This window comes from Enterococcus sp. DIV2419 (assembly GCF_051711865.1).
GTDB lineage: Bacteria > Bacillota > Bacilli > Lactobacillales > Enterococcaceae > Enterococcus > Enterococcus faecalis.
In genome coordinates this window covers 1,171,146-1,228,816 of record NZ_JBIONS010000001.1, presented here as the reverse complement: position 1 = coordinate 1,228,816, position 57,671 = coordinate 1,171,146, and the positions used below count along the sequence as shown (strand labels likewise).

The window sequence follows — 57,671 nt, the reverse complement described above, 5'->3', positions numbered from 1 at the left end:
ATTATCAAATGGTTCACCAATTCCCATCACAACGACATGGCTAACACGTTCATCCAACCCACGTTCATCGAAATAATGTTGCACCCACATAATTTGGGCAACAATCTCGCCAGCAGTTAAATCTCTTTGTTTTTTTAATAGCCCACTAGCACAAAATGTACACCCAATATTGCAACCAACTTGAGTGGTCACACAAACAGATAATCCATATTCTTGACGCATTAAGACTGTTTCAATCATATTTTTATCTGGTAATTCAAATAAATATTTCACGGTACCATCTTGCGCTTCTTGCACAATGACTTGTTTTAATGGATTTAATGAAAAATTTTCTTCTAATAAAGTCATCAACGATTTAGAAATGTTCGACATTTCACTAAATGAAGCAACACGTTTTGTATACAACCATTCCCACACTTGTGTTGCGCGAAATTTCTTCTCGCCATGGGCTAAAAACCAGTCCACAAGCTGTTCTCTCGTCAGTCCATAAATGGATTCTTTCTGCATTTCTTTTCCTCATTTCTGCTATTACATTCGCTTCATAACTATAACGTATTCTCACTTTGAATGCAATATCACGAAGAACATCAAAAAAAAATCGTTAAGCGTGCATGCTTAACGATTTTTTATAATTAATCTTTCACTAAGTGATAAACTTTTTTGAAGTAGAACGTTCTGGCAATTAAATAGTAAACGACCTGAATAAATAAGAAAACGCCTAAAACTTCCCAGCCAGCTAATTGCATTGGCTGATCTAAGACAGCATACATTGCTTTCAAAGCAACAGCTCCATGAATAAATGAAACAACAATTGGGGTAAAGAATAAAATACCTACTTGTTGGTAAATCATTTTCTTCAATTCTTTTTTCGTCAAGCCAAGTTTGTAAATCATCTTGAATTTTTCAACGTCCGTATTCATATCACTGTATAAACGGAAGTATAAGAAACTACCCGCCGAAACAAAGAACACGATACCGATAAATAGTCCGACAAATAGAACTGGCGTATAATATTGCGTAATGGCTGCCGACATTGCAGCTGTTCCTACTAACATGGGATACTTGTCACCAATAATATTTTCTGCTTTTATCAATTCTTCACGATTGGTTCCTGCTTTGGGCTGCCAAATTGTTTCTGTTTCCGCTTTGATTCCATCTGTTGAGGTACTATCTGGGATAACAACCACACCGCCAAAAGTCGGTAATACATTGGTTTCTTCTGTTTTATCAATGTTTAAAACTTGATCATTTCCCAATTGAACAGATTTGACATCTACTGATGCAGCAGAAGGAGCATCTTTTTGTGATAAATTAACTACTTTCTCACCTGTTAAAGTTGGTTCATCTATAAATTTTGCGAGTTTATTATATTCAGATGTTTTGATTAATTGGATACCGGCACTTGTTTTGTACATTGTGTAATCAATCTGATCAAACTGAATATTTTTTTCTTGGAATGTTTTTGTCGCAAATTGTTTCATTTCTTGATTTTCTGGGTTGGTCGAATCAGATAATGTCAGTTCGTACGGTACAGAACTTATTCCTTTAAAAATCATCTCGTTCACGCCGTATAACGTTCCAATGGCAGCAAAAGCAACCGTTGATATCACCGAAACCAAGAAGAACGAACGTGCATTATCTTTCATGCGGAATGCTAAATCTGATAAAACGACCATATTGGTTTTTTTCCAAAAGATTTTTGGTTTCCGTTTTAAACGTTCAATGACAGAAACACTCAATTGGTCAAATAAGAATTTTGTCCCTAAAATAACTAAGAAAATTACTGGGAACATCACCATTAAAACTAACTGTCCCTTAGCAACTAAAGCAATTCCGTAACCGACAATTAAAAGTAACACGGCTAAGAAAGATTTAACTTTAGAGCTTTTGATTTCACCTTTACCCATTTCTCCTGCTTTTAATAGCTCTTGAAGTGTCGCTTTTGGCAAGCGGAATTGAATAAAGAAAGAAATTACTAAGAACAAGACCGCAAATGAAATGACAGTAATGATAAACGGCATCACTGGCAAATAAAAACCTAAACCTAGATGCATCAATAAATTGCTAATCCATAAAATAAACTGTGAAAATCCAACACCTAAAATGCTACCAAAAATTGTAGCAAAGAAACCAATCACTAAGTTTTCAATAAAAATCATTTTCTTTAACTGTTTTGGACTCATCCCTTGAATCATCAAGGTTCCAAACTCTTTTTTCCGAGATTGGATAAAGACATCCATCGAGTATAAAACGAATAAGAAAGAGAAACCATAGATTATAATTGCCGCAGCCGTCATTCCCATTTGTGCTTTAGGATTTAAACCATTAGCTAAGGCTGGGTGAAAGACAAAACCAGTGAACGTAAAAAAGATCATCACAGAAAACATTGTACTTAGGAAATAAGCCAAGTATAAATGCTTATTTCGAATCGTGTTTCTTATAACAAACTGATTAAAATTCATTATCGACACCTTCAATCTCAGCCAGTTTCACCATGATTAAATCGTAGAACTCTTTTTGATTGCCGTTTTGGACAATTTCATCGATTAATTCACCATCTTTAATAAAGACGATGCGCTTGCAATAACTTGCGGCTAGCGGATCATGGGTCACCATTAAAATAGTCGCCGCTTCTTCTTCGTTTAATTGTTGTAACAAGCCCATCACATCCTTAGATGATTTCGTATCTAAGTTTCCTGTTGGTTCATCAGCCAATAATAATTGTGGATGATGAATCATTGCCCGAGCAACGGCGACCCGTTGTGCTTGTCCACCAGAAATTTCTGCAATTCGTTTTTTCAACAGATGATTGATACCTAAACGCTCACTTAATTCTGCTAATTGTCGTTTCATTACAGAGACTTTTTCTCCATCAAGCGTCAATGGCAAAATAATATTTTCTTCAACAGTTAATGTTGGCATTAAATTAAAGCTTTGAAAAACAAATCCTAATTCTGTACGACGGAATTTAGCAATTTGTTCTTGATTCAAATTGTTTGGATTTTTTCCATTTAAAAGTATTTCACCTTCTGTTGGACTATCGATTGTTGCCAATAAATTTAAAAGTGTACTTTTCCCACTTCCAGAAGGCCCCATAATACCAATAAATTCACCATCTTGGACAGTTAAATTAATCCCTTTTAAAGCTTCATATTTAATTTCGTTTCCGTAAACTTTTTTCAAATTTTGTACTTCTAACATATTTTCCACTCCTATTCTTCTCACTCATTTAGTGTATCGAAAACGAAAAAAAACGACAATAGAAAAGAATAACAATGAACTTACATTACTGTAAGTGCACTGTTATTCTTTTAAAAGTTATGCTTCATATTCAATCACATAAGGATGAATCTTCGTATTATAAATAGCTTCTGAATATTCTACGCAACGACCTGTTGGGCTTAACGAACGCCGAATTCTTTTTAAGCCCGTTGTTTCAGTTGTTTGCAACATCTTTTGCTCTGCTTCTGTCAAAGTTGCAACTTCAAAACGGTCTTCAAATTTATAAATTTCAATGGCATGTCGATCCATCAAACGATACAAGGATTCTTCTTTGTATTCAGTCAATGATACGTCTTTCATGGCAGCTGGCAAATAGTAATTAAAATAAATATAGGGTTGTTCATCGATTAGATATAACCGTGAAAGGTGAACCACTTCTTCTCCTAAAAATTGATAAGCCGGCATCTCTTTTGACAACGTCAAGTTTTCAACCTGTAAAACTTTTTTGGTTACTTTCTGACCTGATTCATTCAAAAATTCAGTGAATGTCCCTGCTTTTGATAGTTTATTATAGGGACGATTGCTTAACACAGTTGTGCCTCGGCCACTTTTTTTCTCAACAAATTCTTCCGTTGCTAACATTTCGATTGCCCGCCGAATCGTAATTTTACTAACGTTAAACATCTCTTCCAATTCTGTTTCTGTTGGTAAAAACGTTCCTACTGGATACTTGCCACTCAAAATATCTTCTTTAATCTGATCTGCTACTTCTAAATAAAGCACGCTCTTTCTTCTCATGATACGCTCCCTCCCAACCGCACTATTCCTTTCTATTTTACCAGAAAATGATGATTATAACATGATGCTTTGCTGAAATTATAAAAAAAGAACAAAAATAGATAAATTTATCTATTTTTGTTCTTTTTGTTTATTGTTCTGGCGTCTCGGTTGCTGCCTCTTCTGATTCCGCTTGTAGAAAGACTTTTCTTGGTTTGCTACCTTCTGATGGTCCAATAACTCCGTGTGCTTCCAATTCATCTACTAAGCGAGCCGCACGATTATAGCCAATTCTAAAACGTCTTTGTAGCAATGAAATACTAGCTGTTTGCATTTCAACCACCAAGTTTTTCGCTTCTTCAAACAACTCATCTTGAGGAGCTTCGCCACCGCCTGAAGTGGTCGGTTCATCTGTTGGCATCATGCTTTCTTGATATTCAGCTTCTTGTTGGTCCGTTACAAACGCAACCACTCGTTCGACTTCTTGATCAGAGATAAAGGCCCCTTGGATACGAATTGGTTTATTTTCTCCCATTGGTAAGAAGAGCATATCGCCTCGACCTAATAGTTTCTCCGCCCCGTTGGTATCAATAATGGTACGCGAGTCTGTCCCACTTGAGACCGCAAAAGCCATTCGAGAAGGGACATTTGCTTTGATGATTCCTGTAATGACATCCACACTTGGCCGTTGTGTCGCTAAAATCATATGAATGCCTGCTGCCCGTGCCATTTGGGCTAAGCGGATAATCGCATCTTCTACTTCGTTACTTGCCACCATCATTAAATCAGCTAACTCATCAACAATGACAACAATAAATGGCAGAATCGGACGATTTTCGCCATCTTCCGCATTTTTCTGTTGAATTAGTTGATTGTAACCAGTGATATTTCGGACGCCTGTTGCTGCAAATTTTTCATAACGAAATTCCATTTCTTGAACTACTTTTTGCAGGGCTTGTGCCGCTTTTCTCGGATTAGTAACCACTGGCGTTAATAAATGAGGAATCCCGTTATACACATTCAATTCCACCATTTTCGGGTCAATCATCATTAATTTTACTTCATGAGGTTTCGCTTGCATCAAAATACCTGTGATGATGCCATTGATAGCAACCGATTTCCCACTCCCTGTCGATCCCGCAATTAATAAATGCGGCATTTTTGATAGATCTGCAGTTTGAACCATCCCTGAAATATCTCGACCTAAAGGTACTTCTAATAGTTTATCTGGATGACTTGGTTGTGCCTCAACAATATCTCTAAAGGATACTGTACTAATTGCACTATTAGGAACTTCAATCCCGATTAGTGATTTCCCAGGAATCGGAGCCTCCATACGAACGTCTTTGGCCGCAAGTGCTAAAGCAATGTCATCCGTCAAGTTAACAATTTTGCTAACTTTTACCCCAACAGCGGGTTGAACTTCAAACTTTGTGACAGATGGTCCTAAACTAGCTTTGACTACTTTAGCATCAACACCAAAACTCTTGAAGGTTTGTTCTAAGACGCCAATGTTTTTTTCGATTTTTTCATATTCACCACTTTGATCCGTTGCTTGAATTGTATCTAACAAATCAGTTGGTGGTAGTTGATAATCACGATCTTCCGCTTCTTCAGAAATTTCAAATTCGAGAACACCAGCTTCATCTGCCGCCTCTTCTTCCTGCTCTCGTTGCGGTTTTGTTGCTGCAATTGGTGGTACAGGCATCGCCTGATTTTGCTGTTGAAACGAATCAATTTGAACAGGCGTTGGTGCGGCCGGTTCTTCCACCATTGGTTGGTGGGTTTCAACTGGTGTTTTTGTTAAGCGCTCGGCTGCCGCTTGTTCCATACGTTCCCGCTCTTGTAATTTTTGTTGGGCAGCGGCTTCAATTTTTGCTTGGCGTTCTGCAGCCTTAGCTTCTTTCTTCGCTGCTCGCTTCGCCTCTTTTTCTTCTTGTCGCGCCTGTGATTTTGCCGAAACATGACTTAGGCGATCTTGAATACTTTGGAAATGATCAACAATTTGCTGAAAATCCCACATACTCATCAAGAAAATACCCGCTAACAGTAGCAAGGTGGCAATTAAATAGCTGCCAAATTGTGCCACCAAAAAGTACGTTCCTTGATAAAGCAGCGCGCCAATCATACCGCCACCTACGTTTTGCGTCACTTGGTTGGCTTTTAAATCGCTTTGCAAAAATTCCCAAGTGTTACCTAAAATATCTGGTTGACTGCCACTAACATTTCGAAACATAAAGGCATGGAAAAATAACAAAACACTAATATAAATCAGAACAGCCCCAAAAATAGGGCGACCTCTTTTTAACGGAAAATCTTTCCCATAAATCATGACTAATAAGCCATACAGGATTAGTAAAATCGCTGCAAATGGAAAGGTATTACCTACAACTAAGCGTAAACAATTTGCTAATAACGTGCCTAAAAACCCTAAGCGAAAGAGTCCAAAGACACCGAATAAAATAAAAATCAGGCCAAGAAACATATAATTTAAACGTTCTTGTTGTTGCTGTTGTTTTTTGGTCTTTTTCTTTGTCGTACTTTTTTTCTTATTTGTTGCTCTTTTTTGTGCCATTTAACTTCCCTCTTTCCATCACTTCTCATTATACATAAAAATGGAATCGAACAAAAGTGCCCACCTCATTTTACTTGAAAAATCATGGAAATTTTTTAAAAACTTTCATTTAAGAAAAATGAGCGTGGGACAAAAATCACTTTGAATTTTTGCTCCACGCTCAAAAACTGATAAACGGCGGGAACAGAACCAACTCCTTCGGAAATAAGCCGAAATTCTCCAAAAATTAAAGAGCAATTTTCGGAAATTTCTTCTTATTTCTCGGAGCTAAACGGTTCTGTCCCGACCTCATTATTTCTTATTTTGCTGATTCTTAATGGTATAAGTCGAAACGACCTTTAGCCATCATTTCTTTGGTACCACCTGTTTCAAAGAGCGCTTTGTTCATGATAATTTTTTTCATGAATGAAGCTGGGTATCCTTTAATGTCTGTTTTACCAACAATTCCTAAAGCACGTGTATTTCCGACAGAACAAACAGAACCTTGTGATTTAAAGCTGAAAGGTTTAGTTGCTTCCCCTTTCAATTGTGCTTGAATATTTTTAGCAGCATGAGCGCCCATCTTCAAGGCGATTTGTGCTGTCGTTGGGTAAGGTCGATTGGTTTCTGTATCCATCACTGCTGAGCAGTCACCAATAATATAGACGTTGCTATGGTTCGCATCTGTTAAATCTGGTTGAACCATGACACGACCACGACGAGCTTCAAATCCAGAATCGCCTACAACGTGGCTTCCACTAACACCCGTTGTCCAAATAATTGTTTTGGCAGAAAGTTCTGCCAAGTCGCCTGCTTCGTTATCTTGATAAACAACTGCGCCTGGTTTGATTTCTTTAATCGGTTTACCTAATAATAAATGAATAGCTGAATCTTTTAATAATTGCACACCATAGTTCGCAAGTTTTTCGTTAAACATCGGCAATAGGCGAGTAACTGCTTCGACACAATAAATTTGGATTTGATCTGCTGAGACACCTGCGATTTCAGCAAATTTTGGTTTGTTTTCAACAAGAGAACCTAATAATTCAATCCCTGTAAAGCCTGCTCCGCAGACAACAATTTTTAAGAATTCTTCGTTTTGAGTTGCTTTGTATTGACGCATTTGTTCTTGGATATGTTCATACACGTTTAAAGCCGTTTTCACATCTACCATTTGTAGAGCATGTTCTTGCACACCAGGGATACCAAATGATTCTGATTCAAACCCAAGAGAAACAACTAAGTAATCATAATTGATTGTTTGGCCATCTTCTAAAGCAACTGTTTGTGTTGCAGCATCAATTGTTTTAACTGTTCCTTGGATAAAGGTTGTCATTTTTTCATCGACAACATCCATAATATTGTATGTGATTTTTTCAGCTGGTTGTGTTCCAGCAGCAACTTCATGCAAGTCCGTTGCTTCGTAGTGATAGTTATTACGATCCACTAAAGTAATTTCGACGTCTTTGGCGCCTTTTTGTAATTCGCGTAATGTTTTTAAGCCTGCGTAACCAGCACCTAAAATAACAACATGTTTCTTATTCATTTTGATTCCCTTCCACTCTATAAAAAATTTACAGCCACCACAAACCTATGGCAAAAAATAGCACTTGTGCAGTTGCTCCCACAGCTAAGATCTTCACAGCACAAACAAATGTTTTACTCTTCACTTGTTCCTTCAATAAGGCTTGGGTTTGTTTCCGTACAAAAGGTAAAGTTAAAAGCATGAGTAACATTGTTGGCGGGGTTAATCCTAAACCGACAGCTAACAAAATGGCTAACATTGCTATTGTATTTAATCCGACGAATAATTTCAAAGAACTTGCTTTGCCAAGGTAATGAACTAATGTATATCTCTTGTTATTTTCATCTTCCTCTAAGTCACAGATATTATTTGCTAACATTAAGTTAGCGATGTAACAAGTGTTAGGTAAGGCGACTAAGAAAATCCCCCATAAATTAGCTGCTGACCAATTGAAAACTTCAAACGTATTAATGTAGACACAAATAAGGGTAATCATGAACCCCATTGTAAATCCTGAGAAAACTTCCCCTAATGGTAGACTGGACAAAGGTTTCGGTCCTGATGAATAAAAAATACCAATTAAGTAACAATAAAGACCCATAATTAATAACGGCCAGCCGACAATGAATGACAACCCAATCCCCATTAAAGCAGAAACGAGAATCATCAAAAAAATCATTTTGCGTATTAATGGCAAAGATAAATTTTCTCGACCGATAATATTCGTTTTTTCCTTATAATCATGAACTTCTGTGGCATGATGGTAATCATTATAATTATCTAAAATATCGACCGCCATATTAAAAATAAACATCGCAATGAAAAAAATTAAAACATAACCAACATGGAGCCGCCCATATTGGTACCAACTAAAACAAATTCCTAACAAAAATGGCAAAACACTAGCTGTTTTTGCTTTTAATTCTACTAATTCAAAAAATATTTCTCGATTCAAACTATCCCTCCGCTACTTTTTTACAAACTTTGTTACTTTTAAAACTTAATTACTGTATTTCTGTCGCCAATTCGTATACAATCAAATAGTATTGAACCACTGAAAGGATCGTAGTATATTTATGAACACATTTTGGAAGTCGTTTCCTGACGTTGAACGTTCTTTAACGGAAACATGTGAATTAATTGAACAAACGTTGCATACACGCAACGAAGACATTGAAGAAGCCTTAGTAACTTTGGCTCGTTCTGGCGGCAAATTATTACGCCCCGCTTTTTTCTTTCTTTTTGCTCAACTGGGTGATGAAGAAAAACAAGAGAAACAACAACTATTAAAAATAGCTGCATCTTTGGAAATCCTACATATGGCTACGTTGATTCACGATGACATTATTGACGATTCTCCATTGCGCCGAGGCGCTGTGACTATTCAATCACAATATGGTAAAGACGTGGCTGTTTACACAGGTGATTTACTATTCACTGAATTCTTTACTTTGATTGCAGATGCCATGAATGGCTCTGAATTTATGAAAATCAATGCACAAGGAATGAAACGGTTATTACTTGGTGAACTCGATCAAATGAGTCATCGATTTGACCGCCGCATGTCGATTCCTGCTTATTTAAGAAGTGTCAACGGCAAAACAGCCGAACTTTTTTCACTAAGCTGTCTTGAAGGGGCCTATTTCGGTCATAGTTCAAAAGAAGTCCAACGTTTAGCTAAACGAATTGGCCGTCATATTGGCATTGCTTTTCAAGTCTATGACGATATTTTAGATTATACTGCCGACACGGAAACCTTGAAAAAGCCCGCTTTAGAAGACTTGTCACAAGGTGTTTATACGTTACCCCTTCTCTTCGCTTATCAAGCAGCACCTGACGTATTCAGCCCTTATTTGGATAAAGGACGCGCCATTACCTTAGAAGAGGCAGCTGAAGTTGCGGCGCTAGTCAATGACTATCATGGCGTTACAGAAGCACAAGCTTTTGCTAAAAAAGTAACCAACAAAGCAATCACTGATATTCAACAATTGCCTGATGGCACAGCAAAAGAAACCTTACTTTCCTTAACTGAGCTCTTATTACATCGTTCATTTTAAACGTTTTATAGAAGAATTGCCATTAATTGAAATAGAAAAACGACTGATTGTTTGCTTTAATCAACAACCAGTCGTTTTTTTATTCCTCGAAAGAACTAATGCCACGATCAATTCGGTAAAGTTTCTGATAATGCGCATTGGTTGCAAGTAATTCCTCTGGCGTACCACTCATCTCTAATTGACCATCTTCAATAAAGATCACTTGATCCATTAAAGTTACGCCTTGCAAATGGTGGGTAATCCAGATGACGGTTTTATCTTTTAATGCCTCAAAAAAGGTTTCCAGCAATTGCTGTTCTGTAATTGGATCTAAACCAGTAGTTGGTTCGTCTAATAACACAATCGGTGTATCTTGCAAAAGAATCCGCGCTAGCGCCAAGCGATGTCGTTCGCCACCAGAAAAACGTAAACCTGCTTCATCCACCATTGTTTGTAAACCTTCTGGTAATTGGGTAACCATTTCTTTTAAGCCAACTTTTTCTAAAACTGCCCAAACTTCTGCTTCACTTGCTTCTTCTCTACCAATCCGAATATTATTTAAAATGGTTGTTCGAAATAGGTACGGTGCTTGATGCATAACCCCAATATATTCAGTCATCGTCTCACCAAATGCCTCAGTTGGGATGTTTCCTAAAAGGATTTCTCCCGAAGTAGGCCGTAAATCACCACGAATGAGCGAAGCCAACGTACTCTTTCCGGAACCACTGCGCCCTAAAATCGCTAATTTTTGTTTTTCAGGAATTGTTAACGATAAGTCATTTAATACCTTTTTCGCTTGATTTTCATATGCAAAAGACAAATGTTCTATCGATAAACTGGTGCCATTTGGCTGAACAGGCGCTTCTGTTGAGTCATCTTCCCCTTCAGGAAGCTCATTAAAACGACGAATGGAATCCTTATAAATCGTTGTTTCCTGTGCTGCAGCAGGTAGCGGAGCAAAAGCATCAATTAACGGAAAAACGGTTAAAACAAAGGCACCAATCCAATTGGCTGCGCCCCCATGATTACCTGGAAACCGCACACTAGTCCAAGCTAAGACAGCAATCGCAATCACACCGAACAGAAGTTGTAAAACAAAGTCTCGGCCACGGTTAAATTGCTTCATTTTTTCATCTAATACACGAACGTTTGCTTCATCTGTTTCATAACGAGCAACGAATTCAGAGCCTCGTTGACTAAATACCCAATCAGACACACCTAGAATATTGTCGGTTAGTGTTTGATATAACTCATTTTTGGCATATTTATGTTTTTCTTGACGCGCACCATTCACTAGAACTGAAACAAGTGGTAATAGAAAAACAACCACTCCTAACATCAGTAACATGCATAAAGCAAACCACCAAGAAAAGAAACCTAATGCAATCACTAAAAAGATATACAAAATCCAAGCAATAACAGTTGGGAAAATCGTTCGTAAATACAAGTTTTGGATATGATTAATATCCTCTGAAAGCAAACCTAAGATATCCCCAGTGCGATATTTTGTCTTAAAGAAAATCGCATCTTTTTCTAGCACATTATAAAGTTTCAAGCGCAGATCAGAGGTCATTTTTAACACCCAGTTATGACTCGTTAGACGCTCCACATAACGAAAAACAGGACGGCCAATCCCAAATGCTCTTGTTAAAACAATGGGAATATAAATTAATAAAATATTCTCTGGTAAGGAAGCCGCACGACTGATTAAGTAACCAGACGTAAACATTAATGCCCCTGCGCTAAAGAACGTCAAGAAGCCTAAAAGTAAGGCAAAATACAAGGTTTTTTTATAGCGTTTTAAGAAAGGACGAACCCATTGATCGTTTTTCCAAACGTCTTTCGTTGTCGGCTGTTTTTCCATCATTGGCGTCCTCCTCTCATTTGCTTCATTAATTGAACATAGTAGCCATCTTTTTCAATCAACTCTGCTAGCGTTCCTTGTTCCACTAATTGACCTTTTTCCATCACTAAAATGTAATCCATTTCTTCCATCCAATGAAGACGATGTGTCGCAAAGAAGACGAGATGATCGTTCATTAATGGCAACATGCGCTCTTTCATTTCAACTTCTGTTTCAATATCCAAATGCGCTGTCGGCTCATCAAACAGCAAGACGTGGCGTTTTTGATCAACAAAGGCGCGGGCCAACGCTACTCGTTGTGCTTGTCCCCCACTTAACATTCGACCACTTTCCCCAATTAAGGTATGAATTCCTTCGGGAAGGTCTTTAACCAGCTCGTCTAAGCCAACTAACTGAATCGCTTGCTGAATTGCCTCATCTGTCGCTTCAGGTGTATAAAAGCGAATATTGTTTGCCAAAGTATCTTGGAAAATATATGGTGCTTGCGGAATATAAAGGATTTGTTTTTGCCAGTCTTTTTGTAAAAAATGTGGAATCGTTTGGCCATTTATCGCCAATTGACTCGTTTCTTCTGTTGGTAATAAAAAGCCACTTAATAAATTAATTAACGTTGACTTACCAGAACCACTCGCCCCAATAATTCCAATCTTTTTACGACCATCAACAGAGAATTGCAACGATTGAATCGCTTCTTGCGTTGCATCTTCATAGGAAAAATTTAACGCTGTGACTGACAACTGACTTTCTTGATGCCAATCATCTAACGTGAGCACATCGGTCTGTTCTGCTTCTGGCAATGCTAATACCGCTTGGATCGCTTGAAAAGAGTTTTTTCCATCTAAGGTTGCGTGATAATCACTTGAAAAATCACGAATCGGTAAAAAGAACTCAGGTGCTAAAATTAAAGTAACCAAGGCAGGAAATAATAAAATCGTGCCGTTTAATAAACTTAATCCAAGGAAAACTGCCACAACAGCTACCGATAATGTCGTAAAAAAGTCTAACGCAAAGGTTGATAAAATAGCAATTTTCAACGTACTCATGGTCGCTTTTCTGAATCGTTCACTTGTATGGTAAATACTCCCAGCATATTTTTTACTCAACCCAAACAGTTTCAGCGTGTCAATTCCTCGTAAGGAATCAATAAAATGATTGGAAAGCATTTGAAACGCCGCATATTGCTTGTCCGCTTTACTTTGTGCTGCATAACCTAACACAATCATAAAAATAATAATAATCGGAAAAACAATCAGCAATGTTACGCCTGAACGAATATCTTGTGTAAAAACAAAGGCCAAAATAATCCAAGGAATAATCATCATATTCATCATTTTTGTCAAAATCAATTGTAAATAATTTTCGGTTTGACTGATGCCTTCCAAAGCCATGGTAACCATATTTCCAGTCCCATTTTTTTGAACAACATTTGGCCCCAAACGGAAAATTTTAGTTAATAATTGTTCGCGTAATTCTTTCGAGCGTTCATAACTAAATGTATCGAGCATTCTCTCACGAAAATACGTAATAACATGTCGACCAAGATAAAAAATAAAAAAGAGTAAAATACTCTGTAGTTGTTGGTTAAGATGCCCGCCACTCCAAAGGCCGACAATGGCTTTTGAAAGAAAAAAAGCTTGCCCAATTATAAAGACTGCTTGCAGGAAAGAAAAACCTGCAAGCAAGACAAGAATTTTTTTGATTTTAGGCATCTGTAAGATGTCTTTATCAATCATAGATTTAATACCCCTCTGGTACGGCTGTCTGTGAAATACGTTTTCTGAAAATATAATAGGACCAAGCAGTATAAGCTAACACGAATGGTAAAATGCTTAAAGAAATCCACGTCATAATTTTTAGTGTATATGGTGTGCTTGTTGCATCTTTAATCAACAAATCAAAACCTTCACTACCAATCATAACACGTGGGAACAAGCCACTGAACAAGAGAGCAACTAGTACAACTAATGTTAAACCACTCGCTAGAAAAGCTAACATCTCTTTGCGTTTAAACACCCCAACATTAGCAATGACCGTTAAGACCACAATTGCTAACGTTAAAATTAAAGTGACCGCAAAGTTCTTTTCATAAAAGTCCGTTTTGAAGTACATCAACACTGCAAAAACTACTAAACCGACATATAAAACGCCGTATAAGATTTCTGCATAATTTCGAGCACGTTCGCGAATTGGGCCTTCTGTTTTTAAAGCAATATAGTTCATACCGTGTAAGTAGCAAAGTAATGTTAAGGCTACACCACCAACAATTGAAAACAGATTAAAATAATCCGTAAATTGCGCATGCATATTGCCGTTTGCATCTAAAGGCATCCCTTGGACTAAGCTGATAAACAAAATACCAAAGAAGAACGGTACAAGGAAACTACCAATTGATAGCGTCCAGTTCCACATCCGACGACGTTTACCTTCCGGCATGTTGTGGCGGAATTCAAAGGAAACTCCGCGAATAATTAAGCCAAATAAAATCGTAAATAGAATTAAATAGTAGCCACTAAATAATGAAGCATACCAATATGGGAAAGAGGCAAACATTGCGCCGCCCGCTGTTAATAGCCAAACTTCGTTTCCGTCCCAAACAGGTCCAATTGTTGCAACGACTTGATCTTTTTCGTCGTCATTGTGTGCCAACGTTTGAACGGCCATTCCAACACCAAAGTCAAATCCTTCTAAGAAGAAGAAACCTGAGAACAAGACGCCGATAAGGACAAACCATAATAATTGTAGTGTACTCATTCGCCAAATACCCCCTTATCAAATGGATCCAACGCTGGTTCATTTTCTTTCGCTAATTTTTTCGCTTCATAGTCTGGTCCTTTACGTAATTCTAAAATGACCAAGTAAACCATGACACTACCTAAACCAGCAAATAATAAGAAATAAATGACATTTGACGTAATTAATGAAGCAACCGATACATTTGGTGAAACACTTTGTTCAATCGTAAATAATCCATAGACAGTCCAGGGATAACGACCTAATTCAGTGACTAACCAACCTGTTGTATTCGCAAGGAATGGTGCGAACGTACATAAAGCAACAATCCACAGCATCCATTTCTTCTCGTACAGAGATGGTTTTTTCTTCCTTGTAAAGAATAGTCCTAAGGCAGCAACCAATAACATTAAGGCACCAAAACCAGCCATGATACGGAAGCTCCAGAATAAAGTGTTAACTGGTGGATAATAATTTTTATCATCCCCATATTTTTCTACCAAGCGCTTGTTGACTGTATCCATTCCATCAACCGAACCTGATAATTTGTTATACGATAAAATACTTAGCATATACGGAATATCGATACCAAAAACTTGTTTATGTTCCCGTTCATCTGCCCAAGCAATCAATGTCCAAGCAGCAGGATCATCAGAGTCTTCATAGGCCCCCTCCATCGCCGCAAATTTCATTGGTTGTCCTTCAATTAGAGCTTTCATTTGCAAGTCGCCAGCTAATAAAACGCCGATTGAACCGAACAAAGTAACCCATAAACCAATGCGCATAGATGCTTTGTGGAATGAAATATCCCGTTTTTTCAACAATTGGAAAGCAGCCATACCAGCTACTGCCATGCCGCCCAATGTAAAGGCGCCCATGATAACGTGTGAAAATTCATACCAAACTTTTGGATTGCTGATGACAGCTACAAAGTCCACCATTTCAGCACGGCCATTATTGATGACATAACCTACTGGATGTTGCATAAAACTATTGGCAACTAAAATCCAGAAAGCAGACATCATTGAACCGAATACGACTAACCAGATAAAGGTTACGTGAACTTTTGGATTCATTTTATCCCAAGTAAAGATCCATAAACCTAAGAATGTTGACTCTAAGAAGAAAGCTAAGAGCGCTTCTACCGCCAACGGTGCCCCAAAAATATCTCCGACGAATCGAGAATAATCAGACCAGTTCATCCCAAACTGAAATTCTTGAATAATCCCGGTTACAACCCCAACAGCGAAGCTTAATAGGAATATATTTCCCCAAAACTTGGCCATTTTACGATAACGTTCCTCTTTTTTCACAACGTACATTGTTTCCATAATTGCTACAACAAGTGCTAATCCTATTGAAAACGGTACGAAGAAAAAGTGGAAAACTGTTGTCATCGCAAATTGGATTCTCGCCAATGTTACAATATCAAACATATTATTTCCTCCCTGATTTGCCTCCACACAAAGAAACAAGCTTACCTGAATTGTTCATTTCCATTAGCGATGACTCCTTTTATCTACAAAACTAAAAGAAAATTCAAGTGAACTTTTCCAAAAAGTGTGAAAATGCATGTAATATAGAATAATTCCAATCTAAGTATACAACTTTCTGAGGCAGAAACCAAACAATACAGAAGCATTTCTCACAATTTTTTTAGGTGCTACCAAGATTTCTTCCCTTTCTTCTATCAATAAAAAAAGCCCTTCCTAAAAAAAGGAAGAACTAATCTCAATCTATCAACATTTTGACTTATCACTTGATTAGTTTCCGAAAATTGAAGTAGCTCGGCTTTGATGATAAAAATTCTAATCTTGTGATGAAAATTACGGATTGCTTGAGGTGATAGTTTGTTTTTTAACAACATGGCTCTAAAACACCAAATACCAGGGTTCGCCTTGCCGAAACGTTTTGGTACCATTCTAAACAACATGACTCTAAAACCTCGGAGAATTATTTTTTCTCCATGATTCCGTAGTCGCATCACTTATCCATAGCTAGTTTTCAGTTTAGAAGGTCTGATTTTTTTCTTCACGTTTATTATACCAAACTTTCTCCTTCTTGGCGGAAAAACCCACCATTTTTCAATGGTGGGTTTTCTTTATTTAGTAGCTGTAACAGCGAGCCAGATTTCACTATACTTAGCTTCTGCTGGTCCTTGATATTGCGTAAACGAAATTTCTGGTGCTGCAACGACTTGGTAACCAGATGAAGGCAACCATTCAGAGAATATCCTTGCCCAGGTTTCTTGTAAAGTTTGTGGGAAAGGACCTTCATTTGGAAAAACCGCCCATGTATGAGCAGGTACGCTTAGTTGCTCCAAATCTTCATAGGTATTTTCTTGCAAAGTGGCAAAGCCAATCATGTGTGTCATTTCTCCACCCTCTATTGTTCGTCCCTCTTGAAAGTCAAAAGAAGTATTTACTACTTGATGAGGATATACATCATCAAATGTATGCATTTCCGCTCGTTGTTGTGGTGTAATGCGCTGTGCTAATTCCATGATTGCTTGATTTTCCCCTTGATACTGCAAGGGAACCTTCTGACTAACTCCGACTATTTGAAACGCTGGTTTTTCAATCAATTTAACATCCATTGATTGTCCTCCTTTAATATCAATATAGAAAGAGAATTTAGGGAACGTTTTTTGGATTTGTGTTTTCATTACTTCAGAAGGGGCTTGTCCTGACCAATCGCGAAAAGCTCTTGAGAATCCTTCAATACTTTGATAACCATATTTAAAAGCTACATCTGTCACTTTTTCACCAGCAAGTAATGCTAAATTTGCTTCCGCCAAACGTCTCTTTTTAATATACTCAGCCAGACTCATCCCCGCAATAAACGAAAAAGTTCGTTTAAAATGGTAAACAGAAATCCCTGTCTTTTTCGCCAATTCATCGAAGGATACTTCTTCCGTTAAATGTTCTTCAATATAATCCATTGCTTGATTTAAATTTGCGAGCATCCGTGTCCCTCTCTTTCTATTTGAAAGTTTACTAAAGACCAACAAAGATGACTTGATTATTTAGAGCCAACATTCGTCAAGTCGCTACTCTTGGTTCATAGCGGCTTTTAAAGCCTGTGCTAAAGCACTTTCTTCAGGTTCGTCTGGTTGTGAATATTTTTTCATCAAACGACGTTCTTCATGTTTAGTCATTTTTTGTTTTCGTTCTTTTTTATCGGGAATTTTTTCAGTAATCGAACAGAATTTACATTTGAAAGAACGACCATTTTTTCCTTCTATAATGACCATTTTTTTATGACATTGTGGGCAACGGTGATTGGATACTTTAGGATCTTTTCGCCGACGATAAGAACATTCTTGCTTTGTACAAACGTAAATCTTCCCATCTTTCGTATTTTTTTCCCGTAAGTTTGAGCCACAATCTGGACATTTTTTTTGCGTAATGGAAAAATCTTGATATTTTTTCTCGCTTTGTTTAATTTCACGGACTAATTTTTTCGTATCCTCTTCAATATCCTTTAAGAAAAGTTGACTCTTTTGTTGACCCGAAGCGATTGCTTCGAGCGACTTTTCCCATTTTTCCGTTAGTTCAGGTGTCACAAGTGATGGATTCACCAAGTCTAATAGTTGCTTTCCTTTGGCAGAGACACTTAAACCGCTATTGGTTCGTTCCATCAATTCTGATTTAATCAGTTTTTCAATAATTTCAGCTCGCGTTGCCGGTGTGCCTAAACTGTGTTTCTCCATTTTTCCCAACAACGTTCCTTCGGTTAATGGTTTTGGCGGCGACGTTAATTCTTTGTTAATGGTAAAGTTTGGCGCAACGGTCATGCCTTTTTGCCATTGGACAGTGGATAGCGGCTGTTCGGCTGTTGTTTTCCAGCCAGCAACAACTACTTTATTTTGATGAAAGACAAATGTTTCTTTTCCAAAAGCGACTGTAACTTTTGTTTGTTTGGTTTGATTTGGCTCAGCAAACAAACCTAAGAATCGTTGAACAATCATTTGATAGATTTTTTGTTCATCATTGCTCAGTTTTTCATAACGAGGACGTTGTTCAGTTGGAATCAACCCATGGTGATCCGTGACTTTTGCATTTTGGAAAACTTTTTGTTGTTTAACAACGGCCCCATTTTTAAGGTAGCCTTTCACTTCTGGTGAAAAATCAGCAATGGCTTGAAGTCGTTCTTTCATCGTTCCTTTCATATCCGTCGTTAGATATTTGCTGTCAGTTCGAGGATAGGAAACAATTTTATGGGTTTCGTATAAACTTTGTACAAGAGACAACGTTTTCTTTGCAGAAAATTGGAATCGCTGGTTGGCTTCACGCTGGATTTCGGTTAAATCATATGGTAACGGCGCATTTTCTGTTTTAACTTTTTCTTGAATATCGGTAACTAAGCCCTTTTGTTTTGAGAGTTCTTTGACTAATTGTTCTGCTTCCTGCCGTTCTTTTAAAGCGTATGGATTTTTTTGGGTCATCTTTGCTTTTTCTGATTCAACAGTTAACGAGATAGTAAAATAAGTTTGAGGCTTAAATTGTTCAATCGTTTTTTCTTGTTGGCGCACCATTGCTAAAGTTGGTGTTTGAACACGACCTGCGGATAAGTTATCTTGATATTTAACTGTCAAGGCCCGTGTGACGTTTAGCCCAACTAACCAGTCAGCTTTTGCGCGCGCCAAGGCAGAGTAATACAAATTATCGTAGTCTTTCGCTGGGCGAATTTTCTTAAACCCGTCTTTAATGGCTTTGTCTGTTTGAGATGAAATCCATAAGCGTTTGACTGGTTTGTTAAAACGGACATATTCTAAAATCCAGCGGGCTACTAATTCACCTTCACGACCAGCATCGGTGGCAATCACGGCTTCAGAAACATCTTTACGATTGGCTAATTGTTTAATCGCTTTTAATTGATGTCCCGTTTTCGGTAACGGTTTAATCCCTAAATTCTTAGGAATCATCGGTAAAGTTTCCATTTGCCACGTTTGCCATTCTTTGTTTAAATCTTCTGGCATTTTTAGTCCTAAGAGATGGCCTAAAGCCCAGGTAACAATCACGTTGGGTCCTTCATAATAATTCTTATTTTTTTGATTTGCTCCTAAAACGCGGCTTAAATCTTTTGCTACGCTAGGTTTTTCAGCAATAATTAATTGTTTTGCAACCACTAGTTTCGCTCCTTTTTGAGTGCTATCTTTTCGTATTATACCAAATATTAGCTCGATTTTCTCTAAATTCCGAGAATAGAAAAAGAGTTTAAAGAAAATTCCCTGAGGTTTTTCTTTAAACTCATGCGTTTCAAATAACTTTCCGTTTGCAGAATTTTGTTTTGCCAAAATGATTGGATATTGTGGTAAACTCAGCTTTATTTTCAAAAGTAACCGCATGATGATTTTCTAGTAATGCTAAACCGAAGTATTGTTGTAAATCTTCATCGCATTCTTCACACCAGCGTTCTTCCCCATCATTCCAGAAAGCCGTTAAATAATTAGGCTTTGTGTTGACGTATGTATAATTCTGAGAAAGTTTTTGCCAAACTTCCACATAATATGTCTCTGCATCGGTCAAGTTATCGAAGGTTTTTTCTTGAACAATGTCCTCTTGCCAATCATCAAAAAACCACCAAGGTTCATTGTCGCCATACATTGTAATTACTTGATACATTGAACCGCTCCTTTTTTTGCTACTGTAGGTATCATAGTCACTTTCTGAAAAAGTTGCAAGGATTTGGTTTCGGACTGAGAAATTTTTGAAATTTATTTTATCCTGCCACTTCTAAAGAAGCAATAAAATCTTCAATCATGCGACGATAACTTTCTTCCGGCGTGGCTTCTTCGCGTTGAAAATAACCTAAAAAACGTAAGGTAATATAACCATGGATTAAGCTACGTAATTCTCGACTTTTATGCAGTCGTTCTTCATTATTAAATGGATAAAAAGCTAAAAGTTGTAAGATAATTTGATTGGTTTCATGGATGCCTTCAATTAATTGTTGGTTTTGCGTTTTCGGCACACTGATAAGTAATTCATAGACTGCAGAATTTTCAAAAGCAAATTGTTGGTACGTTTCAGCATATATCCGAATTGCTTCTGCGCCACTCTTACCCACTAAGGCTCTTCGCAATGCATCATTTAATTCTTGAATTAACAAGTCCACTAGAGCATTTTTTACTTCAGCAATATTTTTAAAGTGATTATAGAGTGAAGGATACTTGATGCCTAAATCAACGGCTAAATTTTGAAAGGTTAATTGTTGAACGCCCAATTCTTCCGCTAGGTTGCGGGCACTTTCAAGGATTTTGGCTTTCGTTAAATTCCGTTTTTTTGCCATCTTTCTAACGCCTCCAATTCTTAAATTTTGGACAAGTATTAGTTTATCATATCTATTGACTCTTTTTAAACTATAAATTATAGTTTATAATAATAATTTGTAAACATTATTTTTGAAAGAAGGCTGTTTGGCATGCATATTACCAACCGTTCTCATTTGGCCGATCGTTATGGCAAACGAACCAGTGCAGAATTTTTATTACACGAACGTCCTATCTTATCTTTTCCTATTTCATTAGCGGCCATTCCTAAAGAAGCCCGCTATTTATCCTGGGAATTAATTGATTATGACACGATTCCTCTAATTGGTTTCCCTTTTATTCATTGGTTAGCGGCCAATGTTCCTGTAACCAATGAGATTCCTGAAGACTTTAGTCGAACAGCACTCAAGCCTACCATTCAAGGAAAAAATAGTCTTGCTTCTCCTTTGGGGAAACAGATGATTCCTGCGCTTGCCACTGAAACGTTACCTGAGTTAACCGAACGTTATCTGGGGTTAAGCCCTCGCTCTGGTGTGCACACCTATACGTTATATGTGTACGCTACAAAAAATCCACTAAATTTAAAAGAAGGCTTTTTTGCGAATGAATTGCATCAAGCATTGAATGATCAACGACTCGCCAAAGCCAAATTTGAATTCCTTTACTAGAAAGTGAGGAAATAGAATGTATGAATTAATTAAAAGTAAAATTTTCCGTCTAAGACAACCTTGGGAAAAAAATCTGCTTGTTTTATGGTTTGGCACATTTATGGCTGGTATTGGCTTTAGCTTAGTGATGCCATTCATGCCTCTTTATATCAACACATTAGGTACTTTTACCCACCAACAATTGAATTTTTGGAGCGGAATCACGTTCTCCTCCACTTTTTTAGTCACAACCATTGTTTCACCTTGGTGGGGCCGTTTAGCCGACCGAAAAGGACGCAAGTTAATGTTATTACGCGCTTCATTAGGGATGGCTATCGTCATTAGTTTAATGGGCGCAGTCACAAGTGTTTATCAATTAATTGGCTTACGCTTATTACAAGGTGTTTTTTCTGGTTATATCAGTAATGCGACTGCGTTAGTTGCTACAGGCACACCTAAGGAAAAAAGCGGTCAAGTGCTTGGTACTTTAGCAACTGGTTCTGTTACCGGCACGTTGCTTGGTCCTCTTTTGGGGGGTGTCACTGCGTCTATTTTCGGTTATCGGCCAACCTTTTTCATTACTGGTACGATTTTATTACTCGTTTTTGTTTTGAGTCTCGTCTTTGTCCATGAAGAGTTTGTGCCAATTGAAAAAAATCAAGCCGCATCTGGGAAACAAATTTTAAAAAAACTAGAACATCCCCACGTGATTCTTGGAATGTTTATTACGACATTAATCATTCAAGCTTCCAATAATTCAATTAGTCCCATCATCAGTTTATATATTCAACAATTGTTGGGTGGTCACGGAAATGTCACCTTAATTAGCGGAGTCATTGCTTCTATTCCAGGGATTGCAACGTTAATAGCCGCCCCTCGTTTCGGCCGGTTAGGCGATCGTATTGGCAGTGAACGCATCTTGACAATTGGCTTAATTTTAGCCATTTTCGTTTACCTACCAATGGCCTTTGTTCAAAATGTCTGGCAGCTTGCTATGCTTCGTTTCTTAGTTGGGATTTCCGATGCCTGTTTACTACCAGCTGTTCAAACATTGATCACTCGTTATTCCCCAAGTGACGCTGCAGGTCGTATTTTCAGTTACAATCAATCTTTCCAAGCGACAGGAAATGTGATTGGTCCTATGATTGGTTCAAGCGTATCTGCCGCTTTCGGTTATCGTGGGGTCTTTATTTCCACTTCTTGTCTGGTTCTCCTTAACCTTCTATGGGTTCGTCGAAGCACCGCCGAATTAAAAAAAGAGAAAAATGATGACTAAGTTATACACAGAAAAGTTATCCACAATTTGAATTTTTAATTTTTCTCTTTTTCTTATTTTTAAAAAAATAGGCATATAAAACAAAAAAGAAAAGCGGATATTTACTGGTTTTATGACCAGCATATCCGCTTTTCTTTTGGTTAACTCTGCGCTTTTTGTTTCACAACTCGTGAAACTTTTTAGACGTATTGTAGTTCTTTTTCATCTTGGTAGGCGCGATCAATTAAGCCGCCCCCTAAGCATTCCATCCCATCATAAAAAACAACAGCTTGACCTGGAGTGACTGCGCGCGCTGGTTCCTTAAACGTAACGGTTGCTTTTGTGCCATCTTCAGATAAGGAAACATGCACTGGGATATCTGCTTGACGATAACGGAATTTAGCCGTACAGTCAAACTCTTTTGGCATTGGCGTATCAACAGTAAAATGAACCTCACTAGCTTCTAAATGTGTTGCATATAGTTTTTCATGGTGAAATCCTTGTCCCACATATAATGTATTGGTAGTTAAATCTTTCCCAATCACAAACCATGGTTCTTGTGTTTTACCGCCGCCACCAATTCCTAAGCCTTGACGTTGACCGATAGTATAATACATCAGACCATCATGTTGTCCTTTGATTTCGCCATCTTCTGTCACCATGTTGCCTTTTTTAGCTGGTAAATAATTACTCAAAAATTCTTTGAAATTCTTTTCACCAATAAAACAAACGCCCGTTGAGTCTTTTTTCTTGGCTGTGGCTAATCCAGCACGTTCAGCAATTGCACGAACTTCTGACTTTTCCATGCCACCCAATGGAAACATTGTTTTTGCCAATTGTGCTTGTGATAATTGGCTTAAAAAATAAGTTTGGTCTTTATTATTGTCAATTCCACGTAACATATGCACTACGCCATTTTCATCCGTTTCTACTTGTGCATAGTGGCCAGTTGCAACATAGTCAGCGCCTAGTTGCATAGCATAATCTAGGAATGCTTTAAATTTAATTTCTTTATTACACATGACATCTGGATTTGGTGTCCGTCCTAACCGATATTCTGCTAAAAAATATTCAAACACACGGTCCCAATATTCTTTTTCAAAATTGACCGAATAATACGGAATCCCAATTTGATCCGCTACTTTTGCGACATCTTTATAGTCCTCAGTTGCGGTACAGACACCATTTTCGTCTGTATCGTCCCAATTTTTCATAAAGATCCCAATTACATCATAGCCTTGCTCTTTTAAAAGCAACGCTGTGACAGATGAATCGACACCGCCACTCATGCCTACCACGACACGCGTTTTGCTGTTATCTGCCATTTTATCACCATCATTTCAATTAGATTCTGAAATCATCCACGATTTGAAGGTCGTAACTTTTCAGTGCTTTTCATTATACTATTTTTTTGAAATAAGTAAAGCAAGCCGGGCGTATAATGAGAAAATACTTGGAACAAAGACACAGCCAACAAGCTGTTGCTTTCAAAGAAACAGAAAACCTGAAGGAACAAGCTACTTTCACTTGTTTCTTCAGGTTTCTCTAAATTATTCTACTTTCTCTAATACACCACGGCTAATTAAGCCATCCATTAAGAAAAAGTATTTTTCTTTACTCATTTCATGTTGTTCATTCTTGAAAATATTCATTGGTTTTAAACCATTTGCCGTTGTAATGGACATTTTCAACTCTTTTAGATCAGCAGTGATCGTAATTTTCAATTTGAAGCCTTCATTTCTCTGAGGCGTTGGATCTAAGGAACGAATCAATTGAAAGTTCCCTGATTTTGTTTCAGTAAAGCCGTTATCTTTTAATGTATAGCGTTTTGCACTAGGATGTACTTTGTAAAAAACTGTTGAGCCTTCAACAGCAGCCATTGTTGTAAATGCCATGGGTTCCACCTCGTTATTTTCATTGTTATCTTCATTATAGCGAAAACCTGTAGCTGCCGCAATCAGATTATTTTTTCAATTGTTGAATCACTGCAACTAGTACTTCAGAAAAAGTCGCAATTTCTTCTGGTGTGTTCCCGTAGCCAAAACTAATCCTGATTGATTCTTTAATAGCTGAGGAATTTTCTCCATACATCGCTGTCAACACGTGCGAAGGATCCACAGTTCCCGCTGTACAAGCCGAGCCAGTTGAAATCGCAATACCTCTTAAGTCCAAATGCATTAAGAGCAAATCACTAGGAATTCCTTTTAAATGAAGATTTAAGACATGCGCTAAACGATTGGTTGGTTCACCATTAATTGAAAAATCAATATTGGCTTCTTCTAACGCTTTTAAAATAATCGTTTGAAAACTTTGATAGGCTGTTTTTCTTGCTTGCTTTTCTGCAGAAGTTAGTAATGAAACGGCAGTACCCATGCCAATAATTCCAGCTAAGTTTTCCGTGCCCGCACGTCGTTTTTCTTCTTGTTCCCCACCATGTAAAAGAGGTGGTAATTGGATTGCATCGCTTTTAAATAAAAAACCTACGCCTTTTGGACCATTGATTTTATGAGCGGAAATACTTAATAAGTCGATCCCTAATTCATGAGGTAAAATGACTTCACTTCCATAAGCTTGGACGGCATCTGTATGAAAAATCGCCGAATGATTTTTAAGAATTGCACCAACTTCAGCAATCGGTAATCGATTTCCAATTTCATTATTGCCATACATCATTGAAACCAAGATCGTTTCTTCGCGTAAAGACTTTTTGAATTGATCCATTGAAATCTGACCATTTTCATTCACAGGCAAGTAAGTCACTTCAAAGCCTAACGTTTCTAAGTATTCCATCGTTCGTAACACAGCGGGATGTTCAATTGCCGTAGTAATAATATGTTTTCCTTCCTTTTGACGAGAAAAAGCAACTGCCAAGATGGCTGTGTTATCCCCTTCTGTGCCACCACTATTAAAAATAATTTCGTGGGGTTTGGCTTGTAAGCTCTCGGCAATCGTTTGACGCACTTCTTCCAGAAGACCGTGTGCCTTTCGTCCAAACTGATGAATACTTGATGGATTGCCAAAAGTCGTTTGCATATTTTCAGTCATCGCTTGAATGACCGTTGGATGAAGCGGTGTTGTTGCCGCATGATCTAAATAAATGGGTTCCAAATGACTCGTCCCTTTCCTTATGTTCTGGCGTTATTCTAGCATAAAAAGCTTAAAACACAAAATCAGAATACTTTCTCTTCTATTTATAAAAGAGATAAGAAAAATAGGCCCAACACTATTAAAGTTGTTAGACCTATTTCTAGTTTAAGGAATCACTTATTCTCCTTTTGGTTCTAAACGGAATAATGGACTCATTGGTTTATTTTCATGGATACGAAGTAACGCTTCCCCCATTAACTCAGCGCAAGAAATAATATTCAAGGTTGCTGGTTGGCGGTCTGCTGTCGTATAAACAGAGTCAGTAATACTAATTTCCTTAATTGGCGCATTTTCTAAGGTTGCTTTTGCGCCTTCTGATAACAAACCATGCGAGGCGCAAGCATACACTTCTTGCGCACCATTTTTCATTAAAACTTCCGCCGCTGTGGCTAACGTTTGACCAGTATTCAAAATGTCATCAACAAGAATACATTTTTTCCCAGCGACATTCCCAATAACGTAACCTTCTTGACGCACCCCATCAATCTCTTCATGGTCTACAATTGCTAAGGTCGCATCTAAGTACTCCGATAAACTACGTGCGCGTTGAACGCCACTGTTTTTAGGCGAAACAATCACAATTTCTTCCCCTACTAATGCTTGTTGACGATAATAATGAGCAAACAAAGGCATTGTAAATAAATTATCTACTGGGATATCAAAAAATCCTTGGACTTGAACAGTATGCAAGTCTAATGTTAACAAACGTGTTGCGCCTGCCTCTACCAACATATTAGCAACTAATTTCGCAGTAATGGGTTCTCTTGGTTTCGCTGTGCGGTCTTGGCGAGCATAACCATAGTAAGGCAAAATAACATTAATTGTTTTTGCGCTAGCACGTTTTAATGCATCAATTAAAATAAGCAATTCCATCAAATGATCATTTACAGGGGCATTCGTTGCTTGGATGATGTAGACATGATCGCCACGAATACTTTCTTCAATATTAATTTGAATTTCGCCATCACTAAATTGGCGCACGGTGCTTTTTCCTAATTCTGTTCCTACTGATGCTGCGATTTTTTCAGCAAGTGGTCGATTTGCATTTAAACTGAAGATGCGTAAGGTGTCATCTTGATAGTTTTCGGTCATGATATCCTCCGTCAATATAAAATAATAGTCGTTTTCATTCATATTCTACCATTTTTTGTCATAAAAATCATGGGATCCTCCTTAATTTATTGAAAGAAACGGTTTTCTTTGTGAAAAAAGCGCTTGTATTTAGGTGCACCTAAAAATTATTTGCATTTTCTTAAACTATCCCTTATACTGATTTTAAGGCAAACCTAAAAAGGAGGAATTTCATGAGAAAAAGCTTTAACTTAGCTGTTCAAGCGTTAACCGTTCAATATCAAGGACGGACCGCTTTAAATAATATCCACGTTACTATTCCCTCCGGTAAAATTACTGGAATTATCGGACCAAATGGTGCTGGAAAGTCAACATTTATTAAAGGGTTATTAGGCTTGATTAAAACAAAGGAACGTGATGTTTTGTTAAATAATCAAGCGATTGACCAACAAAAAACAACCATTGCCTATGTAGAACAACGTAGCGCCTTGGATCTTAGTTTCCCAATTAGCGTTTTTGAAACGGTCTTGCTAGGAACCTATCCAAACTTGGGACTATTAAAACGCCCAGGAAAGAAAGAAAAGCAAGCAGCCATGGCTGCATTAAAAATGGTGCAATTAGAAGACTATGCGCAACGCCAGATTGGCGAACTTTCTGGTGGCCAATTACAACGTGTGTTTATTGCCCGTGTTTTGGCCCAAGGTGCTGAGGTGATTTTTTTAGATGAACCTTTCGTCGGCATTGATATGTCTAGTGAAAAAGTGATTATGGATATTCTCAAATCATTAAAAAATCAAGGTAAAATGATTATCATTGTTCACCATGATTTGCACAAAGTGTCCCACTATTTTGATGAATTAATCGTTTTGAAAAACCGGCTAATTGCTGCGGGTCCTGTTGAACAAACGTTTACTGCAGAAACGCTACAAGAAGCATACGGTGATTTGTTAGGTGATTTGTTAGGTGATTTATTAATACAGGGGGTTGCAAAATGATTGCTGCATTTATTGATGGTTTATTCCGTTATCAATTTTTACAAAATGCCCTTTTGACGTCTGTAATTGTCGGACTCATTTCAGGGGTAATTGGTTCATTCATTATTTTACGTGGGATGTCTTTGATGGGTGATGCGATTTCCCATGCTGTTTTACCAGGGGTCGCTGTTTCTTATATGTTTGGTTTCAATTATATTTTTGGCGCTTCTATTTTTGGCTTATTAGCTGCATTATCGATCGGCTTTATTACCCAAAAAAGTCCACTAAAAAATGATACTGCCATTGGTGTTGTCTTTAGTTCTTTTTTTGCTTTAGGGATTATTTTTATCTCTTTTGCAAAAAGTTCCACCGATTTATATCATATTCTGTTTGGAAATGTATTAGCGGTCGCAGATACCGATATTTTAATTACTTGTGTCGTCGGTGTGATTGTTTTGATTTTTGTGGCATTGTTTTATAAAGAGTTGCAACTCACTTCTTTTGATCCCACAATGGCTCAGGCCTATGGTTTAAATATTCAATTTTTCCACTATGCATTGATGTTTTTACTAACATTAGTCGCTGTTTCTTCTTTGCAAACCGTCGGAACTATTTTAGTCATTGCCATGCTGATTACACCAGCGGCAACAGCTTATCTATTAACAAATCACTTACCGACAATGATTGGCTTAGCCTCTACTTTTGGGATTTTAAGTTCAGTGATTGGCCTATTCTTTAGTTATTCTTATAACTTAGCTTCTGGTGCGACGATTGTTTTAACCGCCGCCTTATTCTTTTTATTGGCTTTCTTTTTCTCACCAAAGAAAGGCCTAGTATTTGTAAACCGTCAGAAAGAAATGGAGGAATCAACGAATGAAAAAATTTAGTTTATTTTTTTTAACACTTTTAGCAGGGTTAACGTTAGCTGCTTGCGGGAATCAAGCCGCTGAAAAGAAAGAAAAATTAGCAATTGTGACAACGAACTCGATCCTATCTGATTTAGTGAAAAATGTTGGACAAGACAAAATTGAGCTGCATAGTATTGTGCCAATTGGGACAGACCCTCACGAATATGAACCGTTACCAGAAGACATTGCGAAAGCTTCTGAAGCGGACATTTTATTCTTTAACGGCTTGAACTTAGAAACAGGCGGAAATGGCTGGTTTAACAAATTAATGAAAACGGCCAAAAAAGTTGAGAATAAAGATTACTTTTCTACAAGCAAAAATGTTACGCCACAATATTTAACAAGTGCCGGTCAAGAACAAACAGAAGATCCGCATGCTTGGTTAGACATTGAAAATGGCATTAAATATGTAGAAAACATTCGTGACGTGTTAGTAGAAAAAGATCCAAAAAATAAAGATTTCTATACAGAAAACGCGAAAAATTATACCGAAAAACTTAGCAAACTACATGAGGAAGCCAAAGCTAAATTTGCTGATATTCCTGATGATAAAAAATTATTAGTTACAAGTGAAGGTGCCTTTAAATATTTCTCCAAAGCTTATGATTTAAATGCCGCTTATATTTGGGAAATTAACACAGAAAGTCAAGGAACACCTGAACAAATGACCACGATTATTGATACCATTAAGAAATCAAAAGCACCTGTGTTATTTGTTGAAACCAGTGTCGATAAACGTAGTATGGAACGGGTCTCAAAAGAAGTGAAACGACCAATTTACGATACACTTTTCACAGACTCTCTTGCCAAAGAAGGAACAGAAGGCGATACGTACTACAGCATGATGAACTGGAATTTAACAAAAATCCATGATGGCTTAATGAGTAAATAAATAATAAAGAAGAAAGAACCAAGTTGACTCCCCCTCAACTTGGTTCTTTCTTCTTTATTTAACTAATTCCTCAATATCAATTACTCGATCCACAATTTCTTCATAAAAATCTGCTTCATGGGAAACCAGAAAAACCGTTCCTGGGTAAACGTGAATTGCTTCTTGTAAACTTTTTTTGGCCGCTTCATCAATATGATTGGTTGGCTCATCTAAAAATAACAAATTACTAGTTTGCATCATTAGTTCCGCTAGTTTTACTTTTGTTTGCTCACCACCACTTAACAGGGCTAACGACTGCATTGCTAACTTATCTGGTAAACCTGCCCTAGCCAAATGACTTCTTCGCTCTTTAATCGTTGTATCTGGAAAACGATCTGATAAATAGTCTAGTGGCGTTAACTGCTCATTAGGCCACGCTAAGTCTTGGGTAAAATAAGCAATTTTTGTATTCAGCGGATAATGAAATTCTCCATCTAATGAAGGAATCACTTTCGTTAACGTTTTAATTAATGTTGATTTGCCAATCCCATTAAAGCCTTTCAATGCGACTTTTTCACCGACATGAACCATTAAATCTAACGGTTCTAACAAAGGTTCCCGATAGCCGACAACTAACTTCTGGGTCGTTAGTGCTTGCGTTGCAACTAACCCTTGATAAGGAAATTCAATCGCTGGCTTAGTCAAGGAACCAGGCGGAGTCAATCGTTCCAACCGGTCCAATTGTTTTTGACGACTTTTAGCCATCGTTGCTCGATTTCCAGCTTTGTATTTACGAATATAGGCTTCCATTTTTTCAATTTTTTCTTGTTGGGCCTGATACTGTTTCAAATAGGTTTGTTTATTCTGCTCTTTTTGTGCAAAAGATTTTTCTACATTTCCAGTATATTTGGTTAATTTGCCAAACTCAATATCTGCGATGCAATTCGTCACTTCATTTAAAAATTGATAATCATGAGAGACTAATAGAAAGCTTCCTTCAAAATTATTCAGATAGCGAACAAGCCATTGAATATGTGTATCATCTAAATAGTTGGTGGGTTCATCTAAAAGTAACACATCAGGGGTCTCTAACAATAATTTTGCTAAAATCACTTTTGAACGTTGACCACCGCTTAGCTCCCCTAACTTTTTATCCAAACCAATTGCTTGTAGTCCTAACCCGTTGGCTAAATCCTGAATAATCGTGTCGATTTGGTAAAAATTACTTTCATCTAAATCTGTTTGTAATTTGCCTGCTTGTTCTAAAAGTTTTTCCGAAGCCGTTTGACTGTATTCTTCATAAAGTTTTGTCAGTTTCGCTTCTTTATCAAAAAGTTCTTGAAAGGCTTGTTTCAAAAAATCAACCATCGTTAGTGATTGTTCTACAGAAACGTGCTGATCCAAGTACCCAATCTTGCAATTTTTTTGCCACTGAATCGTTCCTTCGTCTGGCAATACTTCCCCCGTTAAAATTTTAATTAAGGTGGATTTGCCGACACCATTTTGGCCAGTTAAGCCTAAATGATCCCCTTTATTCACTTGCAATGAAGCCTCTTCATACAAGACCTTTTCGCCAAATCGATGCGTTAAATGTTCAATAGTTAAAATACTCATTTTCGTCACTTCTTTCTTGTTAACTGATTATTTTGGGACAACAAAAAAAGAACCACGTCTGCACGTCGTCCATCCTGACAGAAATCCCGACAACCGCTTGTACGTACACTCAAATAAGACTAGCTTTTCTAGTCAAAAAATGTGCTATCAAGCGATGAAGAAATTAATTGCTCGGCTCCACAACAGTGCTTCATCTGTTCTTAAACTATCGGGAGCTACTTTTCTTGTTAATTTATCAGTTAAAACAAAAAACATGTGAATCACCTTTCTTATGCTTGTATTCTACCATAGTATGACAAGAAAGCAAACCACGTTGGTTTATAACGAAAGGAGCCCACAAACAATCATTTTGTCGGCTCCCTATCCCTATTATTCTGATAAATAGTTTAATGCATAGCGTACGTGGTACTCTGCTGCTAAAAGTAAGGCACGTTCATCAATATCAAATTGTTCATGATGGTGTCCAAAATGAGTAGCAGGATTTTCAGGGTTTCGTGAACCGACCCGTCCATAGATACCAGGAATTACCGCTAAGTAATCAGCAAAATCATCCGCCCCTAAACTTTTAGGATGATCGGTCACAACATTTTCAAAACCAACAATTTCACTGGCTACCTGCTGTGCACGGTTGGTTGCTTGTTCTTCATTAATTAATGGATTCGCTGCCGCATAAACAGAAAAATCAGCAATTTCTGTGCGATGAGACTGGGCAATTTCATGGGCAATTTCTTCGACTCGTTGTAAAACAAATTGGCGCGTTTCCTGACTAAATGTTCGAACAGTACCTTCAATGGTTGCCTGGTTTGCTACAATATTATAGCGTGTTCCTGCTTGTAAAACGCCAATTCCTACTACGACAGAATCTAAAGGATCAATCTCGCGAGCTACAATTTTTTGTAATTCCACAACGATACTGGCCGCTGCTAAAACAGCATCTCGGCCATTCTGTGGTTGGGCGACGTGACTACTTTGACCACTGACTTCAATTTTAAAAATATCACAAGAGGCGTTGGTGGCGCCTTTGGTAGCGACTAATTTCCCGACCGGCACACTAGAATCTAAATGAATCCCAAACACTTGGTCGATTGCTTCTAAATAATTTCCTTCCACAAATTGTCGAGCGCCTGCACCAATTTCTTCAGCTGGCTGGAAGGCCAGTTTAATCGTTCCTGAAAAGGTATCCTGATGTTTTTTGAGCACTTTAGCTGCACCTAGCAATGCTGCCGCATGACCATCGTGTCCACAAGCATGATTGAGTCCTGGATTTTTAGAAGCATAGGCAGCACCTGTTGCATCTGGCAATTCCAACGCATCAATATCTGCACGTAACAAAATCGTTTTGCCAGCGCCAAGACTTCCTTCAATGGTTGCTAAAACACCCGTTTCCCCTACTTCTACAAAAGGAATAGCTAAGGCTAGTAGTTCTTCTTTAATTCGCTTAATCGTTTCATATTCTTTTAAACTTGCTTCAGGGTATTGATGAAAATGGCGTCTTAAATGGATTATCCATTCCTTTTCTGTAGCAATAGCTTCTTGGATTGTTTGAATCGTTGTTGTACTCATTATAAATGCCTCCTTTATTTTTTACCAAATGTTTCCCAGGCTGGAACATTGGCGCCTTTTGATGTTTCTGCAATGACCTTTTTCGTTTCTTCTTGTTGATATTCTTCTACAACTTTTTGATAAAGTTTATTCTCTTGATCTTCTTCTCGGGCCACGACAATGTTCACATAAGGTTTCGCTTTTTCGTTTACAGGTTCTAAGAAAATAGCATCTTTATCTGGTGTATACCCAGCATCGACAGCCATGCCGCTATTAATCACTGAAGCATCGACATCTTGTAAAGCGCGCGCTGTTTGCGTAGCATCTAATTCAGTTATTTTCAATTGGCGTTTATTTTCAGTAATATCACTGACAGTCGGTAGTTGCTGTTTCGCAGGATCAACTTTTATCAGTCCTGCAGTTTGTAATAAAATTAACGCCCGCCCACCATTCGTTGGGTCATTAGGAATAGCAATTTCTCCGCCGTCTTTAATTTTCGTGATATCTTTCAATTTATTGGCGTAAATTCCCAATGGTGCATTGACTGTATTGCCAATTGATACTAATTTCGTCCCATGTTCTTTATTGTAATTGTCTAAAAAGATTTGATGCTGAAAGGCATTTAAATCAATTTCTTTTTCTGCTAATGCTGCATTGGGTTGCGTATAGTCTGTAAATTCTACCAATTGTAGATCAATATTTTTCTTTTTCAAACGGTCTTTGACCGATTCCCATTCATCATTTTTTGTTCCTACAACCCCTAGTTTAACGGTTTCTGTCTTAGTATCCTTCGCAGACCCCGATGCACAACCTGCAATCGTAAAAGCTAATACCCCAATAAGTCCAATTAATTTACTAAATTTTTTCATTTGTCATTTCTCCTTTTTTCTAATGTGATGTTTTTTTGATTAATTGATTACTAATGGCTTGACTGATAAATACCATAATTAAAATAATTAACGTGGCCATAAATGTCACATCGGTTTGAAACCGATTGTATCCTCGAGTAATCGCTAAGTTGCCCAGACCACCGGCTCCAATCGCTCCTGCCATGGCTGTTAATCCAATCAAATTAATAATTGTCACCGCTGAAACACGAATAATACTTGGTAACCCTTCAATTAGATAAACCCGAAAAATAATCCCTAAGGGACTCGTCCCCATAGCTTCTGCCGCTTCGATAACGCCAGAATCCACTTCTAATAACGCATTTTCAATTTGGCGCGCGAAGAACGGAATTACGCCAATAACTAATGGGACTAACGCTGCGGTTGTACCAATTGTCGTTCCTGCCAAAATTCGTGTTAATGGTTGAATCAGTGCGAGCATAATAATGAAAGGAATAGAACGGCAAACATTAATAATTTTTTCTAAGACACTGTACAGGGGTGGATTTTTCAAAACACCACTGGGGCCAGTACTAACAAGCACGACACCCAACAAGACTCCTAACACACCAGCTATCAATGCTGTCCAAAAAACCATGTATAATGTTTCCCATGTACTTTGAAGAAACTCTTGTTTTAATTGGACAACATTCGGAAAATATTTCTCAAATAATTGATACATTCTCAGTTCACTCCTTTTTTAAATCACCTGTAAGTTCTGCTTTTTCTTCGTTTGCTGATAGGTTTTCAAAACATTGGTTCGCACGCCTTGTTTCGCTAAATAAGTAAGGGCTTGTTGACGCTGGGCCTCATCACCAGAAAGCACCACAATTAAATGGCCAATAGGAACGTTTTGAACAATTTCGACATTGCCATAAAGGATATTTGTATATACCTGATATTGGCTATACAATTGTGCAATTAATGGCTCGTTCGTTTGATCTCCCACATAAGAAAATTCAATTAATTCTTGATTTTTATCTAAATCAGCTAATTTAGGATGTTCAAGAATCGTGGTTAATGCTTGGTCAATATGAGTTGCTGTCCGGATAAAATCTTTTGTTAAAGGTTGTTGGGGTTGACTAAAAATCGAAACAATATCGTTTGATTCGACAACGCAGCCATTTTCCATCACCGCGACTTTATTACAAATTTCTTTAACCACTTGCATTTCATGGGTGATTAAGACAATCGTCAAGTTCAGTTCTTGATTTAACTTTTTTAACAAGGCTAAAATCTGTCCCGTTGTTTTTGGATCTAACGCACTCGTCGCTTCATCACAAAGTAAAATTTCAGGATCATTTGCTAAAGCGCGGGCAATCGCAACTCGCTGTTTTTGCCCTCCTGATAGTTGACTAGGGTACGCGTCCCGTTTTTCACTTAGTCCAACTAGCTCTAATAAATGGCTGATTTTTTGACGCCGCTCAGTTTTACTTAGCCCAGAATATTTTAATGAAAAATCGATATTACTAAATATGGTCCGCTCTTTCATCAAATTAAAATGTTGAAAAATCATTCCAATCTTTTTTCGTTGTTGTCGTAATTCCTTTTTAGAAAAAGTTAAAATATTTTCTTTGTTAATAATAACGGTGCCCGCTGTTGGTCGTTGCAATAAATTAATTACCCGTACTAGCGTACTTTTTCCAGCACCGGAATAACCAACAATTCCGTAGATATCCCCTTTATCAATTGTCAAAGAAACATCTTGGACAGCCTGAATTTCTTGTTTTTTTTGTTGAAATGTCACACTGATATTTTTTAGTTCAATCATTCTTTATCCCCCTTCATTCTTACCAACCTGCATTTTTTCATAAAAAAGAAAAAAGCATCCTCAACGACACAACTCGAGTTGTATCGTTGAGGACGCTTTTTTGCGTGTTACCACCTCATGTTCAGAATTTGCTCACACAAATTCCCTTTTCAAGTACGGAACAATATGTTCGATACCCTAGCTCGATAACGGGAGCACCCGTCGCCGCCTTGTGTTTAACACTCGGAGCGCTTGCTCAATAGCCATTTTCCAAAACGTCTTTGTCACCTATTCTCAGCTACCTAGGCTCTCTGTTAAACAAATCAAGTCTTGTACTTACTATATCACTGCTTTTTTATTTCTATTCATTTTAAACTGATTTTCGTTTATTTTCAAAATCAAACAGACTAGAGTTCCTATCCCTTCAAGCATCGAGTAATCGCAGATAATAGCTGCTCTCTCTCTTTGCATCAGTCGTAGTGCTCAACAGGATTTAACTGTGACGAGAATCGCAGCTTTGGCGAGAATCGTAGGAACACTTTCGTGCAAATGACACAACTTGCCCTTCGGTCACCTTGTACTGTTCATCATCTACTCTGTCGCTTCGCGCCAGTCGTAGTGATTCACAGCAAAAAGCCCTTCACTAGCGTTTTGCTAGTAAAGGGCGAATGATTCGCGGTACCACCTTTTTTCGAAATATAACTGATTCTTTATATCTCATCTCTTATCCAAGTCTTTATTAACTTGGTGCACATGGTAACGGGTGCTTAGCCGAAATTGCTTACTTATCAGCAATTTATTCTCAGAGGCCATCTTCAACTTTTCTGAACCTTGTCCCTTTTCACCAATCAGGACTCTCTTTTGAAGGTCATCAAAATTTACTCTTCTCTTCAACGAATGAATAGTTATCTGTGATGTTGATTTACACTTTACTAGAGAAAAAAGAGATTGTCAACAGTTTTTCTTAGAAAAAAATCATTTTTCTTTTTTTACGAAAGAGCAATTGACAAACTTTCGTCTATACGTTATTCTATTTCTTGTGCACGAGATTTGTACGATTTTTCAAAAGGAACTTTGACGATTACTCGTCGCAGTGTAGCCTTTGAAAATGAACTCTATGGGTTTCACTTCGTTGCAATCCTCGAGTTAGTTTAGCCTTTGAAAGTGCCGCCTTAGCTCAGTTGGTAGAGCACCACCATGGTAAGGTGGGGGTCGCCGGTTCAAGCCCGGCAGGTGGCTTTTTGGTAAAATCCCAACTCTTTAATAAAGAGTTGGGATTTTTTGTTTTGCCTACACTTAGTGTTCTGTCAAGATGAGAAAATAACAAAAGCAATTTCTTCATTCCACTCGTTATGGTATATTTTAATTGTTAAATAATTATTGGAGTGGAGTACAATGATGAAACAATTACCTACAGAATCAAAAAAATTTGATTTAAAGAATTGGTGTATTGAAAATAAAGCCTATCTTCTATTGATCATTTTAATTTATCAAGTGGCAGTTTTATCCATCGGCATTATCAATTTCCCTTACTTAGATGATAATGCTCGCCAAGTCGCTGGAATGACAGATTTTGGTACGACTTACGCACGTTGGGGCAGTGAATTTCTCTCATGGTTTGTTCAAGGAAGTCGTCATTTGACAGATCTGGGCTTGACCACACCGATTCTAACAGGTCTTATCTTATCTCTCACAAGCATACTGGCAATTTATATCATCAATGACCAAAAAATTAGCTGGGGTTCCTCTTTAGTAGCTACTTTAATTGGCCTCAATCCTTGGTTCCTCCAATGTCTTAGTTTCAGGTTTGATAGTCCCTATATGGCATTGAGTATTTTTTGTTCGTTTCTTCCTTTTTATTGGTGGCAGCGTAATTCTTTTACGTTTTCCTTGGTTTCTGTCTTTTCACTGTTTGTTATGTTTAATACTTACCAAGCCTCGTCAGGAATTTATATAGTTATCGTCTTATTCCTTACTTTCAAGCAGTTGCTTGCTGGAGAAAATTTCATTGCTCTTTGTAAAAAAGTCGCACTTGCTGCTATCGCTTATCTACTTTCTATAGTGAGCTACCTTATCGAGTTAAAATTTGTACCTTCCGCAACAAACAACATTGGGGGCAGTCAGGCCTTACCAAGTTTGCATGATATTCCCAGTGTGGCTTATCAAAATAGTTACCATTATTTTTCAGAGCTATTGAACCAGAGTAATCGTTTATGGCTCTTATTACTGCTCCTACTGCTTGTTTTATTTTTTATTAGTCATCTATCAAATAGCAAAATCAACTTAGGCCTAAGTTTCCTTTATTGTATCTTGTATTTAGGACTTGCTTCTCTCTTAAGTTTTGGTATTTTTATTGTCTATTCAAGAAATATCGCAGGTGATGCGCCTCGCTATATTTACGGATTTGCTGTTTTTGTTACAATCAGCATGTTAAGTTTATTTAACAATCGACAAGTGAAAGCAATTTATCTAACTTCGTTACTTGTGGCCAGCTTGTTATCTTATTATATTTTATCGTTTGTTTTGGTGTATTCTTCCACATTAAACTATCAAAAAGAAGCATTCAATCGCCAAGCAGCTGTTTTAACAGATGATTTAAAAAATGTTGTAACAAACGAACGAAAAAAAGTTTATTTAAATACGTTTTTCAAAAATTCAACTGTTTATGCTAATACAAGTCGAAACTACCCAATTCTTTCAAAAATTGTGCCACCAAATGACGGTCTATATTTCCCTAATTACGTTTGGTTCAATACTTCATCGAATTTAGGAGTAGAGATGGCACCACTGACCGATACGGATATGTCTAAAAATCAAAAAGTAGTAAGTAATCACTTTTATGACATTTATACAAACAACAAAGAAATATTTGTGTTTATGAAATAATTTGTTCCATCCAAAAACACTTCTTTTGCAATAAACGTGACTGTATGGTTTGATTAAGATGGATTAAGTATTCTTTTCGGATAAAGCTAGTACTTCCTGAAACTTGTTTATTTCCCATTTTTCTTATGAAGTAACAAAATTTTTGAGAAAAAACAGCTCGTTTTCTATGTTATGATAGAGAAGTGAAAATCACCAGAAAGGTTGTTGCGGACTATGAGAACTCGTCAGAAAAAATTATTTTTATTTTCAATGATTTTGTGGTTGGTTGAATTTTTAATTACACGGATTTCTGATTCTTTTCCAGGAGCAACGCCATTGTTCGTTGTGATTTGCTTGATTCAAGGAATCCTTTTTACTTATTTCTGTCTTGCTTTTTTCTATTATCCGCAATAATCAGTCAAGAAAAGCAATTAGAGCAGATTCAGCAAATTTCTGAAACCGAAAAAATGGCACGTCCTCGCTTTTAGGACGTGCCATTTTTTAAAGCATTATTTGTGTAAAAGCCGTTCGTATCGCCTGTTGAACTTTTTGAACAGCAGCGATTTGATGGCCTTTTGCTTCAGTCAATTCTTTTTCAATATATTCAGGATAGTAGGTTGCCAAATAACCCAAGACCCAGATAGTTGGATCTGAAATAACCGTCTCTGCTAATGGATACAAATAGGTAAGATGCAATCGAATTTCTTCTTCCAAATGCTGCAGCATAATTGGATCATCATTTTCTAAGCGATTCCTAAGTTCAGTATAAATTTCGGAATAGATTGGCGTATTTAACGGTCCAGTTTTTCCTTCTAGTAAGACTGTCTGAGGCTGATTGTCATACCAAAGAAAGGTCAGTGGTTCTGAAAATTGCAACAGTGCTAATTCTTCAATGAACCATTCCCGAGCAAAATAACTAAGTGCTTGGTTCATAACTAAATCTTTTGCGACTTCCACAAATACTGGTTTAGGCAAATATAAACTGGTTTTAATGTTCGCTAATTGTTGATAAACGGGCAATTGATCGCTTACTAACAAGTTCCTTTTAATTGCTTGAATTTGCTGCGTTTCTAATTGTTGATACGCCTCTTCCACTTGCATTAATTGCTGTTCTAACGTTTTTTGTTGTGCTAGCGTTATTTTTTTAGTTTGAAGTAATTGCTTCAATAAAATATACCCTTCAATAAAGCGACGACTTTGACTATAAATTTGCATATAAATTGCCGCTGTTTCAAGGTTCTCAAAATAAGTCTCTTGGAACGCTTCTGCCAATGCTAGTGCTTCGTCAGCTTCACCCATTTCCAACAATAATTGGACAATTTTTTGGTTTACTGGCGGCGTTTGTTGTAGCTGATAGGCTTGTTGAAAATTTTCTAAAGCGGCGATCTGATTATGTTCTACAAGTGCTTCTTCTCCTTGTGCAATAAAACGTTCATAGTTTTTTGGAAATTCATGAATGGTACTCATATCTAACCTCCTTTATTTCTTATTTAAAGCAGATGAGCCTGGGACAAAAATCACTTTGGATTTTTGCTCCAGGCTCAAAACCTGATAACCGGCGGGAACAGAACCAACACTACGCGTTGCTCGGAGCTAAACGGTTCTGTCCCGACCTCGATTTTAACTATTCAAACGGACTTTTTTAGTAAAGATTACGAATAATAATTGCCGTTTCTAGGTCGCCCTCAGCGTTCATCTTCTCCGCCTTTTCTTCTAAACTATACCCAGCAAAACTTTCGTTTGTTAAAACATCTGCTACTGTAAATTTAGCAACTTTTTCAATACTGACCGCATCTGGGGCTACTTCTTGCACGCTATCCCAGCCTGTATCAATAAAGACTTTTGTATCTTCTGTAATCGCTTCGTTTGCTTCTAACTCCTGCATAATTTCTTTTAACTGTGCATACGTCATAACCTCGACTTGATTTTCCATTTAAACGCCTCACTTTGTCCATTCCTTTTTAAGGATTAGGTTTTAATTTTAGACTTTTTCTTTAATTGTTTTTAATGCGTGGTATAAGGCATATTTCATTGGTTTGGCTTTCCATTGGAAATTGCCCATTAATTCTTCGACATGACCGCCAAAGGATTGTTTGAATTTAAGAACCCCATCACTTCCATCAAAGACACCGTCAACGCCATAAAAATTATATTTGGGAATGTTATTTTCTACTGTGTAAGTTAACATTTTATGTTGAATTAAATACGGTGCATAGTATTGTTTATATTTTTCATACGTACCACTAAACAAGTAAACAACTTCTTGTGGATGAACAATGAATAAGGCGCCCGCTAAAATTTCAGGTTCATCTGATGTTTTCATTTCTTTAGCTTCGTCAATCCGTTTGCGCACGGTACGAACTTCATCTTCAAATTCACGTTTCTGGTTATTTTTTTTACGGCTTTTAGGATTGGCAATTAACGCTTCATTGACTTCGTTGAGCGTCTCTTGTAATTTGCGTAATTTCTCATGAAGATTTTCTAAATAAGTAGCAAAGTTTAGTTCCGCCACCATAAATTTCGCTCGTTCGCCAAACTCTTCATAAACAGCTTGGTAATAAGCTAAATCCTTATCTTCAAAATTACGTCGTGCACTTGTTTCTTCCGTTAATTTCTTAAAGAGAGGTAGCTCTTCGTAACGAAGTTCTCGGGTTGTTACTCCATATTCCCATGTTTTCTTGATGTCATATTTAGCATCTTTTCCATAAGATTTCCAGAGCTCTTCTTCTGTTAATCCAGCCATATCTTTGACAAACAGCCAACGTGGCGCGCCATCAAAATTGTGCACATCAAACCCTTGGTGTTCAAAACCAATTGATGTGAAATAGTCAAATGTTTCTTGATTGACCTTTTCAACTTCACCGCCATTAAAATCACGTAAACAAATTTGTTTATTGGGAGTAAAGGTTAAATAAAGGCCATCATTTTTTTTCACATATTTTTTTAAGCCTGTGAAAAAGGCTTCTACACATTTTTTATCTGTATAATCCATCAAAATTCCGCCGTCAATGTCGAAAGCATAACCAATTTTGACTTTTTTCTTGCTTAGGATACACGCAGCAATTAGTTGGCCTTCTCGTTTGACGCCAACGTATTCACAATGCCAGCCACGTCGTTCCAATAAATGTTTCATTTCGGGTGTTTCTAAAAAGTTACCTGCAGGATGTGTCATTGCAAAGGTAGTAAATTCTTGTTCAGTTAATGTACTAAACTGATCCATATCAAACAACTCACAATCTTTTTTTGTTAAATAAATTAGCACTTTTCAGCTTAACCTACTTTTTGCTTTCTTTCAAACAAAGTTACCTAACTGGCTAATTCTTATTTTTCGGTTCTTATTAATTATATCTAATTTTGCTAAAATGCAAACAGTTTTCAACGGAAAAAAAGAATTTCTTTGGAATCTTTCATTTTTGACTAAATATCTTTCTTTTATAAAAAATATCTGAGACAAAAATCTAAAGTGATTTTTGTCTCAGATATTAAAACTCATGAAAACCCGTTGAACATCTTTCTCTCAGGTTCTTGATTTACTCAACAGTTACACTTTTGGCTAAGTTCCTTGGTTTATCAACATCGTAGCCTCTTTGTAAGGTTGCATAGTACGCTAATAATTGACCTGGAACAATGCTAACTAAGGCAGAAAGTAACGGATGAACATCTGGAATAATCAGTTGATCCTGTGGTTTTGCCAAGGATTCCAAGGCAATCACAATATTTCTTGCTCCACGACTTTCGACTTCCTTTAAATTGCCTCTTGTATGGGCTGCGACTTTGGCATCTGTCACAATCCCAATCACAGGTGTTCCTTCTTCAATTAAGGCAATCGTTCCATGCTTCAATTCACCTGCCGCAAAGCCTTCTGCTTGAATGTAGGAAATTTCTTTCAACTTCAAGGCCGCTTCCATCGACACATAATAGTCGACTCCTCGCCCGATATAGAAGGCATTTCGAGTATACGTCAGATAATCTTCCACTAAGGCTTTCATTTGTTGTTTTTCATCAATCAAGGTTTCCATGACAGCCGCTACCACGCTCAATTCGTGAGCCACATCAAATGAGACGGCTGCTAATGTTTGACGTTCTTCGCCAATTGCTTTTGCTAAAATAGCTAAGACAGCGATTTGAGCAGTATAAGCTTTGGTGGAAGCGACAGCAATTTCTGGTCCTGCGTGTAATAACAAGGTATCGTCCGCTTCACGTGATAATGTTGAGCCAGCAACATTTGTTAATGTAAGTGATGGATGCCCTAATTCATTAACCTGTACCAGTACTTGGCGGCTATCTGCCGTTTCACCACTTTGACTTAAGAAAATGAAGAACGGTTTTTCAGATAAAATAGGCATGTTGTAGCCAAATTCGCTTGATAAATGAACTTCCACAGGAATACTGGCAATCGTTTCAATTAAAGATTTTCCGACCCAACCTGCATTATAACTTGTCCCACAAGCAATAATGTAAATTCGGTCACATTGATTAATTTTTTCAAGTAACGCCTCATCTAAAGTCATTTTTTCACCTTGAGTATACGCTTGAACAATTTTGCGCATCACTGCAGGTTGTTCATCAATTTCTTTGAGCATATAAAACGGATATGTTCCTTTTTCAATGTCATTTAAATCTAATTGCGCTTCAAAAGGTTCTCGGTTGATTACTTGTCCTTCTGGCGTTTCGATTACTACTTTGTCCGCTGTAACAGTTACAATTTCACCATCAACAATCTCAACAAATTGATTGGTTTCTTTAATCATCGCCATCGCGTCACTACAAATAACATTAAAGCCTTCACCTAGACCGATAAGTAACGGGCTTTTATTTTTCGCTACGTAGATAGTATTGGGGTCCATTTTATCCATTAATGCAAAAGCGTATGAACCTTTAATTTCGGCTAAAGCCGCTTTAAAAGCATCTTTTGTTGAAAAACCATTTTCAGCAAAATGAGCAATTAATTGAACGACGATTTCAGTATCTGTATCACCAATTAAGTGAGCACCACTTAAAAATTGTTCTTTTAATTCTTCAAAGTTTTCAATGACACCATTATGCACTAATGCAAAGCGTTGATCGCTTGAAACATGGGGATGTGCATTGGCGACAGTTGGTTCGCCATGAGTGGCCCAACGAGTATGACCAATACCAACTGTTCCATCGATTTCTGGCGTTAATTTTGCTGCTAAATCGGCAATGCCCACAACTGCCTTAACTACATGGGGCTGTTGGCTTTGATCATTCACACAAATCCCAGCAGAATCATAACCTCTATATTCCAATTTTGTTAATCCTTGAATCAAACTTTCCGTGACATTTTCTTTTCCAATCATTCCGACAATTCCACACATAATGCTAATTCCTACTTTCCAATTGAAATTCTGTATTTACTAGGTCCTGTTTAACTAGCAAATCCCATTATATGTTTCTACCTGCGTGATAACCGCTTTGTTCTAACTTCACAATTAGTTTTTCTTTGTTATCTGTAGAGTGCAGTCCCTAGAGCTACCCGCCGAATCTTCGATAAGCTCTCTCCTCGTCACCTGAACGTTCAGGTCTGGCGCTATCCGATATTGGTCTATATACCTCCTTTGTAAATATATTCCGTAGAAACATAAACAATCATACAATTAAAAGTAGGTGCTTGTCAACAAAAATCTAAAAACTGAAAATTGGTCTAGTTCTTTAAAGTTGTAAAAAAAGAATCTAGTACACTCATAGTAAGAGAAAGTACTAGATTCTTAATAATAAAAAAATATCCGCTCCATTTATAGAATCTTATCAATTTGTTATTTATTGGAATGGATTATAGAAGCGTCCACCATTCACATGGAACAACCAGAAACTGATTCCTAATAAGCATAAGGCAAGTAACATTACCGAAAAATCACGCAGATGAAAAGGTTGTTGCGCATACCACGTTCGATTTTTCTTTTGACCAAAACGCCTTAATTCCATAGCGGTACTCACAGTTTCAATTCGATCTAAACTAGATAGGATTAAGGGTAAAACGATTTGTGCTACGCCTTTGATTCGTTGGCCTAGCCGTCCCTTTTTAGACATCTCATAACCTCGCGCTTGTTGTGCTAAAGAAATATTAAAAAAATCTTCTTGGATATCGGGAATATAACGAATAGCCAGCGCTACTGCATAACTAATCCGATAACTCACACCAATTCGATTCAAGCTGGAGGCAAATTCACTAGGATTTGTTGTTAATAAAAAGATTAATGCCAACGGAATCGTACAGAAATATTTTAAAACTAAATTAAATTCATAAAATAATTCTTCTTGTGTCAAAGTAAACCGTCCGATTCCTTCCCAAATCACGGTACGTGATTGATATAAATCAACCCCATATTCAGGCGCAAAAAGGTAAACCGTTAAGATATTTAACAAAGAAAAAATAGCAATAAATTTAATAACAAAAGATATTTGATGCCATTTAATATTTGATAATTTTAACAAAACAAGCGAAACCACAGACATTCCTAACAGATAACGAGTATCATACGTGGTCATACAAGCCACAGAGACAACGATTAAAAAGACTAATTTGCTTGTGCCGTTTAAGCGATGAATCCAGGTTGAATCAGGATGATAGCCTAACATTTGTCGTTCACTCATCCAAAACGCACCTCACGATCGTAAGCAACAAATTTTTCCGTAAATAGCAAGGGATTTTCCAAGCCTAACGCTTTAGCAAAGGTAAACAAGCTCGTTTCTTTTAAAGAAGCTGCTTGAATTAATTTTTCATCTGTTAAAACAGCAACTGGAGTCGCATCTGCTAGTAAACGTCCATCACAAACTACTAACGCACGTGTTGTATATTCCAACATTAAGTGCATATCGTGAGTGATCATTAAAATAGTTACACCTAAGCGGTTCAATTCTTCTAAAAATGTCATCATTTCTGTATAATGTTTAAAATCTTGCCCAGCTGTTGGTTCATCTAAAATTAATAATTCAGGTTCTAAAACTAAGATCGATGCAATAGTTACCCGTTTTTTCTGCCCAAAACTCAACGCAGAAATCGGCCAGTTCCGGAAGGGATACAGCCCACAAATATGTAAAATATTCGTCACACGTTCCTCAATTTCTGCTTGTGGCACATCTCGTAAAACTAATCCTAAAGCTACTTCTTCAAAAATCATTTTTTTAGAAATCATTTGATTCGGGTTTTGCATCACATAACCAATTTTATCTGCACGTTCTTTGATTGAATAATTGGAAAAATCCTGTCCTTCCCATAAAATCTTACCCGATTGAGGCGTGATGAACCCGCAAATTATTTTAGAAAGTGTAGACTTCCCGGCACCATTTTTTCCTACAATGCTGATCATTTCTCCATGATGAATAGTTACTGAGAAGTCATCTAACACTTTTTCACCGTGACGATCATATTGATAGGACACTTGTTCCAAACGTAATAGTTCAGCTCCTTTGACTGCACTAACTGAACTAGGTTGGACAGACCACTGTGTCATTTTAGGCAAAACCGTTTCGCCTGATACTTCGGCTAATTTGTCTAAATGACTAACTTGTGTTAAATCAATCCCAGCATATTTCATGGCTGTAACGTACAAAGGTTCACGAATCCCTTGTTGGGTCAACGTATCTTGACGTAACAATTCATCTGGTGTTGTGTCAGAAATAATTGCGCCCTCATTCATGACAATAATTCGATCAACTGATTCGCAAAGAACGTCCTCTAAGCGATGTTCTATTATTAAAACAGTCGCTTTTGTTTCTTGTTGAATGGTGTCAATCAAAGTCATTGTTTCTTGTCCCGCTCGAGGGTCAAGATTAGCCAAAGGTTCATCAAAAAGTAAAATTTTTGATTGGTTAATTAGAACGCCCGCCATAGATACACGTTGTTTTTGACCACCTGACAAATCTTGTGGACGGTGTTGCAATAACTGATTCAGCTCAACAATCTCGGACCATTTGTGGACCGCTTTTTTCATTTCTGCTTGTTCAACTGCATCGTTTTCTAAAGCAAAAGCAATATCCTCAGCAACCGTTAAGCCGATAAACTGCCCATCGGTATCTTGCAAAACAGTTCCTACATCAAAAGACAAATCAAATAGAATTGTTTCTTGGATATTTTTACCAGCAACCGTAGCTGTTCCTTGAATTTCACCTTCATAAATATTGGGAATTAACCCATTGATACATTGCGCCAATGTTGATTTACCACTACCACTAGGCCCAACGATTAAAACCTTTTCTCCTTCATAGATGGTTAATTGAATCCCCTTTAATGTTGGTTCAGATTGGCTATGATATTGAAAGGAAAAATTATTAAAAGTAATGATTGGTTTTTTCATTCGGCCTCACCTCAGTTTCTCCATAAAAGAAAGGGTCTGAGCATTAGCAAAGTAATTACTAGGGCAGACCCTTAACCATTTAAATTATTTCGACAGTTTCTTAATCTTTTGATAAACTGCCTTTCTTTGTTCTTGTTGATGCATAAGCTTTCATCAACAATGTTCCAATAATCCCCACAGCGACAATATTTGAAACAGTCGCGAATACGCCTTGTGTAAATACTTTACTTGCGGGTTCACTATAAATCAAAATATCCAAACTAGGCGCGATTAAGCCCCAAACGACGATATTGCCAAAGGCTTGGAAAATATTGAAACGCACCATGTCATTTGTTGTAAATTCACCATGTTGAAGATCCATTTTACGACCAGCGAAGCCAAAAATAATACCAATAATTCCTGAACAAATAATCCAGCTCCACCAAGCGCTACCATACGTGGTAAAATCTTTTAATGTGTGACCAATCAAACCAATTAGCCCTCCAGCTACTGGTCCAAAAACAACTGACATTAAAGCAAGAAATGGATACGACGTTTCTAAGTTCGTATTAGGAATCCCAGTTGGAATTACAACGAATCGACCTAAAATAACAAAAACTGCAGAGCCAATTCCAATTGCTACAATTGTCTTGACAGACATTTTTTCTTTCATTTCGCTCCTCCATTCTATAACTCCATTGATTTACAGCCGCTCCCTTCTTGATTTTATCGAATAAAAAAAGAAGATACGCGGTGCATCTTACTTCTAAAATAGTACCCTTTTAACCGCTCTATGTCAATGATAGACGGAGCTTATTAGCTATTTTCTTTTTTTGATTTCCAACAAAGAAACCAGACACTTAACGCAAGCTAGCATTAAGTGTCTGGTTTCTAATTGGTTCTTATTCAACGCCGATTTCTGCACGTACTACTTCGGCAATTTTATCAACGTAATAATCAACTTTTTCTTGTGTTGGCGCTTCGGCCATCACACGTAACAATGGTTCTGTTCCAGAAGGACGAACTAAAATACGACCTTCGCCATTCATTTCTGCTTCTGCTTGTTCGACAACTGCTTTGATTGCCGGAACTTCCATTGCACCATTTTTATCTGTGACACGAATATTGACTAATTTTTGTGGATAAATCGTCACTTCATCCGCTAATTCAGATAATTTTTTGCCCGTTTGCTTCATAACATTCAACAATTGAATCCCTGAAAGCATACCATCACCTGTTGTGTTGTAATCTAAAAAGATCATGTGACCAGATTGTTCGCCACCAAAATTGTAATCATTTTTACGCATTTCTTCTACAACATAGCGATCACCCACTTGCGTTACCACATCTTTTAAGCCAATTTCTTCTACAGCTTTATGGAAACCTAGATTACTCATCACTGTTGTAACGATTGTATCTTTTTTCAAACGTTTTTTCTCAGCTAAATATTTGGCACAAATATACATGATTTTATCACCATCGATAATTCGTCCTAATTCATCGACTGCAATAATTCTATCGCCGTCTCCATCGAAAGCCAAACCAGCATCGGCGCCTTTTTCAACAACCATTTCTGCTAAAGCTTCAGGATGAGTGGAACCCACACCATCATTGATATTCAAGCCATTAGGACTTGTTCCCATTGTATAGAAATCTGTCTCTAAATCTGCGAAGACACGATTGACTGCTGTTGCGGTTGCTCCGTTGGCAGCATCTAAACAAACAGTCATATCCGCTAAATCGCCAGGAATACTTTGAACTAAAAATTGCGAATATTTTAGTAAGCCTTCTGGAAATTCATCTAACGAGCCTAAGCCTTCTGCAGAAGGTCTTGGTAAGGTGTCTTCTTCTGCGTCTAACAATGCTTCAATTTCTGCTTCCTGATCGTCTACTAATTTGAAGCCATCTGCCCCAAAAAACTTAATCCCATTGTCTTCCGCAGGATTATGTGAAGCTGAAATCATTACGCCAGCGGATGCTTTTTGTAAACGAGTAAGATATGCTACACCAGGTGTTGAAATCACCCCTAATTGGAAAACTTCAATTCCGACTGATAATAATCCAGCAATCAATGCTTGTTCCAACATCTCACCTGAAATACGTGTATCGCGGCCTACGAGAACACGAGGTTTTCTTGAACTATCTTCATGTTGACTCAACACATAACCACCGTAACGTCCTAATTTAAAAGCTAATTCAGGTGTTAACTCCTTATTTGCAATTCCTCTTACACCATCTGTTCCAAAATATTTACCCATTTTGATTCTCCTTAGTCACTTGATTCTCTGTATTTTCAGTTGAACCAGCAGTTGTACTTTCTACTGTTGATCCCTCACTTGTTGTTTCAGAAGTATTTGATTCTACTTGACTGGATGTACTTGGTTGTACTGCTTGGCTACCTGAGCCAACCGTTGTTGAACTTGCAGGTTCCCCTGAAGTTTCATTTGTATTTGATGACTGTTGTTGATTGTACACGGGGCTCAAAGAAACGTCAACCTCATCTGGTGTAACTACGTATTCTCCATCAACGGGAATAGTCACTGATTGTTTTGTTTCTTTGCGAATATCAGAAATGTCTACCGGTACCTCAATTGATTCTAGCGTATCTAAAATTGATTGCGGACCACTGACCCTAACTTGGTACGTTGATAAACTATAATTGTAATGAGCGATCCCAGCTGGTGGCGTACCTGTCATACTAACATTCAGTGGTACATCTTTTGTTGGCGCAGTTAAGCCTACTGTTACTTTGACTTGTGGTGCTGGATTTTCGATACTTAGGACTTGACCTTTGGCATCTAGCGCTTGGACATTTACCGTTTGTTTAATCGTATCAATTGTTTGTTTGGCACTTGAGACTGGCGCAATCACTTTGTCAATTGCTTTCGCTGTTTCTTCTCCAGTTGTTACTTCTACGGTTTTTGGATCTACAGAAATATTTTTTACTTTGTAGCCTTCTTTTTCAATGTTATCAGAAAGTTGTGCTTCTACATCGAATTTTTTTGTTACTCTCTTTTCAATCGTTACAGTCACTGTTTTCGGTTCAATTTCAGCTGTAACAGCTGAACTTAGTCCCCGCACTGTCAAGGGTACTTCCGAAGTCCCTAATGGCAATTTGGTTAAGTCTGCGACCACTTGGAAATTTCGTGTGTCAGCATTTGATTCCATGTTTAATTGAATGCGGTTCGCACTACGTAAATGAACATTTACACTCTCTTCAAATCCAGAGACATAATATTTGTCTTTATCGTATTGGACTTGGACAGGAATATTATTCAGTGTTTCACTATACGTTTGGCTTGAACCTGAATTGGAGGGATTATTGCCTGTTGCATTGGCATTAAAAAATAACAACAATGCAAACAGCAATGAAAGCAAACCATTAAACCAGCTTTTTTGGGAGGCTTTTCTCATTTGCGTTTAACCCCCTTTGTTACATCATCGATAAAATGCTGCAAAGCACTTTTTTTATCTTCCGATGATTCCGAAATTAACTCCTTACGCAAAATTGTTAAATACTCTTCTTGCGTTAGTCCAGGAATTAATTCATTGTTCAACGTCAAACTAACGTCACCAGTTTCTTCAGAAACAACAATCGTAATGGCGTCACTGACTTCACTGATACCGACTGCGGCTCTATGGCGCGTTCCAAATTCTTTTGGAATTAAATTGCTTTCTGATAGCGGTAAATACGCACTAGCAACAGCAATTTTTTCATTTTTGATAATCACCGCACCATCATGTAGTGGTGTATTTGGAATGAAAATATTAATCAGTAATTCACCAGTAATATCAGCATCCAAATCAATACCTGTCTCAATGTATTCATCTAAACCAGTATTGCGTTCAATGGTTATCAAAGCACCAATTTTCCGTTTTGACATGTACTGAATGGCTTTGTCAAAGGCCTGAATAATACGCTCATCTTCTTGTTGCGCACCTTTATTCGGGCGGAAAAACGAACTTCTCCCTAGATGTTCCAGCCCTCTTCGCACTTCTGGTTGAAAAATAACAACCGCGGCGATTACACCATACATGATGACTTGATTCATTAACCAAGATAATGTATGTAGACCAATTATCTCACTTAGAATGCGGATAATGATAAAAACAGCGACACCTTTTAATAGTTGGACTGCTTTTGTTCCACGAACAAGCATGATTAATTTGTAAACGAGGTACCATACGACTAGGATATCTATGATATTGATAACAAAATCCTTAGATAAGAAATCCGTTGAGATGACTTGCTGCCAATAATTCAAATCTAATAATTGATTCAATTGAAACGACATCATACCCCTCACTTCTCTCTCAAGATTTCCTAACAAGTATACCACATTATTTTCTTTCATCACAGAACGCAAGCGGAAACATCAAAAAAATTTAGGAACTTTTTCAAATAACTTGAAATTTTTCATCAAAAAATCGCATTTCTAACTAAAAAACGTGTCTAAGCAAAAAGCTCAGACACGTTTTTTTGACTTCTATTTAATCTTGCTCACGTTGTTTTCTCTTGGCTGCTCGTTCTGCGCGGCGGGCAGCCCTTCTTGCTTCCGCTTCCGGATCAACTACGCGTTCTTTTTTCACTCGTGGCTTCTCGTTCTCTGGCGTATTTATTTCTGGTTCACTTTGTTTTTCAAGTTTTGCTCGAATTTTTTCTTCTTGACCAGCTAAACGAGCATAATTATAGAACCGTCTCTTAGCATCATTAATTGTTTTATTAAATAACAATTCCGCTGTATCTGGTTGACTGGATTCTAAGGACGCAAAGCGAACTTGTTGGCGCATAAACTCTTTCATTAATGAAAAATCTGGTTTTTTGAAATCCAATATCATTGGTTCTTTGCCTTTTTCTCGCAATAATGGATTATAGCGATATAAAGACCAGTAACCTGAATGAACCGCGTCTTTCGCTTCTTTCAACGTTTGACTCATCCCACCTGCTAAACCATGTGTAATACATGGTGTATAAGCAATAATAATCGATGGTCCAGGGAATTTTTCTGCTTCTTCAAAAGCTTTAATCGTCTGCATTTGGTTTGCACCTGAGGCAATTTGAGCGACATAGACATTTTCATAAGTCATTGCCATCATCCCTAAATCTTTTTTAGAGGCATATTTCCCACTGGCAGCAAATTTCGCAATCGCTGATGCAGGAGTAGCTTTGGAAGTTTGGCCACCTGTATTGGAATAGACTTCATTATCTAGAACTAACATATTTACATCCGCGCCACTAGCTAACACGTGGTCAATCCCGCCGTAGCCAATATCGTAAGCCCAGCCGTCTCCACCAATCATCCACTGACTTGGTTTAACAAAAAGATCTTGATCGTCATAAATTGCTTCCAATAAAGGTTGATTCGTTTTTTCTTCAAGCAAAGCTGCACGTAATTTAGCTGCACGTTGTTGCGTACCTTCACTTTCGGACAGATGTGCTATCCAATCTTCCATCAATAAACGTAAAGAATCACTGGCTACAGAAAAAGCTTTGGTCATTTTACTAGCTAAACGTTCGCGACGCGCTTGCGTTGCTAACAACATGCCGTAACCAAACTCGGCATTATCCTCTAAAAGAGAATTTGACCAAGCTGGACCTTGTCCTTGTTCATTCGTAGTGTAAGGTGTCACACCCGCTGCAGCACCCCAAATCGATGAGCAACCTGTGGCATTAGCAATCAGCATTCGGTCACCAAACATTTGCGTCAATAATTTAACATAAGGCGTTTCGCCGCAACCAGAACAAGCACCAGAAAACTCTAATAAAGGTTTATTAAATTGCGAACCTAAAACAGTATTCGGTTTTGCTGGGTTTTCCTTTTGACGTAACGTCATAGCAAACGCCCAGTTCATAGCCTGCTCTTTTTCTTCTTCATAAGGTTTCATTACTAAAGCTTTCCCTTTAGCTGGACAGGCTTCAACACAAAGACCACAGCCAGTACAATCTTTGACTGAGACTTGGATACGATACTTCAAGCCGTCGGCACCACGTAGATCACGCACAATGAATCCTTCTGGCGCTTCAGTCATTTCTTCTTCATCTGCTAAGAATGGTCGTATCGCCGCATGAGGACATACAAAGGCACACTCATTACACATAGTACATCGATCGCTAATCCACTCAGGTACTTCTAATGCAACTCCACGTTTTTCAACTGCCGCAGTTCCCAAAGGCATCCGCCCATCTGTCATCCCATTTTTCGCTAGTGTCGCAACAGATAACGCATTCCCTTCTTGACGATTAATCGGTTCAACAATTTCATGAACAAAATCACTAACATTTTCTGAACGTTTTCGCGGTTGAACTTCAAGCGTTCTCCACTCTGCTGGAACAGGTACCTGATGCAACAATTCAACGGTCTTATCGATTGCTTGAATATTTTTTTCGACAACTTTCATGGACTTATGACCATAACTTTTCAGTGCTTCTTCTTTTAAAATTGGCAACACTTGCTCAAAAGGCATAATTTCCGCTAATTTGAAGAAAGCTGTTTCCATCGCGGTATTAATTCGCCCGCCTAGTCCGACTTCACTAGCTAATTTCACTGCATTGATTGTATAAAACTGAATCTCATTTTCAGCTAGATACCGTTTTAATTGATTGGGTAAAAATCGTGCTAGTTGTTCATCATTCCAAATGGTATTTAAGAGGAAAGTACCGCCTTTTTTTAACCCTTTTACTAAATCATAAGTATGCAAATAAGCGGCTGTATGACAAGCCACAAAATCAGAATGTTCAATGAGGTACGTTGAACGAATAGGCGTCTCGCCAAAACGTAAATGAGAAACGGTCAACCCGCCTGATTTTTTTGAATCATAATAGAAAAATCCTTGTGCATACTTGTCTGTATGATCACCGATAATCTTAATTGCTGACTTGTTCGCCCCTACTGTCCCATCAGAACCAAAGCCCCAAAATTTAGCTTGATAGGTTTTCGGATTCGTCAAATCAAGTGGTTTGCCAACTTCTAATGAAGTATAAGTTAAATCATCATCAATCCCAATTGTAAAACGCTTCTTCATGGCAGAACGTTCTTTCATTAATTCATCAAAAACCGCAACAATTTGATTTGGCAGCACATCTTTAGAACCTAAACCATAGCGCCCACCAATAATTGTTGGGCGAATGTCCGCTTCATACATCGCACTTTGGACATCCAATAATAACGGTTCGCCACCAGCACCGGGCTCTTTCGTCCGATCCAAGACAGCAATTGCTTTAACTGATTGTGGTATTTTTTCGAGAAATGTTTCAACTGGAAATGGTCGATAAAGATGGACATTAAGGAAGCCAACTTTTCTTCCTTGTTCTTGTAAATAATCAACCGTCTGTTCAATTGTTTGCGCAACTGAACCCATTGTAACAATCACTTCTTCTGCATCTTCTGCGCCATAATACGTCACTAAATCATAATTGGTTCCCCGTAACCGATTAATTTCTGTCATATATTTTTGAACAATACCAGGTAATTTTTCATAATAAGGATTTATTGTTTCTCGTTGTTGAAAGTGAATATCTGGATTTTGGTTCATTCCACTAACGGAAGGGTGATTCGGATTCATGCTCCGACGACGGAATTCGGCTAATTTCTCTTGATTTACTAAGGGTGCTAATTCTTCATAGTCAAGAACTGCCACTTTTTGAATTTCATGACTTGTTCTAAAGCCATCAAAAAAGTTCATAAATGGAACACTCGCTTCAATCGAAGCCAAGTGAGCCACTGGTGCCAAATCCATCACTTCTTGCACACTGCTTTCTGACAACATAGCAAAGCCTGTTTGGCGCGCGGCCATTACGTCTCCTTGATCACCAAAAATATTTAAAGCATTCGTGGTTAAAGCTCGGCTCGCCACATGAAAAACAGATGGTAATAGTTCTCCAGCTATTTTGTACATATTAGGAATCATTAAAAGTAACCCTTGTGAAGCCGTATAGGTCGTGGTAAGCGCGCCTGTTTTTAAAGAGCCATGGACCACGCCAGCAGCACCAGCTTCCGATTGCATTTCGACTACTTTCACAGGTTGACCAAAGATATTTTTCTTACCTTCGGCCGACCACTGATCAATAAGCTCAGCCATTGTTGAACTTGGTGTTATTGGATAAATGGCTGCTAATTCTGTAAAAGCATAGGAAATATAAGCTGCTGCAGCATTCCCGTCCATTGTTTTCATTTTTCGCATGTTTTTCTCATCCTTTATATCTAAAAAATAGAATAGTTGCACGCATATTCTTGTTTATTATAGCGGAATTTCACAAATTATGAAAGATTTTGTCAATTTTTTTGCTTAAAAATAAAAGAGAAATTGAGAGAAAAACCACTTTATCCCCTATAAACAAACTATTTCACTGAATTAAAATTACTTTATTTTGTGAAACAGAAATTATCTATTCATTCACAAACTAAAGAACGAAAGAGGAAGATAAGCGTTTCGACTTATCTTCCTCTTTCTAAACATTAAGATTATTAAAAGTAACGGCTTTTAGTACAACTCCAAATATTGTTCTCTTTCCCATTCAGAAACGGTTTGACGGAAGGCTGCCCATTCCATTCGTTTCGCTTCTACAAAATTGGCAAAAATATGACGACCTAATGCATCAATCATTACTTGATCTTTACGTAATTCTTTGATGGCATTGTGTAAGGTTGATGGCAAATCTTCAATTTGTGCATGTTGACGTTCTTCCTCATTCATCACATAAATGTTACGATCAACTGCTGGCGGTGGTGTAAGTTCATTACGAATACCATCCAAACCTGCTTGTAATAAGACAGCCATTGTTAAATACGGATTCGCTGAAGGATCGACAGAACGTAACTCTAAACGAGTCGATAAGCCACGAGACTCAGGAACTCGAATGAGTGGTGAACGATTTCTGCCGCTCCAAGCTACATAAACAGGTGCTTCATAACCTGGTACCAAGCGTTTATAAGAGTTCACTGTTGGGTTACATACCGCAGTATAGGCACGGGCATGTTTTAATAAACCACCTAAGAAATGATAAGCAGTTTGGCTTAAGCCCATCTCTCCTGACTCGTCATAAAAAACATTACCTTCTTCATTAAATAATGACATATTGCAGTGCATGCCAGAACCATTAATTCCAAACAAAGGTTTTGGCATAAATGTTGCATGCAAGCCATGTTTGCGCGCAATAGTTTTCACAACTAACTTAAACGTTTGAATATTGTCACAAGCATCAACTACATCAGCATATTTAAAGTCAATTTCATGTTGACCAGGTGCTACTTCATGATGCGAAGCTTCCACTTCAAAGCCTAAACTTTCTAACTCTAAAACAATATCACGGCGACAATTTTCACCTAAATCGGTTGGCGCAAAATCAAAATAGCCACCTTTATCATTCAAGTCAGTGGTAATTTCACCATTCTCATCTAATTTAAATAGGAAAAATTCTGGTTCTGGTCCTAAGTTAAAAGAAGTAAAGCCTAATTCTTTCATATCCGCTAAGGCGCGTTTTAAATTACCGCGGGGATCTCCGGCAAAAGGGGTACCATCAGGATTGTAAATATCACAAATTAAGCGCGCAACTTTCCCATGGTCGCTTTCCCACGGAAAAATCATCCATGTAGATAGATCAGGGTATAAATACATGTCACTTTCTTCGATACGAACGAATCCTTCAATGGATGACCCATCAAACATCATTTTATTATCTAATACTTTATCTAGCTGACTCACAGGAACTTCAACATTTTTAATTGTTCCCATAATGTCGGTAAACATTAGTCGTAAAAAACGTACGTTTTCTTCTTCTGCAATATGTTTAATCTCTTCTGCCGTTTTGGCTTTTCTTGTCATCGGTCTGATCCCCATCCTTCATTTTTATTGGCTGCTGAAACGTTAAAGCCTTGGTACATTCGATTGGAACGGATTTTGCTGAGTAAGTCCTCCTTGCGAAAGGATTTCGTCGTATAAAATCTGACGAACATCTGCATCGGTTAACGGACGAGTCGCCTCGGCGGTGTTTTTTTGTTCCTCTAATTTCATTTCATACACACGCTTAATCCCTGCCATGTTCAATCCATCAGATAAATAATCTTTAATTTCTAACAAAACATCAATATCATTTAAAGAATACATGCGTCGGTTGCCCTCACTACGTTCTGGATGAATCAATCCCTGTTCTTCATAGTAGCGAATTTGTCGAGCGGTCAAATCCGTTAGTTTCATAACTGTACCAATTGGAAAAACTGACATGGAACGGCGTAACTCTTTTTCTCTCATCTCCATCCTCCTCTCTTAGTTATTTCTTAGAATAACAATAGAATGACAAATTGTCAAGAACTTATGTTAGATTTTCTAACATAAAACAAAAAACCTGATAAATATGGACTTTTCCATCTTTTCACGGCTGATTTTCTCCTGTTAACCAAAAAAATAGAAATGATTTGTTTTTACAAATCATTTCTAATCAACTTACCATTTTTTATTCTTTTTCGGATTCAGCCAACCATTTAGACTCTTTTTTCGCAAAGCCTTTCACGATATACCGATTTTCATTTTCAGCATATTCTTCTGAAACCATTAGTGTCATCCTGCGAAGTTCACTTAATAGTTGTCCGTCAGTTGGACTAATTTCTAATTGATAAGGCTCGAGTAATTCCATCATTTGGGCACGGATAGCTTGAACCAGTCGTTCTTTATCTTCAGAAATTTTAGTTGAGATCAATACATTGGGAAATAAGGTTGGGACAAATTCTTTACTGTCCACTTGATCTCTTTTATTATAAACCGTCAAGCACGGAATATTTTCCAACGCTAATTCTTTCATCAATGTTTGAACTGTGCGTTCATGTTGTAAACGATCTGGCGCACTTGCATCCACCACATGGAGCAG

The 57,671-nt window shown here is 37.6% G+C and carries 46 protein-coding genes, 1 tRNA gene and 2 other annotated features (2 of these 49 cut by a window edge); of the genes, 9 read left to right on the top strand and 38 right to left on the bottom strand.

Annotated elements, in window-relative coordinates:
• The 7 genes from rlmN to IGI97_RS05655 all read right to left on the bottom strand — a co-directional run.
• A protein-coding gene (gene rlmN, locus IGI97_RS05685; RefSeq protein WP_438738162.1) for a 23S rRNA (adenine(2503)-C(2))-methyltransferase RlmN crosses the window boundary here: on the bottom strand, positions 1-507 show its beginning. It extends 567 nt beyond the left edge of the window; the window shows 507 of its 1,074 coding nt (coding positions 1-507); its start codon is at positions 505-507; its stop codon lies off the left edge, out of view.
• Between the two features lie 125 nt (positions 508-632).
• Positions 633-2,462, bottom strand: a complete 1,830-nt coding sequence (locus IGI97_RS05680) for an ABC transporter permease (protein WP_142956483.1) — start codon at positions 2,460-2,462, stop codon at positions 633-635.
• A complete protein-coding gene (locus tag IGI97_RS05675) occupies positions 2,452-3,201 on the bottom strand; it encodes an ABC transporter ATP-binding protein (protein WP_016633309.1) in 750 nt (249 codons plus the stop codon). The genes IGI97_RS05680 and IGI97_RS05675 overlap by 11 nt, the downstream gene beginning before the upstream one ends.
• Before the next feature lie 117 nt (positions 3,202-3,318).
• Positions 3,319-4,020: a GntR family transcriptional regulator gene (locus tag IGI97_RS05670; RefSeq protein ID WP_002356983.1), complete on the bottom strand. Its 702-nt coding sequence runs from the start codon at positions 4,018-4,020 to the stop codon at positions 3,319-3,321.
• A 130-nt stretch (positions 4,021-4,150) separates the two neighbouring features.
• A complete protein-coding gene (locus IGI97_RS05665; RefSeq protein ID WP_002364367.1) occupies positions 4,151-6,574 on the bottom strand; it encodes a DNA translocase FtsK in 2,424 nt (807 codons plus the stop codon).
• A gap of 313 nt (positions 6,575-6,887) precedes the next feature.
• On the bottom strand, positions 6,888-8,099 hold the full coding sequence (locus IGI97_RS05660) for an NAD(P)/FAD-dependent oxidoreductase (RefSeq protein WP_002360017.1): 1,212 nt from the start codon (positions 8,097-8,099) through the stop codon (positions 6,888-6,890).
• Positions 8,100-8,127: 28 nt separating this feature from the next.
• Positions 8,128-9,033, bottom strand: coding sequence for a prenyltransferase (locus tag IGI97_RS05655; RefSeq protein WP_202562552.1), 906 nt, complete (start codon positions 9,031-9,033; stop codon positions 8,128-8,130).
• A 121-nt stretch (positions 9,034-9,154) separates the two neighbouring features.
• On the opposite strand from IGI97_RS05655, the gene IGI97_RS05650 reads away from it, so the two are divergent.
• Positions 9,155-10,135: a polyprenyl synthetase family protein gene (locus tag IGI97_RS05650; RefSeq protein ID WP_002360015.1), complete on the top strand. Its 981-nt coding sequence runs from the start codon at positions 9,155-9,157 to the stop codon at positions 10,133-10,135.
• Positions 10,136-10,214: 79 nt separating this feature from the next.
• Here the strand turns inward: IGI97_RS05650 and cydC are convergent, their stop codons facing one another.
• From cydC to IGI97_RS05610, 8 genes are all read right to left on the bottom strand, one after another.
• Positions 10,215-11,981: a thiol reductant ABC exporter subunit CydC gene (gene cydC / locus IGI97_RS05645; protein ID WP_025191006.1), complete on the bottom strand. Its 1,767-nt coding sequence runs from the start codon at positions 11,979-11,981 to the stop codon at positions 10,215-10,217.
• The gene (gene cydD, locus IGI97_RS05640; protein ID WP_002377046.1) at positions 11,978-13,711 is read right to left on the bottom strand and encodes a thiol reductant ABC exporter subunit CydD; all 1,734 of its coding nucleotides are present in this window, start codon (positions 13,709-13,711) and stop codon (positions 11,978-11,980) included. Before cydD ends, cydC begins: the two co-directional genes overlap by 4 nt.
• Positions 13,712-13,715: 4 nt before the next feature.
• Positions 13,716-14,729 carry a cytochrome d ubiquinol oxidase subunit II gene (gene cydB / locus IGI97_RS05635; RefSeq protein ID WP_002356976.1) on the bottom strand — a complete coding sequence of 338 codons (1,014 nt, stop codon included), beginning with the start codon at positions 14,727-14,729 and terminating at the stop codon, positions 13,716-13,718.
• Complete coding sequence (locus IGI97_RS05630; RefSeq protein ID WP_002356974.1) at positions 14,726-16,144, bottom strand: cytochrome ubiquinol oxidase subunit I; 1,419 nt, start codon at positions 16,142-16,144, stop codon at positions 14,726-14,728. Before IGI97_RS05630 ends, cydB begins: the two co-directional genes overlap by 4 nt.
• A 665-nt stretch (positions 16,145-16,809) precedes the next feature.
• On the bottom strand, positions 16,810-17,673 hold the full coding sequence (locus tag IGI97_RS05625) for an AraC family transcriptional regulator (protein WP_379896922.1): 864 nt from the start codon (positions 17,671-17,673) through the stop codon (positions 16,810-16,812).
• An 84-nt stretch (positions 17,674-17,757) separates the two neighbouring features.
• A complete protein-coding gene (locus tag IGI97_RS05620) occupies positions 17,758-19,839 on the bottom strand; it encodes a DNA topoisomerase III (protein WP_379896921.1) in 2,082 nt (693 codons plus the stop codon).
• A 130-nt stretch (positions 19,840-19,969) separates the two neighbouring features.
• Positions 19,970-20,335, bottom strand: coding sequence for a DUF1033 family protein (locus tag IGI97_RS05615; protein ID WP_002356966.1), 366 nt, complete (start codon positions 20,333-20,335; stop codon positions 19,970-19,972).
• Between the two features lie 97 nt (positions 20,336-20,432).
• On the bottom strand, positions 20,433-21,002 hold the full coding sequence (locus tag IGI97_RS05610) for a TetR/AcrR family transcriptional regulator (protein ID WP_002356965.1): 570 nt from the start codon (positions 21,000-21,002) through the stop codon (positions 20,433-20,435).
• Between the two features lie 132 nt (positions 21,003-21,134).
• On the opposite strand from IGI97_RS05610, the gene IGI97_RS05605 reads away from it, so the two are divergent.
• Together IGI97_RS05605 and IGI97_RS05600 are read left to right on the top strand one after the other, a co-directional pair.
• On the top strand, positions 21,135-21,650 hold the full coding sequence (locus tag IGI97_RS05605) for a YbhB/YbcL family Raf kinase inhibitor-like protein (protein WP_002362073.1): 516 nt from the start codon (positions 21,135-21,137) through the stop codon (positions 21,648-21,650).
• A 16-nt stretch (positions 21,651-21,666) separates the two neighbouring features.
• Positions 21,667-22,905 (top strand): multidrug efflux MFS transporter, encoded by a 1,239-nt coding sequence (locus IGI97_RS05600; protein WP_379896920.1) that lies wholly within the window; start codon positions 21,667-21,669, stop codon positions 22,903-22,905.
• A 179-nt stretch (positions 22,906-23,084) separates the two neighbouring features.
• On the opposite strand, the gene mnmA is transcribed toward IGI97_RS05600, so the two are convergent.
• The 4 genes from mnmA to IGI97_RS05580 form a co-directional block, all read right to left on the bottom strand.
• Positions 23,085-24,209, bottom strand: coding sequence for a tRNA 2-thiouridine(34) synthase MnmA (gene mnmA, locus IGI97_RS05595; RefSeq protein WP_002362075.1), 1,125 nt, complete (start codon positions 24,207-24,209; stop codon positions 23,085-23,087).
• Between the two features lie 225 nt (positions 24,210-24,434).
• Positions 24,435-24,779, bottom strand: a complete 345-nt coding sequence (locus IGI97_RS05590; RefSeq protein ID WP_379896919.1) for a DUF1831 domain-containing protein — start codon at positions 24,777-24,779, stop codon at positions 24,435-24,437.
• 67 nt (positions 24,780-24,846) lie between these two features.
• Positions 24,847-25,992 carry a cysteine desulfurase family protein gene (locus IGI97_RS05585; protein WP_002360007.1) on the bottom strand — a complete coding sequence of 382 codons (1,146 nt, stop codon included), beginning with the start codon at positions 25,990-25,992 and terminating at the stop codon, positions 24,847-24,849.
• 156 nt (positions 25,993-26,148) lie between these two features.
• Positions 26,149-27,123 (bottom strand): ribose-phosphate diphosphokinase, encoded by a 975-nt coding sequence (locus IGI97_RS05580; RefSeq protein ID WP_002362076.1) that lies wholly within the window; start codon positions 27,121-27,123, stop codon positions 26,149-26,151.
• 212 nt (positions 27,124-27,335) lie between these two features.
• On the opposite strand from IGI97_RS05580, the gene IGI97_RS05575 reads away from it, so the two are divergent.
• Genes IGI97_RS05575 through IGI97_RS05565 form a run of 3 tightly spaced genes read left to right on the top strand, consistent with a single transcriptional unit; the run spans position 27,336 to position 29,876 of the window.
• Complete coding sequence (locus tag IGI97_RS05575) at positions 27,336-28,097, top strand: metal ABC transporter ATP-binding protein (RefSeq protein ID WP_438738156.1); 762 nt, start codon at positions 27,336-27,338, stop codon at positions 28,095-28,097.
• Positions 28,094-28,963 (top strand): metal ABC transporter permease, encoded by an 870-nt coding sequence (locus IGI97_RS05570; protein ID WP_002377030.1) that lies wholly within the window; start codon positions 28,094-28,096, stop codon positions 28,961-28,963. Before IGI97_RS05575 ends, IGI97_RS05570 begins: the two co-directional genes overlap by 4 nt.
• Positions 28,950-29,876: a metal ABC transporter substrate-binding protein gene (locus tag IGI97_RS05565; RefSeq protein ID WP_002356954.1), complete on the top strand. Its 927-nt coding sequence runs from the start codon at positions 28,950-28,952 to the stop codon at positions 29,874-29,876. The genes IGI97_RS05570 and IGI97_RS05565 overlap by 14 nt, the downstream gene beginning before the upstream one ends.
• Positions 29,877-29,930: 54 nt before the next feature.
• On the opposite strand, the gene IGI97_RS05560 is transcribed toward IGI97_RS05565, so the two are convergent.
• From IGI97_RS05560 to IGI97_RS05540, 5 genes are all read right to left on the bottom strand, one after another.
• Positions 29,931-31,469: an ABC-F family ATP-binding cassette domain-containing protein gene (locus tag IGI97_RS05560; protein ID WP_285705444.1), complete on the bottom strand. Its 1,539-nt coding sequence runs from the start codon at positions 31,467-31,469 to the stop codon at positions 29,931-29,933.
• Between the two features lie 369 nt (positions 31,470-31,838).
• Positions 31,839-33,032: an amidohydrolase gene (locus IGI97_RS05555; protein ID WP_002356951.1), complete on the bottom strand. Its 1,194-nt coding sequence runs from the start codon at positions 33,030-33,032 to the stop codon at positions 31,839-31,841.
• 14 nt (positions 33,033-33,046) lie between these two features.
• Positions 33,047-33,880, bottom strand: coding sequence for a MetQ/NlpA family ABC transporter substrate-binding protein (locus IGI97_RS05550; RefSeq protein WP_002366917.1), 834 nt, complete (start codon positions 33,878-33,880; stop codon positions 33,047-33,049).
• 19 nt (positions 33,881-33,899) lie between these two features.
• Positions 33,900-34,580 (bottom strand): methionine ABC transporter permease, encoded by a 681-nt coding sequence (locus tag IGI97_RS05545; protein ID WP_086318092.1) that lies wholly within the window; start codon positions 34,578-34,580, stop codon positions 33,900-33,902.
• An 18-nt stretch (positions 34,581-34,598) separates the two neighbouring features.
• Positions 34,599-35,669 (bottom strand): methionine ABC transporter ATP-binding protein, encoded by a 1,071-nt coding sequence (locus tag IGI97_RS05540; protein ID WP_002401302.1) that lies wholly within the window; start codon positions 35,667-35,669, stop codon positions 34,599-34,601.
• 85 nt (positions 35,670-35,754) lie between these two features.
• Positions 35,755-36,005 (bottom strand) — a binding site (T-box leader).
• Between the two features lie 300 nt (positions 36,006-36,305).
• Positions 36,306-36,551 (bottom strand) — a binding site (T-box leader).
• 263 nt (positions 36,552-36,814) lie between these two features.
• On the opposite strand from IGI97_RS05540, the gene IGI97_RS05535 reads away from it, so the two are divergent.
• The 3 genes from IGI97_RS05535 to IGI97_RS05525 all read left to right on the top strand — a co-directional run bounded on the left by IGI97_RS05535 (position 36,815) and on the right by IGI97_RS05525 (position 38,927).
• Positions 36,815-36,887, top strand: a tRNA-Thr gene (locus tag IGI97_RS05535).
• Positions 36,888-37,043: 156 nt separating this feature from the next.
• Positions 37,044-38,534, top strand: coding sequence for a glucosyltransferase domain-containing protein (locus IGI97_RS05530; protein ID WP_438738152.1), 1,491 nt, complete (start codon positions 37,044-37,046; stop codon positions 38,532-38,534).
• Between the two features lie 213 nt (positions 38,535-38,747).
• Positions 38,748-38,927, top strand: a complete 180-nt coding sequence (locus IGI97_RS05525) for a hypothetical protein (protein ID WP_002383739.1) — start codon at positions 38,748-38,750, stop codon at positions 38,925-38,927.
• 87 nt (positions 38,928-39,014) lie between these two features.
• On the opposite strand, the gene IGI97_RS05520 is transcribed toward IGI97_RS05525, so the two are convergent.
• The 14 genes from IGI97_RS05520 to hflX form a co-directional block, all read right to left on the bottom strand.
• Entirely contained in the window at positions 39,015-39,980 is a 966-nt protein-coding gene (locus IGI97_RS05520; protein ID WP_202522599.1) for a hypothetical protein, read from the bottom strand.
• A gap of 175 nt (positions 39,981-40,155) precedes the next feature.
• The gene (locus IGI97_RS05515; protein ID WP_368023178.1) at positions 40,156-40,446 is read right to left on the bottom strand and encodes a hypothetical protein; all 291 of its coding nucleotides are present in this window, start codon (positions 40,444-40,446) and stop codon (positions 40,156-40,158) included.
• Between the two features lie 48 nt (positions 40,447-40,494).
• On the bottom strand, positions 40,495-41,733 hold the full coding sequence (locus IGI97_RS05510; RefSeq protein WP_002362084.1) for an aminoacyltransferase: 1,239 nt from the start codon (positions 41,731-41,733) through the stop codon (positions 40,495-40,497).
• Positions 41,734-42,043: 310 nt separating this feature from the next.
• A complete protein-coding gene (gene glmS, locus IGI97_RS05505; RefSeq protein WP_438738150.1) occupies positions 42,044-43,852 on the bottom strand; it encodes a glutamine--fructose-6-phosphate transaminase (isomerizing) in 1,809 nt (602 codons plus the stop codon).
• Positions 43,853-44,294: 442 nt separating this feature from the next.
• Positions 44,295-45,128 carry an energy-coupling factor transporter transmembrane component T family protein gene (locus IGI97_RS05500; RefSeq protein ID WP_002359933.1) on the bottom strand — a complete coding sequence of 278 codons (834 nt, stop codon included), beginning with the start codon at positions 45,126-45,128 and terminating at the stop codon, positions 44,295-44,297.
• Positions 45,125-46,831, bottom strand: a complete 1,707-nt coding sequence (locus tag IGI97_RS05495; RefSeq protein WP_438738147.1) for an ABC transporter ATP-binding protein — start codon at positions 46,829-46,831, stop codon at positions 45,125-45,127. Before IGI97_RS05495 ends, IGI97_RS05500 begins: the two co-directional genes overlap by 4 nt.
• Positions 46,832-46,931: 100 nt before the next feature.
• Entirely contained in the window at positions 46,932-47,483 is a 552-nt protein-coding gene (locus IGI97_RS05490; RefSeq protein WP_002356937.1) for an ECF-type riboflavin transporter substrate-binding protein, read from the bottom strand.
• A gap of 229 nt (positions 47,484-47,712) precedes the next feature.
• A complete protein-coding gene (gene glmM, locus IGI97_RS05485; protein WP_002356936.1) occupies positions 47,713-49,068 on the bottom strand; it encodes a phosphoglucosamine mutase in 1,356 nt (451 codons plus the stop codon).
• Positions 49,061-50,224 carry a CdaR family protein gene (locus tag IGI97_RS05480; protein WP_002377002.1) on the bottom strand — a complete coding sequence of 388 codons (1,164 nt, stop codon included), beginning with the start codon at positions 50,222-50,224 and terminating at the stop codon, positions 49,061-49,063. The genes glmM and IGI97_RS05480 overlap by 8 nt, the downstream gene beginning before the upstream one ends.
• On the bottom strand, positions 50,221-51,105 hold the full coding sequence (cdaA, locus tag IGI97_RS05475) for a diadenylate cyclase CdaA (RefSeq protein ID WP_002389035.1): 885 nt from the start codon (positions 51,103-51,105) through the stop codon (positions 50,221-50,223). Before cdaA ends, IGI97_RS05480 begins: the two co-directional genes overlap by 4 nt.
• Positions 51,106-51,301: 196 nt before the next feature.
• On the bottom strand, positions 51,302-55,033 hold the full coding sequence (gene nifJ, locus IGI97_RS05470) for a pyruvate:ferredoxin (flavodoxin) oxidoreductase (RefSeq protein ID WP_438738145.1): 3,732 nt from the start codon (positions 55,031-55,033) through the stop codon (positions 51,302-51,304).
• A 258-nt stretch (positions 55,034-55,291) separates the two neighbouring features.
• Positions 55,292-56,632 carry a type I glutamate--ammonia ligase gene (gene glnA / locus IGI97_RS05465; RefSeq protein WP_002356929.1) on the bottom strand — a complete coding sequence of 447 codons (1,341 nt, stop codon included), beginning with the start codon at positions 56,630-56,632 and terminating at the stop codon, positions 55,292-55,294.
• A gap of 42 nt (positions 56,633-56,674) precedes the next feature.
• Complete coding sequence (locus tag IGI97_RS05460; RefSeq protein WP_002388239.1) at positions 56,675-57,058, bottom strand: MerR family transcriptional regulator; 384 nt, start codon at positions 57,056-57,058, stop codon at positions 56,675-56,677.
• Positions 57,059-57,260: 202 nt separating this feature from the next.
• Positions 57,261-57,671, bottom strand: partial view of a GTPase HflX gene (gene hflX, locus IGI97_RS05455; protein WP_438738143.1) — the 3' portion only. It continues 831 nt past the right edge of the window; 411 of the gene's 1,242 nt are visible here — the last part of the coding sequence; its start codon lies beyond the right edge, outside the window — the gene reads right to left on this strand; its stop codon occupies positions 57,261-57,263.

Coding starts and splice junctions, on each gene's coding strand:
- IGI97_RS05680 (WP_142956483.1), bottom strand. CDS start 2,462: ATGAATTTTAATCAGTTTGTTATAAGAAACACGATTCGAAATAAGCAT.
- IGI97_RS05675 (WP_016633309.1), bottom strand. CDS start 3,201: ATGTTAGAAGTACAAAATTTGAAAAAAGTTTACGGAAACGAAATTAAA.
- IGI97_RS05670 (WP_002356983.1), bottom strand. CDS start 4,020: ATGAGAAGAAAGAGCGTGCTTTATTTAGAAGTAGCAGATCAGATTAAA.
- IGI97_RS05665 (WP_002364367.1), bottom strand. CDS start 6,574: ATGGCACAAAAAAGAGCAACAAATAAGAAAAAAAGTACGACAAAGAAA.
- IGI97_RS05660 (WP_002360017.1), bottom strand. CDS start 8,099: ATGAATAAGAAACATGTTGTTATTTTAGGTGCTGGTTACGCAGGCTTA.
- IGI97_RS05650 (WP_002360015.1), top strand. CDS start 9,155: ATGAACACATTTTGGAAGTCGTTTCCTGACGTTGAACGTTCTTTAACG.
- cydC (WP_025191006.1), bottom strand. CDS start 11,981: ATGATGGAAAAACAGCCGACAACGAAAGACGTTTGGAAAAACGATCAA.
- cydD (WP_002377046.1), bottom strand. CDS start 13,711: ATGATTGATAAAGACATCTTACAGATGCCTAAAATCAAAAAAATTCTT.
- cydB (WP_002356976.1), bottom strand. CDS start 14,729: ATGAGTACACTACAATTATTATGGTTTGTCCTTATCGGCGTCTTGTTC.
- IGI97_RS05630 (WP_002356974.1), bottom strand. CDS start 16,144: ATGTTTGATATTGTAACATTGGCGAGAATCCAATTTGCGATGACAACA.
- IGI97_RS05625 (WP_379896922.1), bottom strand. CDS start 17,673: ATGCTCGCAAATTTAAATCAAGCAATGGATTATATTGAAGAACATTTA.
- IGI97_RS05615 (WP_002356966.1), bottom strand. CDS start 20,335: ATGTATCAAGTAATTACAATGTATGGCGACAATGAACCTTGGTGGTTT.
- IGI97_RS05610 (WP_002356965.1), bottom strand. CDS start 21,002: ATGGCAAAAAAACGGAATTTAACGAAAGCCAAAATCCTTGAAAGTGCC.
- IGI97_RS05605 (WP_002362073.1), top strand. CDS start 21,135: ATGCATATTACCAACCGTTCTCATTTGGCCGATCGTTATGGCAAACGA.
- IGI97_RS05600 (WP_379896920.1), top strand. CDS start 21,667: ATGTATGAATTAATTAAAAGTAAAATTTTCCGTCTAAGACAACCTTGG.
- mnmA (WP_002362075.1), bottom strand. CDS start 24,209: ATGGCAGATAACAGCAAAACGCGTGTCGTGGTAGGCATGAGTGGCGGT.
- IGI97_RS05590 (WP_379896919.1), bottom strand. CDS start 24,779: ATGGCATTTACAACAATGGCTGCTGTTGAAGGCTCAACAGTTTTTTAC.
- IGI97_RS05580 (WP_002362076.1), bottom strand. CDS start 27,123: ATGACCGAAAACTATCAAGATGACACCTTACGCATCTTCAGTTTAAAT.
- IGI97_RS05575 (WP_438738156.1), top strand. CDS start 27,336: ATGAGAAAAAGCTTTAACTTAGCTGTTCAAGCGTTAACCGTTCAATAT.
- IGI97_RS05570 (WP_002377030.1), top strand. CDS start 28,094: ATGATTGCTGCATTTATTGATGGTTTATTCCGTTATCAATTTTTACAA.
- IGI97_RS05565 (WP_002356954.1), top strand. CDS start 28,950: ATGAAAAAATTTAGTTTATTTTTTTTAACACTTTTAGCAGGGTTAACG.
- IGI97_RS05560 (WP_285705444.1), bottom strand. CDS start 31,469: ATGAGTATTTTAACTATTGAACATTTAACGCATCGATTTGGCGAAAAG.
- IGI97_RS05555 (WP_002356951.1), bottom strand. CDS start 33,032: ATGAGTACAACAACGATTCAAACAATCCAAGAAGCTATTGCTACAGAA.
- IGI97_RS05550 (WP_002366917.1), bottom strand. CDS start 33,880: ATGAAAAAATTTAGTAAATTAATTGGACTTATTGGGGTATTAGCTTTT.
- IGI97_RS05545 (WP_086318092.1), bottom strand. CDS start 34,580: ATGTATCAATTATTTGAGAAATATTTTCCGAATGTTGTCCAATTAAAA.
- IGI97_RS05540 (WP_002401302.1), bottom strand. CDS start 35,669: ATGATTGAACTAAAAAATATCAGTGTGACATTTCAACAAAAAAAACAA.
- IGI97_RS05530 (WP_438738152.1), top strand. CDS start 37,044: ATGATGAAACAATTACCTACAGAATCAAAAAAATTTGATTTAAAGAAT.
- IGI97_RS05525 (WP_002383739.1), top strand. CDS start 38,748: ATGAGAACTCGTCAGAAAAAATTATTTTTATTTTCAATGATTTTGTGG.
- IGI97_RS05520 (WP_202522599.1), bottom strand. CDS start 39,980: ATGAGTACCATTCATGAATTTCCAAAAAACTATGAACGTTTTATTGCA.
- IGI97_RS05515 (WP_368023178.1), bottom strand. CDS start 40,446: ATGGAAAATCAAGTCGAGGTTATGACGTATGCACAGTTAAAAGAAATT.
- IGI97_RS05510 (WP_002362084.1), bottom strand. CDS start 41,733: ATGGATCAGTTTAGTACATTAACTGAACAAGAATTTACTACCTTTGCA.
- glmS (WP_438738150.1), bottom strand. CDS start 43,852: ATGTGTGGAATTGTCGGAATGATTGGAAAAGAAAATGTCACGGAAAGT.
- IGI97_RS05500 (WP_002359933.1), bottom strand. CDS start 45,128: ATGAGTGAACGACAAATGTTAGGCTATCATCCTGATTCAACCTGGATT.
- IGI97_RS05495 (WP_438738147.1), bottom strand. CDS start 46,831: ATGAAAAAACCAATCATTACTTTTAATAATTTTTCCTTTCAATATCAT.
- IGI97_RS05490 (WP_002356937.1), bottom strand. CDS start 47,483: ATGAAAGAAAAAATGTCTGTCAAGACAATTGTAGCAATTGGAATTGGC.
- glmM (WP_002356936.1), bottom strand. CDS start 49,068: ATGGGTAAATATTTTGGAACAGATGGTGTAAGAGGAATTGCAAATAAG.
- IGI97_RS05480 (WP_002377002.1), bottom strand. CDS start 50,224: ATGAGAAAAGCCTCCCAAAAAAGCTGGTTTAATGGTTTGCTTTCATTG.
- cdaA (WP_002389035.1), bottom strand. CDS start 51,105: ATGTCGTTTCAATTGAATCAATTATTAGATTTGAATTATTGGCAGCAA.
- glnA (WP_002356929.1), bottom strand. CDS start 56,632: ATGACAAGAAAAGCCAAAACGGCAGAAGAGATTAAACATATTGCAGAA.
- IGI97_RS05460 (WP_002388239.1), bottom strand. CDS start 57,058: ATGAGAGAAAAAGAGTTACGCCGTTCCATGTCAGTTTTTCCAATTGGT.